Below are 57,253 nucleotides of genomic sequence, written 5' to 3'. Positions count from 1 at the left end.
TTCTTGAACACGAGCATGCGCACATTCATGACGAACACCATCAGCACCATCATGACGAACCAGTGACCGAACCGCATTCACATTGGCATCGACATGAACCTATGCGCCACAAGCATCCGCATTATCCCGACCTGCACCACAGACACGGGCACACCTGAAATGGAATGCAGGCGGATGAAGAGCGACGCGAAGATCATTCTCAACCTGGAAGAATTGCGGCCAATTGCGGCTGTCGAGGGGGGGCAGGCTTTTGCGGAGGGCGCAAAACGCACCAAGCTTCTGCGTGATAGCGCTTGGGCTGCGTTGCACTCGGCCAAGGAAGCGTCTGATGCCGGCGAGATGGCCGCCTGCGAGGTTGCCCGTGCAGCTGCAGCGGCAGCCGGGGCGGCTTACCTGCACCCGCTTGTGAGTTCATGCCGAAGCGCGACTTGCGAACTGCGCCAAGTTAACCAGCCTGTCTCAACTGAGCGAGCAGTTTCTTACGGAAGACTTCAGCCGGTGTTCGATAACCGAGACATTTGCGTGGTGTCGCGTTAAGCCGATTGCATATCTCGATCAGGTCGGCATCAGTCACGGACAGGGGGTCGACCTCTCTCGAAAGCTATTTCCTGGCGCGACGGTTCGTATTCTCCACAGTGCCTTTCTGCCATGGCGACTGAGGATCACAGAACCATGTTTGTGCACCGATACCAGCTTGCAGATAGGGCCAATCGCTGAACTCGGTGCCACGGTCGAAGGTGATGGAACGACGAGCACGGTGGGGCAGGGACTGTAACACCCGGATCAGGCCATCCATGACCGGCCGTGATTGCCGGTCGTTGTTGCGGAGCAAGATGGCAAAGCGGCTCACGCGCTCAACGAGTGATGTGACGTTGGCCTTTCCAAACTTCTTTCGAAACTGGATCAAGTCGCATTCCCAATGCCCAAACTGCTTGCGAGCGGCGACGACGTCGGGGCGCCTTAAAATGTTGAGCTCCGGGCCAAAGCGTTGGCCGTGCTTACGTCTTGCATGTCGCGATCTGCGCCTGGCGCGATGCTCGGGCAAATGCCGCCACAGCTTGATGGCGTCGCCGTCAGGCGAATAGGCGAACTTGTAGATCGTTTCATGGCTCACCGAGACCGGATGTCGCTCAAGTCGCATCCGTCCTGCAATCTGCTGTGGTGACCACCCATGCATGATCCGGTCGATGACAGACTGCCTGACGTCAGAGAAGCGCGCCAGCTTGCGCAGCTTTGCACGACGTCCACAAGCAATGTCATGCGCTGTGACACAGTAGTAGCCGTTGAGATCCGGAACATCATTGTCGATGAACCTATTGCGTTTGATCTCCCGAAAGATCGTCGAACGATGTCGTCCAAGCTTCGCGGCGATCAGTTCCACACCCAAGCCTGCTGTTCGCCAGCGGGCAATCTTGCGTCGTTCATCAAGGTCGATATGGGAGTAGGTGCGTCTCATTGCGTTTTCCTTGCGACTGATAACCCTTTGGTATCATACGCAAGTCGCACTTCATCCTTGAACCCACCCCCCCTACAGACACAGATCAGATAATCTATCTTATGGAACTAATCGTTTTCTGTCGTTCATCCAGAGTTTCCCGGTTAGTTTGTCCCAAATGACGCTTTTTAGGTACAATGGCAGCTTAGCTCTGTCCCTCACAGAATTGCCGCGACGCTTGCCGGATATACGTTCGTCCATGACGTCACCGAGAAAGCCGTGGTATTGGCCGGCAGGCGACACTGAGGTAATCGGGAATGGCCGGTTTAGGCTGTTCTTTCGCTACGATACGAGCGCAAAAATCATCATCTTCGCTTGGGTGAATGATGAAACGACCCTACGGACCTACGGTGCGAAAACCGACGCCTACAAGGTCTTCAAAGGAATGCTGGACGATGGAAATCCGCCCGACGATTGGGCCGCACTCCATAAGGCAGCGTCCGAGAGCGCTACAGTTAAACGTCTCGAGAGCACTACGCCCGCAAATCCGTAACGCTAGGCATGTTTATCCAGCCCGCCGGCACGGGCTAACAGTTCAGCACGTTTTTTCTGCCAGCGCATCCGATGGTCCGCGTCGGACACGAAGCCGACTGCACCATTTGTGATGCCGTCCAGCGTCGTTTCCACCTCTGAACGGAACGAGACGTCATGCTCGGATGCCTCACGCTACCGACGAAGCCGCTCGGCCGGTCGGGCGGCTTGCGCTCGATCGCCTCGGGATCATAATCGGCCGTATCGACCTCGAAGCGCGAAACACCCAACTCTTCACACACGAAAGCGGCGGCCGTATTGAGATTTAGCCACAGACATGACCTGCACGCTCGCTGTGCAGACATGGCACGTTCATTGGCTCCATAACGTATCAACACGGCCCACCGGTCCGATAAGGCATTACCAGGCGGATCTGTAGATCTGCAGGATATCGCTCTCCGAAAGATCGACCGGGTTCCAGTCCAGAAGACGGCGGATGGCATGCGCCTCCCGGGCCATGGCGGGAAGATCCTCTTCCGGTACGCCGTGGGCGCGCAGCCGCATGTCGAGCCCGAGACCTTGGCAGAATGCCAAGGCGCCCTTCCTGATCTCCTCTCCTGTCGACCCGGTAAAGCCGAGTGCTCTCGCGATCAGCGCGGTCTTTTTGGGTTGGGCTGGAGCGTTCATGGCAAGCACGTGGGGGAAGATCAGGGCGTTGGCAATGCCGTGCGCGATCTTGTGACGGGTTCCGAGCGGATAGGCGATGGCGTGACCGGCGGTGGTGTTGACGGGGCCGAGGCAGACGCCACCATAAAACGAAGCGAGCGCCAGCGCCGAACGGGCTTTCATATCCCCACCGTTGTCGACCGCACGCTTTAGATTTGCACCAACGAGCTCTATCCCACGCAAGGCATAGTCGTCGATCAGCGGATGCGAACGCTTGGAGGTGAAGGCTTCGACACAATGCGCCAGCGCATCGACGCCCGTCGCTGCGGTGATGAAAGGCGGAACGGTTGCGGTCAGTTCCGGGTCGATGACCGCGATGTCGGCCAGCATATAGAGGCTTTCGGTCGCGATCTTGTTGCGTGTCGCCGGGTCGGTGACGAGCGCCCTGGTCCCAACCTCCGAACCGGTCCCGGCGGTGGTCGGGATTTGCGCCAGACCGACTGTCCTTGACGGCGCGCGATGCGGGCCCGAAATGTCATGAAGACCCTTGCCGCTTCCCGCCATCACGGCAACAAGCTTGGCGAGATCCATGGCGGAGCCGCCGCCAAAGCCGATGACGACATCCGCGCCTGCCGCCTCCGCCGCCGCAACGGCTTCCGTGAGATTGACGATGTCAGGCTCCGGCTTCACCGTGCCGAAACACGTGGCATTGGCGAGCCCCAGAACCGGCAGCCGCGCCGCATTGACCATATCGGCGACGACGAACGGACGCGCAAAGCCGCAACTCGCAACCCATTCCTTAAGCTTCGGCAATACACCAATGCCAAAATTAACGATTGGCGGACGTTGCATTTCCAGCGGATGCGTCAGGGCAAGCATGATTCCGTCTCCGAAAAGGCGCGCCGGAAGGCACGCAATGCGCGGGGAAGACATCCATCAGACGGGTTCACAACCCGTGAACTTGTCTGATATTTCTCCCATCTCTGCCTAATGGATAAGGGAGTCTTTGTTTATTTGTCAATTTATAAACGGCAGGAATCTTTTGAAGGACAGCTCGGCGAACAATGACATTTAGTCGCGATATAAGAAGGAAAATAATGTATTATCATATATTTAAATGAACATGGGTCGCGCCTTGGTCGATAAGTTTGCGGCCGAATTTCTATCGATATTCCATAATTCGCCGTTGTGAAGTTGACATGTTTACTATTTTCGACCATGATCCGACCAGCTATTAAGGAGCCAGGCGCGGCTGACCGAAGCCGGGAGGAGCCATGCGAAAAATCAGAAGCGATATAGTCATCGGCTGCGGCCTTCTGGCATTCTCCGCCTTTGCCGCATGGAGAACCCTCTATATCAGGGGTCAAAGTGCCGGGACGATCGCGGGGCCCTCCTTCCTGCCGTGGCTGATGATCGGCGCCATCATCGTCCTATCGCTATTGCTTGTCCTGCGGGCGCGTCGCGCGACAGTTCCGGTTCCCGCGGAAACAGGCGACCAGCCGGCCGGCAATGATATGGGGACCAAGCGCCGGAATTTTCTGCGCATCGGCCTTTTCGCCGTTATGCTCACCGCTTATTCCGCAGCCTTTATGCCGCTCGGCTACCTGCCGGCGACGTTGCTGGTCTTCGTCGCCGGAATGCTGCTCATGGGCGAGCGGTCTCCCACAAAATTCTTCGTCCTGCCGGTCCTGATCACCGGAGCGGTTTGGTTCGGATTTACCCGTCTTCTGCAGGTCTGGCTGCCATAATCGACATTTTTACAAATCAGTCCGTGGAGGAGAAAAACAAATGATCCCGAGGAGGAAACTCATGAAAAAACGCATCGTCATGATGGCGGCCCTGATCGGCTCGCTGACGGCCACCGCTGCCTATGCCTTTCCGGACCGACCGGTCCAGATCGTCGTGCCCTATTCGGCCGGCGGCGGCACTGATCTTTCCATGCGCCTCCTGGCCGAAAGCATGCAGCGCCATATTCCCGGCGCGACCGTCATCGTCCGCAATCAGCCCGGTGGCGGCGGCGCGATCGGGACGTCGGCTGTCATCCACGCCCGTCCGGACGGCTATACGGTCGGCGTCGGCGCACAGGGCCCACTCGCGCTGCTGCCGCACCTGGGCAGTGCCGACTACACGATCGATGATATCGAGTTCGTCGGCCTGGTCGGCCGTAACCTGCAGGTGATGGTCGCCTGCAAGGGGGCTCCTTTCTCCGATTTCGACAGCTTCATGGCCTATGCCAAGGAGAAGGCGCCGCAGATCGGTAATTCCGGCGCCGGCGGCGCAAACCATATTTCCACCGAAGCCTTTGCCAAGGCAGCGGGCGTCAAGGTCGAATCCATCCCCTTCGGCGGTTCTTCGGAAGCCATGGCGGCCTGCGCCGGCGGTCATATCCAGGCGATGGTGGCCTCGCCGGCGGAAGCGCTGGAGCAGGTCAAGGCCGGAACGGTGAAACCGCTTTTCGTCGAAGAAGAAGGGCGCATCGATCTCTTCCCCGATACGCCGAGCGCCAAGGAAAAGGGCATCGATTTCACCTGGTCGTCCTGGAAGGGCGTCATCGCGCCCAAGGGAATTCCGGAAGAGGATCTCAATATCCTGCGCGACGGCGTGAAAGCTGCCGTCGAGGACGAGGAATTCCAGAAGAAAATGAAGGATTTAGGCGAGTTCGTTCAATATGAGGATGCGGATGCCTATAAGGCGCGCGCCAAGCGCGACAGCGATACCGCGGAAGCCGTGATCAAGGATCTCGGTATGTATCAGATGAACAAGTAAGCCAAGCGGACAAGCCATTGCTTCCGCAGGCGGGGGCGGCAACTGCAGGCCGCCCTCCTTCAACGAGTTGATTGCCATGGACTATCTTGCCTATCTCCTCCCCTTGTTTCAGCCGCAGGTTCTTTGGGCGATCGCCTTGGGCACCCTGGGCGGGATCGTCATCGGCGCCCTCCCCGGTCTGACGGCGACGATGGGCGTGGCGCTGCTGATCCCGCTCACTTTCGGCATGGCGCCTGTGATGGGCATCAACATGCTAATCGGCATCTATATCGGCGGCATCTATGGCGGTTGCATTTCGGCCATCCTGTTGCGCACACCAGGCACGCCCGCTTCGGCCGCGACAGTGCTCGACGGCTATCCGATGGCGAGCAAGGGCGAGGCCGGCAAGGCGCTCGGGATGGCGACCATAGCCTCTACTGTTGGAATGCTGTTTGCCTCGATCGTGCTCGCCACGCTTGCGCCGCAGCTTGCCAGTATCGCGCTGAAGTTCGGCGCGCCGGAATATTTCGCCCTGGCGCTCTTCGGCCTCACGATTATCGCTTCGCTTTCGGGCGACCTCCTGAAAGGCGCTATTTCCGGCTGTCTCGGCGTGCTGATCTCCTGCGTCGGCGCCGATCCGATCTCCGGTGTCCTGCGCTACACCTTCGGCATTTCCGGCTTTGCCTCCGGTTTTTCCTTTACCCCGGCGCTGATCGGCCTATTCGCTCTTTCAGAGGTCTTCACCCAGCTCGAACGCCTCGGCAAAGCGGAGGAAGCCCCGGCGAAGGTCTCCGGTCGCTGGCCGTCCTGGCAGGACATGCGCGACAGCGGGAATGCGCTTATCCGCGGATCTTTCATCGGAACCATCATCGGCATCATTCCAGGCACGGGCTCCGGTACCGCCTCGTGGATCGCCTATAACGAGGCGCGGCGGACCTCGAAGACGCCGGAGCGCTTCGGCACCGGCTATGCACCAGGTATCGCCGCGACCGAAAGCGCCAACAACGCCGTCTGCGCCGCCGCGCTCATCCCGCTCCTGGCGCTCGGCATCCCCGGCGATGTCGTTACCGCCGTGCTGATGGGCGGGCTGATGATCCAGGGCCTGGCGCCGGGGCCTATGCTCTTCGAGACGCGGCCGGACATCATCGTCGGCATTTTCGGCGGCACTTTCCTCGCCACGATCTTCATGTTCATCTTCGGCATGCTCTTGATCCCGATCGCCTCCAGGATCCTGCTCGTGCCGCGCCGTATCCTCACCATGTCGATCGTCGTCTTCTGCTTCATCGGCTCCTTCGCGATCAACCTCAATCCGGTCGATCTCTATACGATGGTCGGCTTCGGGATCCTGGGCTGGGGCATGCAGAAATACGGCTTTTCGCAAGCCGCACTTTGCATCGCCCTCATCCTCGGCCCCCTTCTGGAGGCCAATCTGAGACGCGGGCTGCTGCAAACCGGCGACAACTTGATCGCCTTCCTTTCCGGGCCGATCACGCTGCTCTTCCTCGGGCTTTCGGTGATCTCGCTCGCCCTCCCCTATTTGCAAGCCCGCCGCGCCAAGCGCGCCACGGCCTGATACCCACGGAGTAATCATGACCAAATCGGCTTATGTCGCCCTCGTCACCTGTTTCAACGAGGATGAGACCATCAATTTCGAGGCGACGCGTGCGCAGGTGCGCCGCCAGATCGCGGCCGGGAATAACATCCTGTGCGCCGGCACCAATGGCGATTTCACCGCTCTCACCTTCGAGGAGAAAGTGCGCCTGACGGAAGAAGTGGTCGATGAGGTTGGCGGCCAGGTGAAGGTGATCGTCAATGCCGGCATGCCCGCTACCTTCGAGACGCTGAAGCTCGCCCGCGAGTTCGACCGTATCGGCGTCGATGGCATTGCCGTCATCACGCCGTTCTTCATCGCCTGCACGCAGGAAGGCTTGATCCGGCATTTCACCACCGTCGCTGACGCCGTGAAAACGCCGATCTATCTCTATGATATCCCGGCGCGCACCCAGAACCATATCGAGCCTGAAACGGCGCGCATTCTCGCCGACCATGGCAATATCGCGGGCATCAAGGATTCCGGCGGCTCGCAGGAGACACTTGCCGCCTATATGGCCGTCGGCCGCGAGGTGGAAGGGTTCGACGTCTATTCCGGTCCCGATCATCTGGTGCTGTGGTCGATGGAGAACGGCGCGGCGGGCTGCATCTCGGGCCTCGGCAATGTGCTGCCGGATGTGCTTGCAGGCATCGTCAACGCCTATAACAGCGGTGACCTCGACGAGGCGCGGCGTTGCCAGGAGATCTACACCAATTTCCGCACCGATCTTTATGCCCTCGGCTTCCCCCCTGCCCTGGTCAAACGTTCACTTTACCTGATGGACAATTCCGTCGGCGCCAGCCGCCAGCCGGCGCTGCTGCCTAATCGGGAGCAGGACGGCAAGATCCTCGACATCCTCAAGAAATACGGGCGTGCGTGATGACGGTGATCCTTACGACATCGCCAGGTTTCGGCAAATATGGGCGCGCGCCGCAGAAGCTGCAGGAGCTGGGATGGGAGCTGATCCGCTGCGTCGACACCAGCAAGCCTGACGGCGGCGTTTCCGACCACATCGCGCGCGCCGATTACATGATCGTCGGCCTCGTTCCGGTGACGACCGAAATGCTGGAGAAAGCGACCGGACTGAAAGCGGTTCTCAAGCACGGGGTCGGTGTCGACAATATCGATATCCCCGCCTGCACCGCGCGCGGCCTGCCCGTCGCCAATACGCCCGGCGCCAATGCCGATGCTGTCGCCGAACTCGCGATCGGCATGATGCTCTGCCTCGCCCGCAATATCCCCGCCGGCCATGCGAGTGTCATAGCGGGCGGTTGGGACCGCAAGGTCGGCACGCAGATCGGCGGCAAGGTGCTCGGTATCGTCGGCCTCGGCAATATCGGACGTTCGCTCGTCCGTATGGCGCGTGGTCTCGGAATGCAGGTGATCGCCACCGATCCCTATGCCGACAAGGCTTTTGCTGGGGCAAACCAGATCGAGCTCGTCAAACTCGACGAACTCCTCTCCCGGGCCGATTATGTGTCGCTGCATGTCTTTGGCGGTGCCGGTAATGCATCGCTGATCAATGCGGAAAAGCTGGCGCTGATGAAGCCGACCGCCTGTCTGCTCAACCTCGCCCGCGGCGAGGTGGTCGATGTCGATGCGCTATCCACGGCCCTTCACGAGAGCCGGCTGGGCGGCGCGGCGATCGACGCCTATGTCAGCGAGCCGCCGGATATTTCTCACCCGATCTTTTCCCATCCTCGCGTCGTCTTCATGCCGCATTCGGGCGCCGACACGCTGGAGGCGGTCGAAAATGTCGGGCTGATGAATATCGCCGATATCGAGGAGTTGATGGCCGGCGGCCGGCCGCGCCGTGTTCTCAATCCGGAAGTTTTTGGAGCATGACGATGGACCGCCTGGCGATTGCCGATCTCACCGACTTTGCAAGAGCGCTATTCAGCGCCGCCGGGCTGGCGCAGGACAAGGCCGAGACGGTTGCGACCTATCTGGTCGAAGCCGATGCCATGGGCCACATGACCCACGGCCTGGCGCTCGCACCATGGTATCTGCAAAGCATCGCCGACGGCGTCATGACGAGGGATGGCGAGCCGGAGGTGCTCTCCGACAAGGGAGCGGCGATCTGCTGGCGCGGCAGACGACTGCCGGGCGCCTGGCTGACCTCGCAAGGGGTGAAGCTCGCTTCGGCCCGCGCCCGGGAATATGGCACGGCAACGCTCGTCATCGGCGACAGCCATCATATCGGCGCGCTGGCGGCCTATCTCTCGATCGCCATCGATCAGGGCCTGATGGTTTCCATCGCCTCCTCTTCGCCCTCCGGTGCGCAGGTCGCGCCCTTCGGCGGCACCACTGGGATATTTACGCCCAATCCTGTCGCCTACGGCATTCCGACGCCCGATGAACCGATCCTCATTGATATCTCGGCGTCGATCACCACCGTCAACATGGCGCAGCGAATGATCCGCGAAGAGCGGCGCTATGCTGCGGACTGGCTGATGGAAGCGGACGGCACCCCGACCAGTGACCCGCATGCCGTCACCCGTGGCGGCACACTGCTGCCCACCGGCGGCCGCGATCACGGGCAGAAAGGCTATGGCATGGCGCTTTCGGTCGAGGCGATCACGCAGGGGCTTGCCGGCTACGGCCGGGCGGATTCCCCGAAGGGCACGAATGCCGCCGTGACAATCACGGTCTACGACCCGGCGGCCTTTGGCGGTTCTGACGCCTTCCTCAAGCAGACCGGCTGGCTCGCCGAGGCCTGCAGGAACTCAACGCCGCTTCCGGGTGGCGCTCCGGTCCGGCTTCCCGGCCAGGCGGCGCTTGCCCGTAAGCGCGAAGCTGTGGCTGAAGGGGTGAAGCTCTATCCCGGCATCCTATCCGCTCTGCTTGCCGAGGCGGAAAAATTGGGTGTCACACCACCGAAGGCGGTTATCCCCGCTTGAGATCGAGAAGCGAGCCACCGAACAGGCGCTCACGCGAATGCACGAGGTGATCGTGCATGAGGCGCCGGGCCGCTTCGCTGTCCCGGTCGCGGATGGCGGCAAAAATCGCGCTGTGCTCGTTGAAAACCTCGTGCAAGCCCTTTGGGCCGTCTGACATCAGCGACTTTCCGTGCATTTTCATGCCGACAGCGATGTGCTCGCGCAGGGCCCGCATCGACGCCTCGAAATAGTGATTGCCGGTCGCGGTCGTGACCGCCAGATGAAAGGCGAAATCCGCATCCTCGCGATGCTGGTGCGAAAGTGTGGCCGCATCCATCAGCCGTAGCGCCCCTTCCATGGCCGCCACGTCGTCGTCGCTGCGCCGCTCCGCGGCGAGGCCCGCGGCCTCCGTTTCCAGATTGATGCGGAATTCATAACAGCGCTGGATGTCGGCAATCGTCTCCACCTTGGCGAAGCCGAGCGCCTGGCCCTGCGGCGCGCGAACATAGCTGCCGGCGCCCTGCCTGGAATAGACCAGGCCTTCGCTGCGCAGCCGCTCGAGTGCTGTACGCAAGACAGGACGCGAAACGCCGAATTCCTCGCTCAGATGCAGCTCCGGTGGAAGCTTGGAATTCGTGGGATAATCACCATTGGAGATGCGGGCGTAAAGCATGTGATAGACACGCTCCGCCAGAGCCGGTTTGGAACGCGAACGGCCGTTTTTGCCTGCATCTTCTGACGAATTGCCAACCGACATGAATGCTCCTTTTGGCTTCAGTCTATCTCGCAGGATTCCACAAAATCAATGCTTTCTGCGATATCCGCAAGGCAATTCAAGTCTCCATATCCTCCCGATTTCGTAGCAATCAGCAGTTTTTTGTCATTAATTTCGGTAATTCCGGCGGGAATACCCGGCAAAAGTTCCCCTTTGAGTTCGATGATGCCGTTTCCGGCGCCTGCAAGAACCGCATCCGCCGTCTCGCCGCCGCAGCACAGAAGCGACTCAATACCCCGATCGAGGAGCCTCTGGACGGTCTGGGAGAAATTTCTATTGGCCTGATCACCGCTGATCACCTCATTCGAAGGCAGCATTTGCAAAACGGTTATGGCTACTCCATCGGCAGTATTCACCGATGCCACACCATTCGGCGCACCGATCCATGCCGGATTTGTTCTTTCTCTCAGTTGCGCGATCTGTTCGAGCGTGATCGGATCGCGTGAGCCGATCGCCAGCAGCGCCGGTGCGCGAAGGCGCGGCGCGGTCCGCGCGAAACCCGCAGGAGCGAGCGCCCGCGCCAGCGCTCCACTCAAGCCGGCAGCCCCGACCAGCATGTCGGCAGGCCCTGCCGAAGATATGATCCGTTCCAGATCCTCGTCATTCGCCGCATCTGGGGCGAGCACATCCATAGTCACATCCGGGAAAAACCCGGCAATTCCAATCGGTTCTTTCACCCCCCTGCCCCGGACTGCTCCATTCCAAACGATGCGGTCCTGCGCGGGAATCGCCGGGCACACGACGAGACGGTTGGCGCCGCAGGCCTCTGCCGCTTCAAGCGTTTCCGCCCGGACATGCCCTTTCATACGGGAATCGATCTTCTTGAATATCTGGTGCGGCTTGTCGATGCCGGCGCGAGCTGCCGCGAGCATGACCTCGGCAACCGTGCTGCGGGCTGCTGCCGCGCCGCCCTCGCGCGAAGCGGTGGAGACAGCCACCACATCCGCCCGCTGCGTCAGGGCGGCTTCCATGTGCCGCGGGCGGCAGGCGATAACGGTTTTCAGGCCGCGCACGGCAAAGGGCGCGGCGCTGTCGAGCGCTCCGGTCAGGTCGTCGGCTATGATCAGGAGCTTCGTCATAAAGCTGTATCCTTATGCGCTATGATATAAACGAGTATATACAAATTTTTGGAAATGGCAGCATATGTCGTGCTTTTATAAGGAAAACTTCCAATAAAATCATTGCATGACAGCGTCTTCCAAGGTTGACATTTTGTAAATTTGTGAGGCAAATAGCCCGACCGAAAAGCTGGAGAAATGCCATGACGACGACGTCCGCCCGCAAGCCCTTCGTGATCACCATGGGCGACCCTTCGGGCGTTGGAGCGGAGATCTCCGTCAAGGCGCTGGCGAGCCTGCCGGCCGGTGAGCGCGCCGACTATGCAATCATCGGCGACCTGCCGACCCTGGAGCGGGCACGCGCGGCTTGCAAGGTCGATCTGCCGTTCGACGCGTCAGCCGGAGGCGTCAAGGTAATCCATGTGCCGGTCGAAGGGTTACCCGGAGAATTCGGCATCCTTTCCCCGCGCTGCGGCGAAGCCTCATTCCAATATATCAAGACCGCCGTCGATCTCGCCAGCGCCGGTGATGCCGCGGGCATCATCACCGCCCCGATCAACAAGGAGGCGCTGAACGCCGCCGGCCATCACTATGACGGCCACACCGGCATGCTGGCGCATCTGACGGGCTGCAAATCATCCTGGATGCTGCTCGCCTCCGAACGGCTGAACACTATCCACGTTTCGACCCATGTCTCGCTGAAACAGGCGATCGATCGCGCCACGCCGGAACGCATCGCGGAAACGATCCGTATCGGCTACAAGCATTTCAGGCGTATGGGCGTCGAAAACCCGCGCATCGCGGTCGCTGGCATCAATCCGCATTGCGGCGAAAACGGCCTTTTTGGCCGTGAGGACGATCTGCAGATCGCGCCCGGTGTGGAGATGGCCAGGGCCGAAGGCATCAATGTCGTCGGGCCGATCTCCGCCGATACGGTCTATCATCGGGCCTATCACGGTGCGTTCGACCTCGTCGTCGCGCAGTATCACGACCAAGGCCATATCCCGGTTAAGCTCGTTGCCTTCGATACGGCCGTCAATGTTTCGCTCGGCCTGCCGATCGACCGTGTTTCCGTGGACCATGGGACGGCCTTCGACATCGCCGGCAAGGGGCTCGCCAATCACGTCAACATGCTCTCGGCGCTGGAATATGCCCGCAGCCTGAAAGGCTGATGCATTAAAAATCGATGCGCGGCGTGTCTGGCATCGGATTTTCGAAAAGTGTCCAGAACGAGACGCCGTGCGTCTCCTCATACCAAGCCTCGAACCCGGCGAGTTTCTTCGCAACATCTGGAGAAACTCCCGGCTTGTCCGTAGTATCACCAACGGATGCCCGATAGAGCGCGCCGGCCACCGGCGCAAAGCGGGCAAGCGTCGCGTCACGCGCTTCGCTGTCCGACGACCAGCCGAGCCTTGTGCGCAAGGCGGCCAGCGCGCCAGCGACGGCAATTTCCTCACCGCTGCCATCGACCGTATCAACACCGTCAGTCTGACGCGGCCTCACCGTTTCAGCGATGAGCTGCATCAAATTCATTCGGCGGAAAGCAAAGGCGCGCTCCTGCTCGAGCAGCGCAATCCGGGCCGCTGCCTCACGCCTGTAGGCGGCTTCCACTGAGCGGGCTTCATCCGCCGCCAGCCGCAATGCCTCGAGATAATCTGGAACGGACGTCATCGCGCACGTCCGGAACCGGAGCTGCCGGATAATGGCGGAAGAGAGTGGGAGTCGAACCCACCAAAGACCGTCTCTCGGCCCCTCCCGGATTTGAAGTCCGGACGCCCCACCGGGGACGCATCTCCTCCTGAAGCGACATGCTTGCCGACAACACTATTGGTCAAATCGCCGAACAGGTCCAGACGGCTGCGATTGACGCGGCGAAGATCACCGCGCCGCAGCGTGACGCTATTGCGATCGAAGAAATCGAGGATCTGGATCGCCACCTTGCGGCCATTCTCGACACGATCGCGGAACTGCGCCGCGGTGAACCAGCCCGCATCCGAGGCAGCGTCGATATCGGCGATGATCGCCACCATCTCCGCCACGGTTTGGCGCAGGAAGAAATGATCATGGGCCACCTCGTGCACTCGGCCCATGCGGCTGCCGAGCTTCATGAGCCGGCGCAACTGCGGCTCCGGTATCGCCAGCAATCCGGCAATATCGCGGACGCGCGGCGGGCGAAAACGCTCAGGCCCACCCAACAGCGGCTCGATCTCGCTCCACAGACGTTCGTCCGCCTGTCCCATCGTCACTTGATGGCCGGTCAGCCGCACCCAGGCCCCGTCCAGAACGATCTCTCCCGCCGCCACCAGCTGTTGAAGAGCAGCGCGGAAAGCCGGCACCGGCAGGCGCGGCTCAAGCTGCATGCGCAGCCGCTCCACGCCCAAGCCTAGCAAATCCTGATTGTCCGCATGGAACGACCGAAGCTTCTCCAGAAGATCATCCTGGAATTTCGTCCAGTGTTGCGCGGACATCACCAGAACCGTTTCCCCCAGCGGCAATTGCACCGCGCCCACAGCCTCCGCCAGCACGGCCGCATCGGCTGCCGCCATGGCCCTGTCCCGGGCAAAGGCGGTGAGATCGACATAAAACGGGGGCACGGCGAGCAATGCATCGGCCACGCTTAGCGGGTCCATCAACGCACAAGCATCGAGCTGCGCCATACGTTCCGGCGTGCGGCGCTTACGGCCAGGCGCTCGCAGGTCGATAAACCGGCCACCGCCGATGGTCCGGCGGGCCGAAGTATCGCGAATGACGTAACGATCGCCAACCGCCGCCGCGATCGGCCGGTCGAGAACCAGCTGCACACGCGCATGGGCACCCGGCGTCACCGGCTCATCGGCCAGAAGGACAATACGGGCTCCAAGCTCAGCCGATGCATGATGAAGCCGCACTGGAAACCAGTGCCCAATCGGCTTGGGTTCGGAACCGAGCACCCGCAACGTCGCATCGATCCGGTTGGTCGGCGCGTGCAGGCCTGGGTCCAGCACCATATCACCGCGATTAATGGCTGTTTTCGTCACGCCGGAGCCGGCAAGATTGAGCGCGCAGCGGTCACCGGCGTGGCCGTGTTTGCTTGGCCTGTTCTGCGTGTGGATCGAACGTATGCGCGCGGCAAGACCGGAGGGACTGACCGTCACGGGATCATCGACCGCCACCTCGCCGGAAAGCACCGTTCCGGTGACGATCGTGCCGGCACCCTGGATCGTGAAGGAGCGGTCCACCGCCATGCGGAACCGGCCCGCCGCTTGCCGCTCACTCAACCCCCTGGCGGCAGCGATGATTTCGTCCCGCAACGCCGCTACGCCCTGACCCGATACGGCCGAAACCGCGATCATGGGCGCATCATGGAGCATGGTGCCGGCAAGTTCATTGCGGATCGCCGCTTCAACGGCCGTCAGCCGGTCCTCCTGCACCAGATCTGCCTTGGTGATGGCGACGATGCCGCGTTCCACCCCAAGGAGATCGACGATGGCGAGATGTTCGCGCGTCTGCGGCATCACCCCGTCATCGGCGGCAACCACCAGAAGCACGAAATCGATGCCGCTGGCGCCGGCAAGCATGGTGTGGATGAATTTCTCGTGTCCCGGCACATCGATGAAACCGATGATGCCCGCATCGCCCGTCGGCATATAGGCGAAGCCGAGATCAATCGAGATGCCGCGGGATTTTTCCTCCTTCAGCCGGTCCGTATCGACGCCGGTCAGCGCCCCGACCAGGGAGGTCTTGCCGTGATCGATATGCCCGGCGGTACCGACGATCATGGTCTTTCCACCTCTTCAGCCGGCGGATAGACCGGGGTGAAATTGGCCGCGAAACCCGCTTCGTCCTCGAGACACCGCAGGTCGAGGACCAGTGATCCGCGTTCGATGCGACCGATCACTGGTCTGTCGAGCTGCCTGAGCGATGCCGCGAGAAGCTCGGGCGCGCTGCCGCTGCCGTCGACCGGCGTCAGCGCCAATCCGCTGCTCGGGATCGTGGCCAGCGGCAGGGCGCCGGAACCGATCTGACTTTCGCAGGCAATGACCGAAACACTGAAGCTCCCATTTAATGCCCGCGCCACTAATGGCGCCAGCTTTTGCGCCTGCGCCTCGATCTCGGCCTGCGGGCGGGCGAGCAGCCGCATCGTCGGCAGGCGTTCACCCAGTCGGTCTGGATCGCGGTAGAGCTTCAGCGTTGCTTCCAGCGCCGCAACGCGGATCTTGTCGACCCGCAGTGCCCGCTTCATCGGATTCTTGTTAATCTTCTCGATCAAAACCCTGCGCCCGACGATGAATCCCGCTTGCGGCCCGCCAAGCAGCTTGTCACCGGAGAAGGTGACAATATCCGCCCCTTCATCGATCGCCTCGCGGACGGTCGGCTCATGCGCGAGCCCGAAACGGACAAGATCGGTCAATGTACCGGAGCCGAGATCATTGATCAGTGGAACGTCTTTGTCGCGTGCGATCCCGGCCAGCTCACGCGCGCCCACCTCGCTGGTAAAGCCCTCGATACGATAATTGGAGGTATGGACCTTCAGGATCAGTCCCGTATCCGGACCAATGGCGTTGATATAATCCTTGGGATGGGTGCGATTGGTGGTGCCGACCTCGACAAGCCGGACACCGGAACGCGCCATGATATCGGGCATGCGGAAGGCGCCGCCGATCTCGATCAGTTCGCCACGCGAGACGATTGCTTCCTTGCCTACCGCCACGCTGTTCAACACCAGAAGAACGGCCGCGGCATTGTTGTTGACGATGGTTGCATCTTCCGCCCCTGTCAGTTCACAGACAAGCTCGCGCAGATGATCGTCCCGCTCGCCGCGCCTCCCGCTCTCCAGATTGAACTCGAGCGCCACGGCCTCGCGCATCGCATCCGTGGCGGCTTCGATTGCCGCATCGGCGAGAAGCGCGCGGCCGAGATTGGTGTGGAGCACGGTGCCGGTCAGATTGAACAGAGGCCGAAGCGTTGAGCGGGCATCGGCATTGAGCCGTGCAAGGGCTGCGGTCACTATCGTTTCCGAAGAAGGAATGCGGCCGCCCCGGCGCACTTCGTCCCTTATTCTGGCAAGCGTGGCCCGCAACGCGTTGGTGACGGTCGGCCGGCCGAAGCGGTCTACCGCCTCGACCATAACGGAGGCTTTCAGAAGCTGATCGATCGAGGGAATGTCGCGCAGGCTGAAATTAGCATCCATTTCACGCCCTTCCCTAAAAGCCCGCCATGAGCGGCGCGAAGCCGCCACGGCGATAAGGCCCTTCGCGCATCAGGAGATCCAGCGCCAGGCTTGCCACATCGTCAGCGACCGGTTCGGTCTCGGGGGCCTTGTCCTGATAGAAGATCTTAGACCAGCCATGACAATTGTCGCAGGTCTCGGCCTTGACGCCCCCCCCCTGGTCTTCGATCTCCTGGTAACCGATCCCCTTGGTGGAGCCGCAAAGCACGCATTTGATGCGGACATAGTGCCACAAGGTGCCGCAAAGCGAGCACGAGCAAAAGCGGGCGCCATGCGAGCCGTGCCAGCCCACCACCATCGAGGACGAGGGCGGACTGCCGCAGACCGGACAGACGCCATCGGCCACCGGTTTCACGTCAGCCGGGTCGAGAGCCGATGCGAGCCGGGCGAAATATACCTGAAGCCCAGCCCAGACGAAGATATGTTCCGCAATGGCGTCTCCGGGCAACGTGCCGGTGAAAAGCGTCCTTGCCGTGGCGAGACGCTTTGCGGGATCGGCCCCGGCCACCTGGACAAGCGCCTCGGCAGCCGCGGGCGGCTTCTCGATTGCATCGGCAACCGCAAAAAGCTGGTCGAATATCCGGTCAGTTGTCGGGTCCTTCTCGATGAGATTTCGGTCGAGCAGCGGCATTTCGAAGGCGCGCGCACGCTGCAGCGCTTCCGCGTCGGGCGCTTCGGCAAGCGGCAGGTCGGTGAGGACCGTATGCTGGGCAGCCGTAAGCTCTGCAAGGAAATTGAGATAGGATGCGAGCTGGCTAGCTTCGGCCAACTGCCGGAAACGTGCTGCTCTGGCGGAAAAGAGCAATGCGGGATCGGGCAGACGCACAAACGGTGGTGACGAGATATTTCCGATCGCTGTCGGATCCGCTGCGACCGCAGTTTTACGCCTCATGATACTCCCTCACGAACCCGCCGGGCCACGTGGACCGATCCTGACGCCCCGTTATTCGGCGGGCGTCCTCCCCGATTTATCGTGCGGTGTTCTCGCCACCAAATCGCGCAGCCATTTGCGATGATGCCGCCACGCCCAGCCGCCGGTCACCGAACCCCGCGTCATGGCGCGTATGGTACCGCGTACCCAGAAAGCCGAATAGACATGAATGATCCAGACACAGATCGCCACGATGGCGGCGATCGAGTGCACGAGCACCGCCCATCGCTTCTGCTCGACGGTGGTGAATACCGAGAAATACTGGTCCCAGATCACCACGCCTGATGTAATCAATACAATGATCAAAGCCGACATCGACCAGAAGACCAGCTTCTGTCCTGCATTGTATTTGCCGACCTCGGGCGCACGCTCCTCATGGCCGGCCAGGACATCGCGGCCATGCGCGAGCCAATCGCTATCATCCCGCCTCCAGAGATTTGCTTTCCAGAAACGCAGGAACAGGCCGAAAAAGCTGAAGAAGAGGATGACGCCGATCCATGGATGGATGATCCGTGTCAGTTGCCCGCCGCCGAAGAGCCCGGTCAGGAAGAACAGGCTGGGATGGAATAGCGCCAGCCCGGACAAGGCCAGCAGCACGAGGCTTGTCGCAGTGATCCAATGATTGATCCGCGCCCCTGCCGTATAGCGATCGACGACGACAGGTTTTCCGGGATGGACACGCTCGTCCTTCCCCACCTCGTAATTTCCATTGGCTTTCACATCGATGCTCATGAGCGGCCCTCCCCTGTGAGCCTCTCCGCCGCTTCTTCATCCTCCTCCGAAACACGGTTCGGCCCGGCAACCAGATAGTGCATGAAACCGGTTGCGGCGGCGATGCCGAGAACGGCAAGGCCGGCATATTTGGTGACGCCCTTCCAGGCTTCGACAACCGGGCTGATCCGCGGGTTCTCAGGCAGGTTGGAATAGAGTTGCGGCTGATCAGCATGATGCAGCACATACATGACATGCGTGCCGCCGACACCGGGCGGATCGTAAAGCCCGGCATTCTCGAAACCGCGCGACTTCAGGTCCTCGACGCGGTCGGCGGCCCACTCCTTCATCTCGTCCTTGGTTCCCCAGACGATCGCCTGGGTCGGGCATGCCTTCGCGCAGGCCGGTCCCTGGCCGACTGCGACACGGTCGGAGCAGAGCGTGCATTTATAGGCGGTGTGGTCGACCTGCGATATGCGCGGAATGTTGAACGGGCATCCCTTGATGCAATAGCCGCAGCCGATGCAATTCTCATGGACGAAATCGACGATGCCGTTGGAATACTGCACGATGGCGCCCGGCGCCGGACAGGCCTTGAGGCAGCCCGGATCCTCGCAATGCATGCAGCCGTCCTTGCGGATAAGCCATTCGAGATTGTTCGTCTCGGGGTTCTCCCACTCGGTAAAACGCATCAGCGTGAACATATCGGGCGTCAGATCATGCGGGTTCTCATAGATGCCGGTATTGGTCTCAATCGCCGGATGGGTATCGTTCCACTCGATGCAGGCCGATTGGCATGCCTTGCAGCCGATGCATTTGGAGACGTCGATCAGCTTCGCCACCTCGGTCTGCCGTTCGGCCGGCGGTGTGACCGTCGATGCCGAGCGGCGGATGAGATCCTTTTCGCCGAACCGTGGCGCTTCGGGCTGGGTGGTGGGATTTGGAACAGGCGGGAACATGGCTACCGTCCTCCTATGCCACCGGCCCGGTGGTGGGCTCGATATTGACCAGGAACGCCTTGTATTCAGGCGTTTCGATATTGGCATCGCCGACGAAGGGCGTGAGCGAGTTCGGCCCGAAGCCCTTCCTTGCGGCGCCGGTGAAGCCCCAGTGCAGCGGTATGCCCACCACATGAACGGCCTTACCGTCGCAGATCAGCGGCTTGATCCGCTTGGTCACGACCGCCTTGGCCCTTACCGATCCGCGTTTCGACCATACCCGCACCCATCCGCCATGGGTGATGCCTTTTTCCTTCGCCAGTTCCTCCGAAATCTCGACGAAAAACTCCGGCTGCAGCACGGCATTGACCCAGACGTGCTTGGTCCAATAGTGGAAGTGCTCCGTCAGGCGATAGGAGGTCGCCGCATAAGGGAACTCCGCAGACGCGGTTTCGGCGAATTGCGCGAAATCGTCCTGGAACACCCGCGCCGCGGGATTGCCGCGCACGTTCGGTGCGACGAGGTTCGCGACTGGAGATTCGAACGGTTCGTAATGAGCCGGGAACGGCCCGTCGCGCATCATGCCGCGGGTGAAAAGACGCGACACGCCCTCTGGATTCATGATGAACGGTCCGACTTCCTCGGGCTTGGCCGTCGGCGCGATATCGGGCACATCGTAGCCCGACCATTTTTCGCCGTCCCATTCGATCAGCTTGCGGCTCGGATCCCAGGCCTTGCCGGTCAGATCAGCCGACGCCCGGTTGTAGAGGATGCGGCGATTGACCGGCCATGAGAACGCCCATTTGAGATAGGCACCGGTTTCGTCCGGATCCGACGTATCGCGCCGGGCCATGTTGTTGCCGTTCTCGTTGAAGCAGCCGGAATAGATCCAGCAGCCGCAAGTCGTCGAACCATCGTCGCGCAATGCCGCGAAGCTCGGCACCAGCTTGCCTGTCTCCGCCAGCACTTTGGTCGGATCGGCGGTATCGTAGACGGTCGCAAGCGCCTTGCCGTTGATCTCCTTGGCAAGCTCTTCCGCGGTCGGCTCGCCCGGGTCCGCATAGGCCCAGTCGAGATTGACGATCGGATCGGGAAAAGCGCCGCCTTCCTTGCGATAGAGGTCCTTCAGGCGCATATGGATCTGCGCCATGATCCAGTTGTCGGTCTTTGCCTCGCCCGGAGGCGTGCCGCCAGGCCAGTGCCACTGCAGCCAGCGCCCGGAATTGGTGAGCGATCCCTCATCCTCGGCAAAGCAGGTGGAGGGCAGTTGAATGACCTCCGTCTGGATCTGCGAGGAGTCCACATCGTTGAACTCGCCGTGATTTTCCCAGAACCGAGCCGTCTCTGTATCGAGCGGATCCATCGTGACGAGATATGTCAATTTCGACAGGGAAGCCGTCAGCTTGGCCCTGTTCGGGGCGGCAAGCAGCGGATTGAACCCCTGGCAGACATAGCCGTTCATTTTGCCTTGGTTCATGAGCTCGAACGCGCGCAGCACGTCGTAGCTGGGCAAATCGAGCTTCGGCAACCAGTCATAGGCAAAATTGTTCTCCGGCGTCGCAGAAGCGCCCCACATCGCCTTTTGGAAGCTGACGAAGAACTTCCTGTAGTTCTGCCAATAACTCATCTGGTTCGGCCTGAGCGGCTTGAACCCGCGTGTCGACATATAGCTGTCGAAATCGACCTCCTTCTCGGTCGGCAGCGTCAGATAGCCGGGCAGCAGGTTCGACATCAGGCCGATATCGGTAAGGCCCTGGATATTGGAATGCCCACGCAGCGCATTCATGCCGCCGCCCCGGATGCCGATATTGCCGAGGATGAGCTGCAGCATCGCCATCGAGCGGATATTCTGCGAGCCCTTGGAGTGCTGCGTCCAGCCGAGCGCGTACATCGAGGTCATCGCCTTGGTCGGCGACGAGCACTCGGAGATCATCTCGGCCACTTTCAGGAATTTCTCCTTCGGGGTGCCGCAGATCCGCTCCACCATTTCCGCCGTATAGACGGCGATGTGTTGCTTCAGCAGGTTCCAAACGCAGCGCGGGTGCGTCAGCGTGTCGTCCACCACGGCATAGCCATCATCGCCGATGACGTAATCCCAGGTCGATTTGTCATAGTCGCGCTTGGCCTCGTCATAGCCCGTGAACAGGCCATCCTGATAGGCGAAGCCGTCCTTGACAATATAGGACGCGTTGGTGAACGCCCTGACATAGTCCCACTGCACCTTGTTGTTGCTGATGCAATAGTTCATCACACCGAGCAGGAAGGCGATGTCCGTGCCCTGCCGGATCGGGGCATAGAAATCCGCCACCGAAGCCGAACGGGTGAAGCGTGGATCGACGACGATCAGCTTGGCGCCGCGATTGGCCTTTGCCTCCGTCACCCATTTGAAGCCACACGGATGGGCTTCAGCGGCATTGCCGCCCATGATGATGACGAGATCAGTGTTCTTGATGTCCGTCCACGAATTGGTCATTGCGCCGCGGCCGAAAGTTGGAGCCAAACTGGCTACCGTGGGGCCGTGTCAAACGCGTGCCTGATTGTCGAACGCCACCATCCCCGTGCTGCGCACGACCTTATAGGTTTCCCAAGCGGTTTCGTTCGTGGTTGCGGAGGCAGCAAGAAAGCCGGTCGTCGTCCAGCGATTGACGGTGACGCCGTCACCATTCGTCTGGATGAAATTGGCGTCGCGGTCGTCCTTCATCAGCCGTGCGATGCGATCGAGCGCCTCGTCCCAGGTAACCTGCTCGAACTTATCCAAACCCGGCTTGCGGATCATCGGGTATTTCAGACGCGTCTCCGACTTCACGAAATCGAGCAGCGCCGCACCTTTCGGGCAGAGCGTTCCGCGGTTCGTCGGATGGTCGGTATCGCCTTCGATATGAATGATCTCGGCTTTCTCGCCCTTCTTCAGATCACCCTTCGAATACATGATGACGCCGCAAGCGACCGAACAATACGGACAGGTATTGCGGGTTTCGGTGGTATTGACGAGCTTGAAAGCGCGGATCGCCTCGGCATGTGCCGCCTCGATATCGCCGAAGCCGAATGCGCCAAGCGCCGTACCCGCAACGCCTGCGCCGGCTGCTCCGAGAAACTGGCGCCGCGAGAGTTCCATGTTCATGGCATGATACCTCCCCAAAGACCGGCAAAACCCCTGCGGTATACCGGGAATTCAATAGGTTTGCTGCACTTCGAAATCCAAATCATCAGCTTTTCCAGATAAAATCTTACGCTACCCGGCTCCATTGTCAAATCAAGAAGAAGTAATCAAACATGAGTAAAATAATCTACTTAATATTCAGTCGAAATCATGGTCGTAAATATCAGAAAATACAGCGTGAATAATGCCGCCACATTTAATGCTATCTGACATTTTCCTATCATCTACTGAAGTTCTGCTTGATCGCGGCAAGAAATAGCGACGAACGCAAATTGACGTTCGACCTCAGCCGGACAATAATGCCTATGTGGGCTTAACCGTCGCTCCCGAGGTTCGGGGCTGTCCTTATCGGATTTCTGTGTCTTGCCGTCGGCAACGATTGGCTGTCTTGGAGCGCGCCCGCCTCTTTTCCCGCAATGTTCTGAATCCATGCAAGCCGAGGTCGGCGCCGGGACGCGCAATGCGTCTGCTGCCGGTTTGGCTATGGCCATTCTCAAATCCAATCGGGAGGAAATCATGCTTGATCGTCGTGCATTTCTGAAAATGAGCGCAATTCTCTCGGCAACGGCGGCAATGCCGCGAGTGAGCTTGGCAAGCCCCGTCTTCGCACCGAGGCCCGCGGCATGGCGGACATTCGAAATCGTGACCCGCGTCGAGTTTTCAGGCGCCGGGCGCGCCTGGATTCCGCTGCCCACTTTCAGCGCCGACGACTGGAACCGGCCGCAGGCGAACACTTGGACGACCAATGCAGCCACCGCCGGTTTCGTGCGCGATCCCGCCAATGATGCCGACATGCTGCTTGTCGATTGGGAAAAGAGCAATGCCGTGCCCTCCGTCGAGATCGTCAGCCGTGTCGTCACGCGCGACCGCGCAACTGACCTGTCGCGACCAGCCGGCGTTGAACCCCTCTCCCTTGTGGAACGTGCCGGGTATCTGGCTGGAACCCGGTTGGTGCCGGTCGATGGTGCGGTGAAGGCGCTGTCCGACACAATCGTCGGCGATGCGACGAAGGAGGTCGAGAAAGCGAAGCTGATCTATGACTGGGTAGTCGCGAACACCTATCGCAAGGCGTCGACGCGCGGTTGTGGCGACGGCAATGTCGCGGCGTTGCTCGCGAGCGGCGATCTAGGCGGCAAATGTGCCGACCTGAATGCCCTTTATGTCGGGCTTGCCCGTGCCGCTGGTATCCCCGCGCGCGAGGTCTACGGCTTGCGGGTGGCGCCATCCAGATTCGGCTACAAGAGCCTTGGCGCGAAGGATGCGGTCGTCACCAAAGCTCAGCATTGCCGCGCCGAGATCCATCTGTCCGATTTCGGCTGGGTTCCCGTCGACCCGGCGGATGTTCGCAAGGTCATGCTTGAAGAAGCGGAAGGCGGGCTTGACGCCAATGATCCCAAGGTAGTCGCGGCGCGCCAAGCGCTGTTCGGCGCCTGGGAGGGCAATTGGATCGCCTATAATTCGGCCCGCGACGTGGCGCTGCCCGGTTCGGACGGGCCGGCGCTCGGCTTCCTGATGTATCCACAGGCGGAGGTCGCCTCGGCTAGGCTGGATTGCCTCGATCCCGACACGTTCAAATACGCCATCCATGCCCGCGAGATCACCGCCTGATCGGGCTGGCGGCTGCGCAAATGATCGTTCCGGAAACTTGAGGAACCATGATGGATAGTCCAATCGCCCCCTCCTCCGTCCGTCTGACAGCGCTGGCCCATGGCGGCGGCTGTGGCTGTAAGCTGGCGCCTTCGGTCCTGCAACAATTGCTCCTGGACCAGCCGGCCGCCGGACCGTTTGCCCGGCTGCTGGTGGGCACGGAAACCGGCGATGATGCAGCCGTCTGGCAGCTCGACGACCAAACCTGCGTCATCGCGACGACCGATTTCTTCATGCCGATGGTCGACGATCCCTTCGATTTTGGCCGGATCGCGGCGACCAATGCGATCTCCGATGTCTATGCCATGGGTGGCAAGCCAATCATGGCGCTCGCCATCCTCGGCATGCCGATCGACAAGATTCCAACCAATATGGTGCGAGAGATATTGAAAGGCGGAAGCGCTGTTTGCACGCAGGCCGGCATTCCCGTTGCCGGCGGCCATTCGATCGATTCCCCCGAGCCGATCTACGGCCTTGCGGTGATCGGGACCTGCCCTCCCGCAAATCTCCGACGCAACAGCGGGGCCAAGGCCGGTGATGCGTTGATCCTGACAAAGGCGCTTGGCGTCGGGATCTATTCAGCCGCCATCAAGAAAGACATGTTGCCGGCGGATGGCTATGCCGAATTCATCGCGTCCACGACCCGGCTCAACAGCATCGGTGTTGAGCTGGCGCAGGATACGAATGTACATGCGATCACCGACGTCACCGGCTTCGGCATCCTCGGCCATGCGCTGGAAATGGCGCGCGGATCGAACATGCGAATATCGCTGCGCGCCGACGACATGGCTCTCTTTTCCCGAGCCGCCGAACTGGCTCGCGAGGGCTTGGTGACCGGCGCCTCCCATCGCAACTGGGCGAGCTACGGCGCCGATGTCACCCTGCCCGACGATCTTCCGGCATGGCGACAGCATATCCTGACGGATCCCCAGACATCCGGTGGCCTGCTCGTCTCATGCGACACCGGTCGGGCGGAGGATTTGCTGGGAACGATCATCGCTGCCGGGTGTTCCGAAGCCAGGATCATCGGTACCGTTGAGGAAGGCGAACCCGGCGTGCGCGTCACTCGGTGACCGGAATAACGCCAGCAACAACCAAGGAGAAGCGACATGAGCGATGGCCGGATCAAGGAACATATGGAAGTGATCGGAGCAGACGGCGTTCATGTCGGAACTGTAGACCGCGTCGAGAATGGCCGGATAAAACTCATCAAAGCCGACAGCGGCGAAGGCCGTCACAGGGGCACCACCATTATGTCGATCTTGGGCTGGTGGCCGATGTCGAGGGGCGGAAGGTCCGCTTGTCGGCAAACGCCGCGGTAGCGGTGACATTCGAAGAAGAGCAATCGGGGAAGCCTGTCTGAACGGCTAACGCGCCGTCCTTCTTTCGTTGGCGCTCCCTATCATGGGGAGCCTCAGACAAACTCCTCACGCAAGTTGTTCGGAGCGGAACTATGAAGGTATAAGCGCTTACCTCACCTCCCCGGTGACATCATCCGGCGCATGCAGCCGGTGGTGAAGCGCCTTGACCCCAAGCGCAGCAATCGCGAGCATTCCGCCGAGAACGCAGACGCCATACCAATGCTCATAGCGCCAGGCAATGATGGCCATTGCCGATCCTGCTGAGCCGCCAAGAAACATGCCGGTCATGAAGATCGTGTTCAGCCGGCTGCGGGCCTCGGCATCGAGGGCATAGATGATATGCTGGTTCGAGACGAGTGCGCTCTGTACGCCAAAATCCAGTATGATCACTCCGGCAATCAGCGCGACGAGCGAAGCCCCGGCACCGAAGACAAGCCAGGCAATGAGCGTGAGTGTTCCCCCAAGCCAGACGACGAAATGCGGGCCACGGCGATCGGCAACGCGGCCGGCAAGCGGCGCCGCGAGTATTCCGACTGCGCCGATGACGCCGAACAGGCCGGCAACATCGGCTCCGAGGTTGAATTGTGGACCTTGCAAATAGAGGGCGAGGATTGTCCAGAAGGCCGAGAAGGAGCCGAACAACGCCGCCTGTGCCATGGTTGCGGCCCGAAGTGCCGGTTCCCGGACCCAGAAATGGGCAAGCGACCTGATAGCGTGATGGTATGGCATACGTGAAGTGGCCCTGTGGTCGGGCAAGGTCGCAAACATCAGCATTGCGGCAACAAGCGCGAGTGGCACCCCAAGCCAGAACATCTCGCGCCAGCCGGCATGCGCGCCCACAAAACCCGACAGCGTCCGGCTCAGGAGAATGCCGGAGAGAAGACCTGCCATAACGGTGCCGATGGTCGCACCGCGCTTTTCGGGGACGGCCAGCGTTGCGGCAAACGGAATGATCTGCTGGGCAACGGTGGAGCCCGCCCCAACAATCAACGAGGTGACCACAAGCCACGCTGCAGAGGGCGCCATGGCAGTGATGGCAAGGGCCGCGGCCAGCACGATGAACTGACCGATGATGAGCTTGCGCCGGTGAATGATATCGCCGAGCGGCAGCAGGAAGAATAGACCCAGCGCATAGCCAAGCTGGGTTGCGGTCGGAATGAGTGCTGTGGCCGGCTGGTTGGAGAAATCGGTCTCGATCAGTCCCAGCATCGGCTGGTTATAATAGATGTTGGCGACTGCAATGCCGGTTCCTGCGGCCATGGCGAAGAGGGTCGTCTTGCTAATTCCGCCGTCGGATGGCGACTTTTGTTGCTGCGTTTCCATGCTTTTGCCTCTTGGGAAGAAGATCGATAGCCGATATCTAGATTATTGATCAATTGCGTTTTAGTGTCCTTTTCCGTCCGACCTGCTTAACGGATTTCGATATAATGGACATGAATACGCAAGATATCGAGGTTTTCGCCGCGGCCGTCAGTGCCGGCAGCCTGGCAGGTGCCGCACGGCGTCTCGGACTGACGCCGATGATTGCCAGCCGTCGGCTTTCCGCTCTCGAGACTTCCCTGGGCGTGAGGCTGTTGCATCGCACCACACGCTCGCTGTCGCTTACGCCCGAGGGCGAGACATTCCTGCCCTATGCCGAGGCACTTCTGGAAAACAAGCGCGAGGCCGTGACCAGGTTGCGTTCCGAGACGGGCACCGCGGTGGGACTTCTACGTGTCTCCGCACCCGTTGCTTTTGGGGTCAAGTTCATCGCTCCGATGATCCCGAAGATACTGGAACAAAACCCCGAAATGCGTATCGCGCTCGATCTGACTGACAGCCTGCCGGATCTGGTCGCCACGGGCACCGATCTGGCGATCCGCATTGCCAGGCTGCGCGACAGCGGCCTCATTGCCCAAAAACTCGCGGATAACCCACGCGTGCTCGTCGCCAGCTCCGACTACATCGCGCGATACGGAACTCCCATTTCATCGGGCGACCTTGTCCAGCATATCTGTCTGCCGTTGTCAGGCGTCACCCACTGGACTTTTGTTTCGTCAGGCAGGGAAATACAGGTCCGCCTCAGCGCGCGCTTTTCCTCCAGTACGATCCAGGGCTGCCACGCGACCTGCTTGGCCGGCGGAGGCATTTCCCTTCTCGCAGCCTGGAACGTTGTCGAAGACCTCAAAACCGGACGCCTGGTGCGCATCGAGTTGAAGGACGCCGCTCCGGAACCACTCAATATCTGGGCCGTCTATCCGACGACGAGGCTGGTGCCGCAAAAGGTCCGCGTCTTCATCACCCAATTACGCGATGCCTTGACCGCAGCCGGTCTACGCAGTTCCAGCGAGTGAGGATCACGGCAATATCACGCTGTCTTGCTCAAAGCGGCCGGGTGGTCGTCATACAGGCCTCAATAAATCCGGAAAATTTCGCGATCCGCATGGGAAGCTTTTCATAAAGCGGACAATAAAGCGTCAGCCAGAGCTCGGGCGCCTGCCCTCGAACAGATCGCGGTCGCGAGCAATTCCTTCACCGACGAGATCGAAGAAGGCGCGTACGCGTGCGGTTCCCTTGAGATCGGCATGAGTGACGATCCACAGCTCTCCGGTAATTTCGGATACCGGTTCCTGTGCCGCCCGTACGACGCCTTTGTCGTTGTCGCCAAGATAGCAGGGAAGCAGGGCAAGCCCGATGCCGCCCTGTGCCGCCACGAGTTGGTTGACGATGCTGTTCGTGCGGTAAACGAAGGCGGCGCGCGGGGCAGCCTGCGCCAGCCAATCGGCGGCCTGGATACCAGAGATGGCCTCCTCCCATCCGATGAGTGCATGCCCGTCGATCGAGCCAAGGCCTGCAATTGGTCTGCCGGTTGCTTCCAAATAGGCTGTCGAGGCGTAGAACGCCCAGGCTACATCGGCGAATTTGCGGCCCCACAGATCGCCTTCCTTTGGTCGGATCGACCGCAGCGCAATGTCGGCCTCCCGGCGCGAAAGGCTGAGGATGCGATTGTCAACGAGGAGTTCTACGACAATACCGGGATGGGTTTGCCGGAATACGGCGATATAAGAGGTAAGCCGCGCGTAGGCGAGCGTTTCGGATGAGGTGACCCGCAGCCGTCCACTCAAGCGATGGTCACGGCCGGTGACGTCCCGATCGAGCGCCAGCGCTTCGTCTTCCATCCGCTCGGCGCCTGCCGCCATGCGCTCGCCGGTTCCCGTAGCCTGATACACACCGCCCGGCAATCGTTCGAACAGGCGCACGCCAAGCCGTGCCTCCAATGTCTTCAAACGCCGGAACGCGGTGGAGTGATCAATCCCCAAATCCCGCGCGGCCGCTGTCAGGCTGCCAGCCCGTTGCACGGCGAGAACCAGCCGAAGTTCGTTCCAGTCATCCATACAGATATGATTATCATCCTTTTTGCATGCAGTCATGCAAGCACCATTAGCAAAATTGCAACGAGCATTGCAAAGATGCCTCCCATATCTTCGCTCTCGGACCGAGTGCTTTGGGCACTCAAGACCGCAACATGCTGATTGGAGATGTCATATGCGGACCGAAAGCCACCACGGGCTGAATGCTGGAAATCTCGGCACTGCCCTGCTACGGGTGAGCTTGGGCGCAATGTTCCTTGCTCATTCCGTTGTCTTGAAACTGTGCACCTTCGGCCTTGACGGTACGGCAGGCTATTTCGAGTCTATCGGCCTACCAGCCTGGCTCGCATACGTTACCTTCGCGGCCGAAGCGATCGGCGGTGTATCGCTTGTCCTGGGCATTCAGGCCCGTTGGGCGGCTCTTGCTCTCATTCCGATCCTGATCGGCGCAACCTGGGTCCATGCCGGCAATGGCTGGGTGTTCACCGCCGAGGGCGGTGGCTGGGAATATCCGTTCTACTTGATAGTGCTTTCCATTGCCCAAGCCTTGCTGGGGGATGGAGCCTATGCACTGCGCCCCTCTCGCCCGTTTGAAACTCCTCTTTTCGGCGCATCCCGTAACGCGGCATGACCTCATTTTCCAGCTGAATCGCTTTTTGAAGGAACGAAGGATGAAACTCTATCACGCCACCGGAACCTGCTCGCTGGCGCCACATATCGTTGCAAGCGAGGCCGGTATTCAACTTGATTTTGAGAAGGACGACGCATGACGAACAAGATTGCCAAAAAGCCGGCGCTGACGCTGGTCAGCCACCATCTCTGCCCTTATGTGCAGCGCGCGGCGATCGTACTGGCTGAGAAGGGCGTGGCCTTCGAGCGAGAATATGTCGATCTCGCGCATAAGCCCGACTGGTTCCGTGCAGTCTCGCCGCTCGGCAAAGTGCCACTTCTGATCGTCAGGGAGGCGGATAGCGAAGCTGTGCTCTTCGAAAGTTCGGTCATTTGCGAATATCTGGAGGAGACACAGCCTGGCCTGCGCCTTCATCCGGCCGACCCGCTCGAACGCGCTCGGCATCGCAGTTGGATCGAATTCGGGTCGTCGATCCTGATCGACCTCTGGGGATTCGAGACGGCCAAGGACGCGGAAATATTCGAGGTCAAGCGACAGGCGCTGAAAGAGAAGTTCGTGCGCTTCGAGAACGAGTTGAGCGGCGGGCCGTATTTTGACGGTGAGCGCTTCAGCCTTGTCGATGCGGTATTTGGTCCAATTTTCCGTTATTTCGATGTCTTCGACGCCGTTGCCGACACCCGCGTCTTCGCTGACACCCCTGGAGTGCGCACCTGGCGGAATTTTCTTGCGGCGCGCCTCAGTGTGAAAAACGCGGTGTTGCCCGACTATGGCGAGCGGCTGCACGATTTCCTTTTCCGGCACGACGCTTATCTACTTAAGATCGCCTCGGGCTGACACGGATGACCGCTAGTCCGCGGCTGTCCTTGCTGGAAACGGCGATTCCTGCGGTCTCGGCATGGTATCGCGATATCATGGGCCGCCACATTCACAGCGGCCGGATTTTCGTCACATAACTCTCGAAGAAATCCGAGAATTTCGCGACTCGCATGGGAAGTTTCTCATAGGGCGGGTAATAAAGCGTCAGCCAGAGCTCGGGCGGCTGCCAGTCGGCAAGGACCTGCACGAGATGACCGGCGGCAAGTGCCTCCTCAACAATGAAGAACGGCAGCAGCGCCACGCCTTCGCTGTTTTCCGCAAGCCGCGCGATCAGATCGCCATTGTTGCCGGCGAATATTTTGCCCGCCCTCACCTTCCGCGTCCTGCCGGCATGGGAAAGTTCCCAGTTTTCGGCAAGCGCCTCCTCGTCATAGGCAAGGCAGGCCGCCTCGTCGAGATCATCGGGCGTTTCCGGCGTACCGTTCGTCGCAAGGTATCCTGGAGAGGCGACCAGTATCCGACGCACGCGGCAGATCTTCCGCCAGATGGTCGATTTGTCCTGCGGCGGCCCGGAAATACGCACGGCAAGATCGAAACTGTCACCGACGATATCGATGAGCCGGTCGGTCAAGGTCGCCGATACCGAAATGCCGGGATGCTCGGCGCGGAAGCCGGACACCACATCCGGCAATATCCGCTGGCCGAAGGAAAGCGGCGCGTTGAGCCTGATCGGCCCAGCGGCTCCACCCTCCTCGGCCCTGACTTCTTCCGCCGCCGCGTCGAATGCGTCCAGCAGCGGCTCGACACGCGCGGCATAGACCGCGCCGGCTGATGTCAGTGAAACTTGCCGTGTCGTTCGCAGGAGGAGTTGTACGCCAAGCCTTTCTTCGAGCGCGCCGACCGCGCGGGTCACCGTCGGCGCCGTCATCGACAGTTGCCGCGCCGCGGCGACGAAGCTGCGCTGCTTGGCGACCGCCAGGAACACCCGGATGTCGTTCAGATCGTTCATCTCGTGATTATTGCATAATTTGGAATAGTATTCCTAACATTATTTCTATTCTCTCCGCGGCCATGATCCCCCATCTTGTGTCGGAACAACGGCGTAAGGATCGCCGGACTTAAGGAGCACTTCCATGCTGACACAGATCAAGGGCCTGCATCACGTCACCTCTCTCGCGGCCGACGCCCAGGAGAACAGCGATTTCTTCACCAAGACGCTGGGACTCAGGCGCATCAAGAAGACGGTCAATTTCGATGCGCCGGAGGTCTATCACCTCTATTACGGCGACCAAGTTGGTACGCCCGGTACGGTGATGACCTATTTCCCCTTCCCGCATATCGCTGCCGGTCGTCCCGGCACGGGCGAAGTCGGGGAGACCTATTTCGCGGTTCCGAAGGGATCGCTCGCCTACTGGAAAGGTCGGTTGGATGGGCTTGGCGTGAAAGGACTGCAGGAAGCGGAAGTCTTCGGCGAAAAGCGACTGCGGTTCAGTGGACCGGACAAGGACGGTTTCTCGCTGGTGGAGGTCGATGACGATCGCCGCGAGGGTTGGCTGCATGACGAGATCGGCACTGCCGAGGCGATCAGGGGCTTTCACGGCGCCAGCATGCGCCTGAAAGACGCCGGCGCCACCCGCGAACTCCTGCGCTTCATGGGCTATGAAGAGGTGGAGAGCAAGGGCAACTGGTCTCGCTTTGCTATTCCGGGCGGCAACGGCGCCGATTTCATCGACATCCAAACCCTGTCCGGGGCCGATTATGCCCGCCAGGGGGCCGGCTCCGTCCACCATATCGCCTTCGCCGTAGAGAACCGTGCGGCGCAGCTCGAGGCGAGAAAGGCGCTGCTCGACACCGGCTATCAGGTTACCCCTGTGATCGACCGCGACTATTTCTGGGCGATCTATTTCCGCACGCCCGGCGGCGTGCTGTTCGAAATCGCCACCAACGAACCCGGCTTCGACCGTGACGAGGATACCGCCCATCTCGGCGAAGCCCTGAAACTGCCCACACGCTACGAGCCCTTCAGGGAAAAAATCGAGCAAATACTCGAACCGATCAAGGACTGACGGCATTTCACGGAAATAAACAAGCGGCGGAACCTGCCGGTCCCGTTCGCTGGAGTTGAAGAAAATGACGATCACTTCTTATGAAGCTTTAAGGAAACCTCCGGCCGCGGAAGCGCCGCTGGTATTCACCTTTCATGGCACGGGTGGCAATGAGTTCCAGTTCACCAAACTGGTCGAGCAGATCATCCCGGATGCCGGTATCGTCTCGCCGAGAGGCGACGTTTCGGAATTCGGAGCGCTACGCTTCTTCCGCCGCAAGGGCGAAGGCGTCTATGACATGGACGATCTTGCGTTGCGCACCGAAAAGATGGCCGGGTTCATTGCCGCCCATAAAGCCAAGCATCCGGAACGGCTGATCTATGGCCTGGGCTATTCGAACGGCGCCAACATCCTGGCCGCTGTCCTCTTCAAGCATCCCGAGCTGTTCGACCAGGCCGTGCTGATGCATCCGCTCATCCCGTGGACACCCGTGCCCCAAGCCGGGCTGAAAGGCAAGCCTATCCTGATCACCGCCGGCGAGCGCGATCCGATCTGCCCGCTGCCACTGACACAGGAATTGGCCGCCTATTTCAGGCAGCAGGGCGCCGATGTCGAGCTCAGCCCGCATTCCGGCGGACATGAGATACGCCAGAATGAACTTCAGGATCTGCAGACCTTTCTCACACGCTAGACCACATCCGCAGAACCTTTCACCACAATTACGCGATCCGCGATGCGCACACCGGATCGTAATCGGAGGCTTTCATGATCCTCATCCATGAAAATATGAGCCGCGGCCGGACGAAGAAGGGATGGCTCGACAGCTATCATACCTTCTCCTTCGGCGGCTTTCAGGACCCCACGCGGATGGGCTTCGGCCCGCTTCGCGTAATCAATGAAGACTGGGTCGCACCCGGTTCGGGTTTTTCCGAGCATGGGCACGATAATATGGATATCCTCACCATGGTTCTTCAGGGAAAACTGGAGCACCGAGACACGATGGGCAATGTCTCCACCATAGCGCCAGGCGAAATGCAGCTGATGTCGGCCGGAACGGGCCTTCGTCACTCGGAAATGAATGCATCCGAGACCGAAACGGCACATTTCCTGCAGATATGGCTCATTCCGGATGTTCTGAACCAAGCGCCGGACTATCAGCATATCCGCCTGCCCGAGGCTGAAGAGGCGCGCGATTGGACGCTGATCACCAGCGGTCAACCCGGCGATGCGCTCCTTTCGCTTCTCTCCGACAGCCGGATATCGATCGCCCATCCAAAAGATGGCGATCGGAGCAGCATCCCCGTCGCTGCCGGCCGGCTCGTCTTTGTCCAGATCGTCGAGGGACTGGCAAAAATCGGCGACGAGAGCTTGAGGACCGGAGACGGGCTGCAGATCGCCGATACGGCCGTTCCAGAAATCGAATGGCTGACGGACGGCAAAGCCCTGCTCTTCGATATGCCGCGCTGAATAATCACGCTGTCCCCCTCTGGTCATGGCCAGAGGGGGATGAAGCGGCATCTGCCGCAACCCGATTTCATTTATAAAATTTTATATCTTTGCCCTTCGGCCTCTCTCGAACCTTTATGCCAGCCAGGTCCATATTCCGCGGGAACGCAATTTGCCGTGCGCGGCTTCGTCGTGCGGTATGGAGACCGTGGAATGCTTATCGAATATGTTCTAGGCGGTGCCGTTACCGTCTTCGTCGCCGCATATCTGACTTATGTGCTGCTTTATCCCGAACGGTTCTGAACCATGCCGGGCCTGAAAGCCGTGCCCGATGATCCCCGCAAAGCCCAGACGCTGCTCCGCGCCTCGCACATCATTATCGTCCTGACGCTGGCGCTGCTGATCGTCGTCGCCCTCGCCTCCACGTTCGCACCCCTGTTCACGGCGAACTGATCGCCCGCATCCGCATTGCGGCGCCTTCGCTCATCACAACTGGAGTCTATCAATGAGCCAGTCCAAAACCGCGAGTATCATGGACACTCGCATCCTCATCCCCGCCATAGGCGCGGCTTTCAAGAAGCTCGATCCGCGCAGCCTTGCCGGGAATCCAGTGATGTTCGTCGTCGCCGTCGTATCAGCGCTGACGACAGTGCTGTTCGTGAAGGACCTGATAACGGGCGCCGCCGATCTCGGCTTCTCCTTCCAGATCATCCTCTGGCTGTGGTTCACCGTCCTCTTCGCAAATTTCGCCGAAGCGGTGGCGGAAGGACGGGGTAAGGCGCAGGCGGATTCGCTTCGCCGCTCGCGCAGCGCGACGCAAGCAAAGCTGCTCTCCGGCGATGACCGTTCCGAGTACAGGCTGGTGCCCGGCACGAGCCTCAAGGTCGGCGACGTGGTCCTCGTGGAGGCCGGCGACATCATTCCATCGGACGGAGAAATCATCGAAGGCGTCGCATCGGTCAACGAGGCGGCGATCACCGGCGAATCCGCGCCCGTCATCCGCGAATCCGGCGGCGACCGTTCCGCCGTAACCGGCGGTACGCAGGTGCTTTCGGACTGGATCCGCGTGCGCATCACCGCCGCGGCCGGCTCCACCTTCCTCGATCGGATGATTTCGCTCGTCGAGGGCGCCGAACGCAAGAAGACACCCAATGAAATCGCACTCAACATCCTGCTCGCGGCGATGACGCTGATCTTCGTCATGGCGGTGGCGACGATCCCAAGCTTCGCGGCCTACGCGGGCGGCGCCATTCCCGTCATCGTCCTGGTAGCGCTGTTCGTGACGCTGATCCCGACCACGATCGGCGCGCTCCTCTCGGCCATCGGCATCGCCGGCATGGATCGCCTCGTGCGCTTCAACGTGCTTGCCATGTCGGGACGCGCCGTGGAGGCCGCCGGCGACGTCGACACGCTGCTCCTCGACAAGACGGGCACGATCACGCTCGGCAACCGCCAGGCGACCGAATTCCGCCCCGTCTCCGGGGTGAGCGAGCAGGAGCTGGCGGATGCCGCGCAGCTTGCCTCGCTTGCCGACGAGACGCCGGAAGGCCGCTCCATCGTCGTGCTTGCCAAGGAGAAATACGGCATCCGCGGCCGGGATATGGCGAGCCTCCATGCCACCTTCGTGCCCTTCACCGCTCAGAGCCGCATGAGCGGCGTCGATTTCGACGGCTCCTCCATCCGCAAGGGCGCGGTGGACGCCGTGCTCAGATATATCGACCGGGCCGCGCCCAAGACGGGTAACGCCCGCGCCAGAAACGGCACGGCGCGCGAGATCCAGTCGATCGCCGACGATATCGCCAAGGCCGGCGGCACGCCGCTTGCCGTGGTGCGTGACGACCGCCTGCTCGGCGTCATCCACCTGAAGGATATCGTCAAGGGCGGCATCCGCGAGCGCTTCGCCGAACTGCGCCGCATGGGCATCCGCACCGTTATGATCACCGGCGACAATCCGATGACCGCCGCCGCGATCGCGGCCGAGGCCGGCGTCGATGATTTCCTCGCCCAGGCAACGCCGGAGGACAAGCTCAGGCTGATCCGCGACGAGCAGGCGCGGGGCAAGCTGGTCGCCATGTGCGGCGACGGCACCAATGACGCGCCGGCGCTCGCCCAGTCCGATGTCGGCGTGGCGATGAACACCGGCACCGTCGCCGCGCGCGAAGCGGGCAACATGATCGACCTCGATTCCGATCCGACCAAGCTCATCGAGATCGTCGAGATCGGCAAGCAGCTCCTGATGACGCGCGGTTCGCTGACGACCTTCTCCATCGCCAACGACGTCGCCAAATATTTCGCCATTATCCCGGCGATGTTCGTCACGCTCTATCCGCCGTTGAGCGCGCTCAACATCATGGGGCTGTCAACGCCTCAGAGCGCAATCCTGTCGGCGATCATCTTCAACGCGCTCATCATCATCTTCCTCATTCCCCTGGCGTTGAAAGGGGTGGCCTACCGTCCGATCGGCGCAGGTCCGCTGCTCAGACGCAACCTGCTGATCTACGGCCTCGGCGGGCTGATCGTGCCGTTCGCCGGCATCAAGATCATCGACATGATCGTCACGGCCCTCCATCTCGCCTGATCGAAGGATCAAGACAATGACACTTCTCTATCTGCTTCTGGGATTGGCGGTATTCGGGCTGCTCTTTGTCATGATTTCGGCCGTCGACCGGGCCTGAGCCCACTCATTCCGGAGTAATTCCCATGCTACAAGCAATAACATTCATCGCGCTCGTCGTCGGCGGCACAGCGCTCATCTCGTGGCCGGCCGGCCGCTACATGGCCTGGGCGATGGACCCAGGCACCAGCGGACGAGGCAACGCGAACGCCTTTACCAACCTCTTCCAGTCGATCGGCGGCTCGATCACACGTGCGTCGCAGGACTGGAAGCAGTATATGATATCGCTGCTAGCCTTCAACGTCGTCATGTTCGTCTTGTGTTTCGCGATCCTGGCGCTGCAGCAATATCTCCCGCTCAATCCCGACGGGAAGGAAGCGCTCGAAGGCAGCCTGATCTTCAACACCACGGCCTCCTTCACCACGAATACGAACCTTCAGCACTATTCCGGCGAGGTCTCCCTCTCCTATCTGTCGCAGCTTGCGGCGCTGATGTGGCTCCAGTTCGTGTCGGCCGCCACCGGCATCGCGGCGCTGGCCGCGCTTGCCCGCGGGCTCGCCGGCCGGGCGTCCGGCAACTTCTTCGTGGACGTGCAGCGCGCATCCTTCCTGGTGCTCCTGCCGATCGCCCTGATCGTTGCAAGCCTGCTCGTCATCGGCGGGTTGCCGATGACGTTCAACGGCGCGGCCGTCGCCACGACGCTCGAAGGCGTCCAGCAGACCATCGCCCGCGGCCCCGTGGCGGCATTCGTGGCGATCAAGCAGCTTGGCACCAATGGTGGCGGCTTCTTCGGTCCCAACAGCACGCATCCGCTCGAAAACACCGGTTTCTGGACCAATGCGCTCGAAATGTTCGCCATCATCATCATCCCGATGGCGTGCGTTTGGATGTTCGGCCGTATCGTCGGCCGCATCCGGCATGCCACGGTGGTCTTCGGCGTCATGCTTGCATTGCTTCTCGTCAAGATCACCGGCGCCGGATATTTCGAGACCGCCCCGACGGAGGCCTTCGCCGGCCTTCCGATCGAGCAGAATGTCGGCAATCTCGAAGGCAAGGAGATGCGCTTCGGCGCGACCGGAGGACCACTCTGGTCCGTGCTGACGACATCGACCAGCAACGGCTCCGTCGGCGCGATGCATGACAGCCTCAACCCGCTCACCGGCTTGATGCCGATGATCGGCATGTGGCTCAACGCGACCTTTGGCGGCGTCGGCGTCGGCATGATCAACATGTTCCTCTACATGATCGTCGGCGTCTTCATCGCCTGCATGATGATCGGCCGCACGCCGGAATATCTGGGCTGGCGGGTCGAGGCGCGCGAGGTGAAATTCGCCATGCTGGCGCTTCTCGCCCACGGTTTCTTCATCCTTGTGGGAACCGCTGTTTTCGCTGCCACCCCGTGGGGCCAGAACACGTTGAACAATATCGGCCCGCATGGCTTCAGCGAGATGCTCTACGAGTTTACCTCGGCCTCGGCCAACAACGGCTCGGGCTTCGAGGGGCTGGGCGACGACACCACACCCTGGAACATCGCGACCGGTCTCGTGATGCTGCTCGGTCGGTTCATCCCAATCATCCTGCCGCTGGCGATCGTCGGCTCGCTTTCCGCGAAACGGCGGAGCGCTGAATCGAGCGGCACGCTCAGCGTCGAAGACGGCACCTTCGCCGGCATGCTGATCGCGACGATCCTCGTCGTCGGCGCCCTGACCTTCTTCCCGGCGGCGACACTCGGCCCGATCGCTGAACATTTCATCTATATGAACGGATAATCCGGAGACCATGACCATGGAAGCCCTACTTGCCAGCATCCGCATAACCGTCGCCACCATGGCGATCTGCGTCGCCGGATATGCCACCGCCGTCTGGGCGGTGGGCCAGGCGATCACGCCGGAAACGGCGGAAGGCTCGCTGATCACCGCCCCCGACGGCACGGTGGTCGGCAGCCGGCAGATCGCCCAGGCTTTCACTCAGCCGAAATATTTCTGGCCGCGGCCGTCGGCCGTCGACTACGACGCGGCCGGCGCTGGCGGCAGCAACAAATCGCCGACGAGCCCCGACCTGACTGCCCGCGCACAGGAAATCATCGCCCGTTACGGCGCCACGGCGGAAAATCCGCTGCCGCCGGAACTGGCGACGGCCTCGGGCGCGGGGCTCGACCCGCACATCTCGGAACACGCGGCACTCTATCAGACGCCGCGCGTTGCGGAGGCCCGGGGGCTCTCACAGGTCCAGGTGGAAACCCTGATCAGGGACCATGCCTTCGCATCGGGAGGTTTCCTGGCAACGAGCCGGATGGTAAACGTGCTCGAACTCAATCTGGCGCTCGATCGGCAGGGGAGCTAGAACAACCGCGGGGTTGATTGATCAACTCCAGGGCATACCCCTTCGGACGACGGCCGGAGGGGTATAAAGGCGGTAGGAATACATGGCCAAAGAACGACGCGATCCGGACAGGCGCCCCTCGCCGGAAGCCCTCCTGAAGGCGGCGCAGCGGGAAGAAAACCGCGCGGGCAAGCTCCGGATCTTCGTCGGCGCGGCGCCGGGCGTCGGCAAGACCTATGAGATGCTGCAGACCGCTCGCGCCCGGCAGAAGGACGGCTATGACGTGATCGTCGGCGTTGTGGAAACGCACGGCCGGAAGGAGACGCAAGCGCTGCTGGAGGGGCTGGAGGTCATCCCGCGCCGGCACACCGAATATAAGGGCCGCTGGCTCGACGAGATGGATATCGACGCCGTCCTCGAGCGTCGCCCGCAGATCGCCCTCGTCGACGAACTCGCCCATACCAATGCGCCGGGAAGCCGCCACCCCAAGCGCTACATGGATGTGGAAGAACTGCTCGACAACGGCATTGACGTCTATACGACGATCAACATCCAGCACATCGAGAGCCTCAACGACGTCGTCGCCCAGATAACGCGCATCCGTGTCCGCGAAACCGTCCCGGATTCGATATTCGATCGCGCGGATTCCGTTGAACTGGTCGACCTCACGCCAGAAGACCTGATCGCCCGCCTCAAGGAGGGCAAGGTCTATGTTCCCAAGCAGGCGACACGCGCCCTGGAGCACTTCTTTTCACCTGCCAACCTGACCGCGCTGCGCGAGCTCGCGCTGCGCCGCACCGCCGAGCAGGTGGACGAGCAGTTGCTGACGCAGATGCAGGCAGGCGCCATCGAGGGCCCATGGGCAGCGGGCGAGCGCATCCTGGTCTGCGTCAGCGAGGACCCGCGCTCCGCCGGACTGGTGCGCTATGCCAAGCGCCTTGCCGACCGGCTTCACGCCCCCCCTGGATCGCGCTCTATATCGAAACCAGGCGCGGCCCGCAGCTTACCGAGGAGCAACGCGACCGCATTGCCGATACGCTTCGCATCGCCCAGGGGCTGAAGGGCGAGGCCGTCACCATTCCCGGGAGTGAACGCCGCGTCGCGGACGATGTGATCGGTTATGCGCAAGCCAACAACATCACCCATATCGTCATCGGCAAATCGACACGCTCCCGCTGGTTCGAGATCCTGCACGGCTCCGTGGTGCATGAACTCGTGCGCCGGGCCGGCAATATCAGCGTTCATGTGATCGCCGGCGAACAGATCGCCGGCGGCGCCATTCCGAAGAAAACGGTGGGAACCGCCGAGCCTTCCCCCGCGCTCGACGTTCGCGCCTATGCCGTGGCAACGCTTGCCGTGGCGGCATGCGTGGGGCTAGGTCTTGCTCTATGGCCGTGGATCCGCCTGGAGAACATTGACCTGGTGTTTCTCGCGGCCGTCGTGGGGATCGCCGTGCGTTTCGGTCTCTGGCCATCGCTCTTCACAAGCGTGCTCTCCACGCTCTGCTACAATTTCTTTTTCACCGATCCCTATTATACGCTGCTCATCTCGAGTCCGACCGACATCATCGCTGTCGTCTTCTTCGCGGTGGTGGCGATCGTCGTCTCCAATGTCGCGGCGCGGGCGCGGGTGCAGGCCGTGGCGGCGATGGCGCGGGCGCGCACGACGGAGTCGCTCTACACTTTCAGTCGCAAGCTCGCCGGCGTCGGTACGCTTGACGACGTCCTCTGGGTCACGGCCTATCAGACGGCGCTGATGCTGAAGATGCGGGTCGTGCTGCTGTTGCCGGAAAAGGACGGCACCATCGCCGTCAAGGCCGGATATCCGCCGGAGGACACGCTGGACGACGCCGATCTGGCGGCCGCCAACTGGGCCTGGGAGAACAATCGTCCGGCGGGGCGCGGCGCCGACACGCTTCCGGGCGCTCATCGCCTGTTCCTGCCCATGCGCACGGGACGCGGCGCGGTGGGCATTGTCGGCATCGACAGCGACAAGCCCGGGCTGCTGCTGACGCCGGATCAGCGCCGCCTGCTCGACGCGCTCATCGACCAGGCCGCGCTGGCGATCGAGCGGGTGCATCTGGTCGAGGACATGGACCGCGTGCGGCGAACCATCGAGACCGACCGCCTGCGGTCAGCCCTTCTCACCTCGATCTCCCACGATTTGAAGACGCCGCTCGCCGCCATCATGGGCGCGGCCGGCACGCTCAAGGAATACGGCGCCCCGCTCAACGATCAGGCCAAGGCGGATCTGCTCTCGACCGTGATCGACGAGGCGGAAAGGCTGAACCGCTTCATCGCTAATCTGCTCGACATGACCAGGATTGAATCCGGCGCCATCTCAACAGAGCCGCAGCTCGGGCTTCACTATCCCGGCGATATCGTCGGCAGCGCCCTGAAGCGGGCCAGGAAGATCACCTCCGGCCATGAAATTGATGTCGACATCCCGTCCGACCTGCCCATGCTGAAGCTTGATCCGGTATTGTTCGAGCAGGCTCTGTTCAACCTGCTCGACAACGCCGCCAAATATGCGCCAGTGGGTTCCACCATCGGCATAGAGGGCTTGGAGGATGACGACTCGGTGGTTCTCAAGATCAAGGACGAAGGCCCCGGCATTCCGCCCGAGGATATGGAACGAATTTTCGATACGTTCTACCGCGTCGGCAAGAAAGACCGGGTGCGCGCGGGAACGGGACTAGGGCTTTCTATCTGCAAGGGCTTCGTCGAAGCCATGGGTGGCACGATTTCGGCCGACAACAGGAAGGATCGTTCGGGCGCGGTCTTTACCATCACCATGCCGATACCGACCGAAGAGCCGTATCTGGAAGAAATGCCATGACCACGTCCACCGTAAAAATACTCGTCGTCGATGATGAGCCGCCTATCAGGAAGCTCCTGCGCGTCGGCCTGTCGACGCAGGACTACACGATCCTGGAAGCGTCCAACGCGAAAACAGCGATCGAGATAGTCGAGACGTGTCCGCCCGACCTTATCCTGCTCGATCTCGGCCTGCCCGATATCCCGGGCAACGAATTGCTGCGTAAATGGCGTGACGAGGGAATGACGCTTCCGGTGGTCATCCTTTCGAGCCGCACCGACGAGGCGGGAATCGTCAAGGCGCTCGAGACCGGCGCCGACGATTACGTTACCAAGCCGTTCGGCATGAACGAGCTGGTGGCGCGCATCCGCGTCGCGCTTCGCCACCGACTGCAGCAGCAGGGCGAGAAGCCGGTCTTCCATACGGGCGACCTGTCGGTCGATCTCGTCAAACGGATTGTCAGGCTGGGCGACAAGGAGGTCAAGCTGTCGCCCAAGGAATACGGCATCCTACGCATCCTTGTACAGCATGCCGGCAAGGTGCTGACCCACCGGTTCATTCTCGACCAGATCTGGGGCGGCGCTACCGACGTGCAATATTTGAGGGTCTATGTGCGCCAGCTCCGCCAGAAGATCGAGCAAACGCCCGATCAGCCCCGTTATATCCTGACCGAGACGGGTGTGGGCTATCGCCTGAGCGAACCTGAATGAGCAAATGCCAATCGGGCCATGGGTCTGCTTCGGGGCCTCATCGATATCGCCGGCCGGAAATCAATCTCAGCCAAGGCGCCAGGTGGAAGGCGCTCATCAGCAGGTACATCACGGCCATTCCGCTCAGCGGTGAGCCCCCATGCCCGGCCGAGCAGAGCATATCTGGCATGTCTTCACCGGAAATTCCGGTGAGCAGCGCCATGCTTGCAAAGGTCGGCGCAGCCGCAAATGACAGCCATTCGCCAGCAACAAGCGCTGTCGCGCTCCCGCCTCCGGAAAGCGGGGAAATGCGGTTCGCAGGCTCGGTATCCCGATTTAAATAGGCCATCGTTCCTGTCTCCTTCTTTCGACTTCATTGGGCACAGGATAGAGTTAGCGCCGGAAGCCCAACCGCTGGGAGTGACAAATATGACGGGATTCGGATGGACTCGCTGATCACCGCGGCGGCAAGGGCGCTCGCGACCGGCGATCCCCTCGGCGCCCTGAAGCGCATCGCCCTGCGTGACGACGCGCCCGCACTGGCATTGCGCGGCATTGCGATGGCTCAGCTCGGCGAGTTCGTCCGGGCAAAGGCGCTTCTCAAGAATGCTGCCCGCGCCTTCGGCCAGAAAGAGGCTGTGGCTCGCGCGCGGTGCGTCGTCGCTGAAGCCGAAATCGCGCTCGTCTCGCGTGATCTCATCTGGTCACAGCGGGCGCTTGAAAGAGCGCGAGCAACGCTTCAAGCCCATGGCGACCTGATGAACGCCGCCCATGCGCGCAATCTCCAGATCCGGCGTCTGCTCCTGCTTGGTCGCCTTGATGAAGCCGAGCGCTTGCTGGCGGGGTTCGACCCCTCACCGCTTCCCCCCGCCTTGCGGACCGCCCATGAGCTGATCATTGCAGGCGTGGCGATCCGATCTCTCAGGACGAAAACAGCGCGGGCTGCGCTCGCCCGGGCGGAGCGTGCCGCGCGTGAGGCGGCGATCCCGGCACTCAGAGCGGAGGTAGAAAATGCGATCCGCCTGATGAGGGTGCCCGCAGCGCGCCTGATTGCACGCGGCGAGGAACGCCCTCTCCTGCTCGACGAGGTTGAAACATTGCTGGCATCGGAGACGCTCGTTATCGATGCATGCCGCAATGTGGTGCGCGAGAGGGATATGGTCGCACCGCTCGCCACCCGTCCGGTCCTGTTCGCGCTGGCGCGTGCCCTCGGTGAGGCCTGGCCCGGAGACGTGTCGCGAGCCGACCTGCTCGCCCGCGCTTTCCGGGCGAGGCATGCCGATGAATCGCACCGCGCCCGGCTCCGTGTTGAAATCGGCCGGCTCCGTGTGGAGCTCAAGGAACTGGTCGAGGTGAGCGCGACAGAGCGAGGCTTTGCGCTCACACCGCGCCGCGCGCGCGAAGTTGCCGTGCTGGCGCCTCTGGTCGATGAGAACCACGCGGCGGTTCTTGCTTTCCTCGCCGATGGCGAGTCTTGGTCGAGTTCGGCCCTGGCGATCGCGCTTGGGACAAGCCCGCGCACCGTGCAGCGGGCGCTGGAGCAGCTCGCGGCGGCGAGCAAGGTGCGGTCGATCGGACGTGGCCGGGCACGCCGCTGGATGGCGCCGCTGGTGCCCAGCTTCCCGACAATCTTGTTACTCCCGGGCCCGCTGCCGGGCAGCTAGAGTTTCTTCGGTCAATGAAACCAGTGAGGACAGGAACATGAAACGATCTCAAGCCGAAGTCATCCGTGAGTACGGTCCCTTTCCCGGCGCCAGCGACGTGCATGGCGTCTCATTCGACGGCCGGAATGTCTGGTTCGCCTCCGGGGACAAGCTCAACGCATTCGATCCCGAAACCGGACAGCCCCTTCGTTCGATCGATGTCGCCGCCCATGCGGGGACGGCCTTCGACGGCGAGCACCTCTACCAGATCGCCGAGGATCGCATCCAGAAGATCGAACCGAAGAGCGGCCGCGTGATCGCCACGATCCCGGCGCCCGGCAGCGGTGGAGATTCCGGCCTCGCCTGGGCTGAAGGCTCGCTTTGGATCGGTGAATATCGGGAGCGCAAGATCCACCAGGTTGACCCCGAGACGGGAACCATCCTGCGCACCATCCAATCCAACCGCTTTGTTACGGGCGTGACCTGGCTCGATAACGAGCTCTGGCACGCCACCTGGGAGAGTGATGAAAGTGAATTGAGGCACATCGATGCTCAGACCGGAGAAGTTCTGGAGAGACTTGAAATGCCCGCCGGAGCAGGCATATCGGGGCTCGAATCCGATGGCCGCGATCAATTCTTCTGCGGCGGCGGAAACAGCGGCAGGGTGAGGGTCGTCCGCCGGCCCCGTTAAGCTTCTACCATGGGGGCGATCGCGCTTGTCATAAATTGCTGTTTCGGCGGGGTTGTGGTGCATCTGGCGAGGCCGAGAGTACCCATCAATTAGCCACATAGCTCGACCTCGACCTGCTCGCGTTTCGGGCCGGGGGAGAGTACGACTTCGCCGATGAGCGACCACCGCATCTCCGCCGTTGCCGCAGGCGGAGGACGCTCAAGGGCCTCACATCCCACGAATTCATCTGCAGAGCTTGGGCCACTGAGCCCCAATGCTTTAAACCCGGTCCGCTCCAGCAAATGCCGAGACTAAAACACCCAGTGTGTTGAAACCGCCCGACGACTGCCGCCGCTGAATTCCCAGCTTGCTCACGAGTTGATCGATCAAAACCGGCCGATCCGAACATTTTCATTGATGTACCGGAAGTATGGGTCGTTGATGGCCGACTGGCTGTTCAGGCCGAAATTGTCTGCCGGATTACTGGCGGTATGGTGCCGGGCGAACCAGTCGCTGACGACCTGCGCCTACTGTTCCAGGTTGAACGATGAGTAGTCGGAGCCGGCGGGACCGTAAACATAAGGATTGCCTCCGGTCGCCTCGCACACCTTACTGGCGAGAGCATCGGCCAGCAGGGAGATATCCGTGCTGACGTGCCAGATTTGACAGGCATGAACCAACTCGTGGACAAACGTCTCGCCGTATATCCCGGACGGGTAATGGCGCGGGTCATCGAACCCTTCCGCTCACATATTTAGAGTGATCTGCCTATCGAAACGAGGAAAAGCGAAAGCCCGGCCTCCACCCCCGATTGTGTTCGTCAAGACAATTTGGTCGCGTGGCGGAAGAGCGCCCTGGAACACTCGGCCGTTTGCCCAATCATACTCCTCCTGTGTGAGTTCTCGGGACCGGCTGCCGATAGCGGCAATGCCCTCGGCGGCGATGGCGAACAGCGTCGTCTTCGCGAACCTGGTGCGGACCCGAGACCGGGTAAGCTGGCTTTGCTGTAGTGGACCGTTACGCAACGAACCGTTTGGAACGCCAGAAAAACTCCGGCTAATGCGGTTGTTTATGCCTCATCTGCAGCAAGCCCTGCAAATGCAGTTGAAGTTGGCTGAACTAAGCCAAGCCTGCGACATGGCGCTTGAAACCTTGGAACACGCAAGGCACGGCATTGTGCTAGCGACACATGATGGCCGTGTCCTTTTTACCAATTCGGCCGCGATTGAAGTATTTGATCGACGTGACGGGCTTTCGCTTCGGACGTCTCAACTTCGGGCGGCTTTGGCGAACGAAAACATTATCTTGAGACGCCTGGTCGGCGCGGCGGGCAAGGGTGACAATAACGGCTTCCGTTCAGGCGGAAGTCTGGCCATAAGTCGCCCCTCGGGCTGTCGATCACTGGTGATCCATGTGTTACCGCTAGGCTCCAAGCAATACGGCTTCACCTGCCCAAACGCCAGCGTGTTGGTGTTGATCATTGACCCTGAGCACCAACAGGGTGCGTCTCAGTCGGTTTTACGACGTCTGTACGGGCTCACCAAAGCTGAATCCGCCGTTGCTCTCAGCATAGCGCGCGGCGACGGCCTGCAATCTGTCGCGGATGAGTTGTCAATATCACTGTCCACCGCACGCACTCACTTGCAGAGAGTGTTCGAAAAGACTGACACCCATCGGCAAGCAGAGTTGGTCCGGCTTCTGCTGGATGTTCAAGTTGGCCTACGCTGAAGTTCTCGCAATACAATTTGGCAAGGGAGTTGCCATTTCCCGGATATAAGGCCGGCTGCCGTACGGAGGCGATGTCTCTGAGGACGTTAACGCAGAGGCTTCCCTACGGCTGGCCCAATGTAGATTGAGTGGAGAACTGCCAACGATGGGAGAGCTCCCCCTCACCACCTGACCTTCATACCGAGATTGCCGCTGACCTTGTAACTGTCGGCGAAGTTATCGAGGCTGGTGTCGAGGGAGAGATCGCCATGGAGCGCGTATCGGCCGTCAGCCCAGCTATAGGTGCCGCCGGCGCCGATGCCGCCCCAGGTCGGATCGTTGCCCGTGGCAAAGCTCACCCCCGACACCTCGATCTTGCTGCCTTCCTGGAACTCGTGATGGAGATTGGCCGTCGGCCCAGCTATAGGTGCCGCCGGCGCCGATGCCGCCCCAGGTCGGATCGTTGTCGCTGGCAAAGCTCACCCCCGACACCTCGATCTTGCTGCCTTCCTGGAACTCGTGATGGAGATTGGCGATGGCATAGACATTGGCACGTGTTAGCCGGCCCTGCCCGTCGCGCCAGGCCATGCCGTAATCGGCCGCGATGCCGATGCGGCCGACCAGGCGGTCGCTCCTGTCATGCGCCACCGCGGCGCCGAAGGCATCGGTGAAGCCGTCGAAATCCACCTGCGACCAGGTGAGCTGCGCCTGCGGCGTGAGCGTCCAGGCCGGCGTGAGCGCGAAACGCTTGCCCGCTTCCAGGGAAAGCGCATAGCCGAGGCCGTCATTGCCGTCGGCGAGCGTCCTGTGCGCGGTCGCGGAATTCAGATCATTCTCATACCAGCTCACCTGCGCCTGGGCGTCGGCGTAAAGCCCGTCCTCGCCATAGAAGGTCAAGGTGCCGCCGAAGCCGTAGCCGTCGACATTGATCGAGCCGTCGCCATGCACCGAACCGATATCGGCCTTGGCATGGCCGTAATGCACGGTCAGCCCGCCGATCAGCCTGCCCGTTTCGTTTTCGTAAAGCATGCCGTCGAGCCCGGCCTGCAGCTTGACCATGTCGATGTCATATTGCATGGCGCTGGTGGAATATTTCGGCTCGAAACGACCATGCGCTCCCTCGATCCGGCCCCAGACGGTGGAGGCCGTGTCGAGCGCCGCACCGGCATCGGGCGAAGACACGGCTTCAAGGCCGCCCGGCCCGTCACCCTCGGCGAGGACCGGATTGGCCGCGCCGCTCCAGTAGCGGTTGCCCCCAGACGGTGGAGGCCGTGTCGAGCGCCGCACCGGCATCGGGCGAAGACACGGCTTCAAGGCCGCCCGGCCCGTCACCCTCGGCGAGGACCGGATTGGCCGCGCCGCTCCAGTAGCGGTTGCCCACACGCTGCCGCAGCGTGCCCACCCCGTTCAGCTCCTGCAGCACATGCGCATAGGCCTCATAGACCGGCACGCCGGGCTGGAAGTGGGGCTGGCACTGGTCGCCCTGGCAAGGAGGGTTTTTCAATTCCGAGCGCAGATACCAGTCGCCGTCATCGGAAGAGCTCTTGCCGCCCTTGTAGAGCCTGTAGGCATAGGCGCCGCCGACCACCGCCGGGTCGCCCTCATAATTAAAGTCACCCAGCAGCGTGAATGTGCCGTTCGAGGCGCCGTCCACCTCGACGATCCTGATGCCGTTATTGGTCTGCGCGCCCGATCCTCCGGCATTCTTCACCGTGATGATGGTATCGCCTGAGGTCGCGCCCTTCACATGCAGGAGGTCGGTGGGCGAATTGTCGCCGCCTAGGCGGGTATTGAGGCTGAGCTGCCCCTTCTTTCCGGTATAGTCGCCATTGACGGTGAGCGTGCTGAACATGGTGTCGAAACCCGGCGCGACCACCCCTTCATTGACGAGGCCGCCGACCGCGCCGCTGCCCGACAAGGTTCCCTTGCCCGTCACCGTCACGGTGCCGGCGATCGAGCCGTCCACCGCAAGCCGGCCGGCGGCGACCGACAGCGGGCCGCTGTAGGGGCTTGCACCCGTCAGGCGCAGCGTGCCGGTGCCTTCCTTGATGAGGCGGCCGGCGCCGTCGATCACGCCGCTCAGCGTATTGTGGTTGCCCTGCGTATCGATCACCCCGCCGCCCTTGGCGACCATGATCTCCCGGCCCGTGTCGAAGGAGCTGCCGAATTTCAGGGCGCCGCCGTCGAGAGCGATCCTCGTGCCGGAAGCGCCGAGATTGTTGTCGGCGGAAACCAGCAGCGTTCCACCCTTGATCTCCGTCCCGCCGGTATAGTCGTTGGCGCCGGTCAGGACGAGCGTGCCCAGATCGGTCTTGACCAGCATGCCCGCACCAGTCAGCCTGGATCCGATGGTCGCCACGAAGCCCGCGCTGACGGGCGTGCTGTCGCCGACGCGAATGATGGTTCCGGCCGGCGCGGTGGCAAGGGTGATGCTGCCCTTCTCGATGATATAGCCGTCGGTGCCGAACTGCATGCCTGAAACGCGAATGGTGTAATTTTCATCGACGGTCACGGTGCCGGCCTTGCCATGGAAGACCGCGAAGCTGTCGTCATGGAAAGTGTCATCCTGCAAGCCGCTGACATCCGTCCAGTTGCGATTGCCGCCTTCTCCCTGCCAGATACCGCTGCCGCCCTCGATGATGCCATTGTGTTTGGCGTTCGGGCCGTCCCAGTAAATCACCTTCAGGCCGGCGGTATTGACGAGATTCACCCGATGGAGAATCGACGTCTGGATATCGAAATCCTGACCGGGCATATGACCGATGGTGTAATTCTTGCTCGTCAGCTTTCCGTCATAATGGATGAGGCCGTAGACGCCGGGGCCGAGGGTGACACCTGGATCGGTGTAGACATTGATCGTGCTGTCGAGCAGCAGATCGCCGCTCACATTCAGCACCAGCGCATTGTTGCCGGCGCCGCTCGGCGATACGCCATAGGTGTAGTCGAGATCGCTGCCCTTGGCGAGCGTGAGATCGCCAAGGATGGAGAGCGCGCTGGTGCCCGTAGGGTCGCCGTCCTTTTCCTTTATGGCCAGCGTGCCGCCGCCGTTGACGGCGACGTCGCCGCCCAGCGTTCCCCCGCCCTGCAGCTTGCCGCCATTGAAAACGGTGGTGAGACCGGTTGCCGCCGACTGATCGCCGTCGATCTGCAGGGTGCCTTCCCGCACGTCTGTCGGCCCCTTGTAGCTGTTCGCGCCGTCGAGTTTCAGCGTTTTGCCGGCCCACATCTTGGTGAGGCCGCCCTCACCTGATATCAGACCCGTGAGGGACAGATCGCCCTTGGTCTGGAAGGTGCCTCCGCCGATCTTCAACACGACATCGCGCTGCGAGACGAAGCGCTGCGTGTTCATGAGCGTGCCGCCATCGAAGGCAAGCTTGCCGGCGGCATCGCCCAGATTGGAATCCGCGGTGACGGAAATCGTGCCTTCATCAAGATTGGTGCCGCCCATATAGCTGTTGCCCTGGTTGTCCAGCACGAGCGTGCCGGTGCCCATCTTGGACAATCCGCCGACGCCGGTGATCTTTCCGGTAAGCGTCAGGTCCTGCTCGGTCTCGAACCGGCCGCCATGGGCGAATATCTCGATGGTGCGCGAAGAGTTCATGATGGCGGTGTTCCGCAGCGTGCCGCCATCGAAGGCGAGCCCGTTCGTGCCAAGGCTGTTGTCGGACTTCACCGAAATCGTGCCTTGCTTGATCAGCGTGCCGCCCGAATAGTCGTTGGCGACGGTCAGCACAAGGATACCGGCGTCGGATTTGATGAGCCTGCCCGGCCCGGTGAGCTGCGATTCAATCGTCGCTATGTAGCTCGCGCTGGCGGGACTGTTGCTGCCGACGCGAACGACATTATCGCCAGGGTTGAGCGTGATTGCGTCGCCGATGATCTTGTAGCCATCGACGGTGAATTGCATACCCTGCACCGTGACGTCGCCCGGCTGCGTATCTACCGTCACGGTGCCGGGACTGCCGGAGAAGATCGCCATGCTGCCGTCATGATAGGGGCCGTCGAAGACGCCCGACAGGTCGGTCCAGTTGCTGTTGCCCTTGGAGGATTGCCATGTGCCGTCGCCGCCGTCCACATGGTTGTTGTTGTGGTTGGAGGAATCGCCGCCGTCCCAGAAATGCAAGGGGGCATCCGTGGCATTGATGAGATTGATCCTGTGGCTGGTCTTTTGCAGCGCGAAGCTGCCCTGCGGCGTCGCGCCGAGCGTCAGGCCGGTGCCGCTCATCGTCTTGGTGAAATCGATGAGGGCGTAGACGCCCGGATCCAGCTTGACGCCGGCCCCGGTGTAGACGTTGACGATGCCGTTCAGGTCAACGTCATTGTTTACCTGGATCATCAACGGGTTAGGGCCACCATCCGGTGATAGCCCGTAATAGTAATTGACATTTGCGTTGGCGTCGACCGTCAGCTTGCCGTTGATGGTGAGCGCTTTGGCGCCTCCCCCCGCAGTATCACCGGAAAGCAGGATGCCGCCGCCCTTGATATCGACTTTGCCGCCGATCGTGCCTTTTCCGCTCAGCGTCGCGCCATTCTGGACCGTCGTAAGCCCCGTTGCCGCCGACTGGTCGCCGTCGATGATCAGGCTTCCGCTGTTGACATTGGTCGCGCCCGTATAGCTGTTCCTGCCCGTCAGCGTCGTCGTCCCGGCGCCGCTTTGCGTGACCGTGCCCGTGCCCGAGATTGCGCCGCCAAGCAGCAGCTTGTCGTCGGTTCGCTGGAATATAAGCTCGCCATCGTTGGCGATGTCGCCACCGATGCTGCCTGCCGCTGAACGGGTGCCCAGTTGCAGGCTGGCGTTGGCGTCGATGGTGGTGAGGCCGGAAAAGCTGTTGTCGGCGGTCAGGATCAGGTTGGTGTTCGCGTCCACCTTCAGTTGGCCCGCCGGGCCGGAAATCTTGCCGTTAAAGGTATAGGGTTTCCCGAGGTCGAAACGCAGCATGGCGGCGGCCCCAGTGATGGCGACGTCGCCGCCGATGCTGCCGGTGCCGGTGCCATCACCAACCTGAAGCGTGCCGTCGGCAATCTCCGTTCCGCCGGTGTGGGTCGCGTTTCCGGTCAGCAGCAGCGTATCGCCGCCCAATTTGGTCAGCCTGCCGCTGCCGGCGATGTTGCCGGACAGGGTGAGTGGCGCGTCGGTCTTGAAAGCGCCGCCGCCGGGAAAGTCAGGCGTCCTGGCATTGATCGTCACATTGCGGGACACGGAAACGGCTTGCGTATTTTCCAGCGTGCCGCCGTTGAAGGTAAGGTTGCCGCCGCTGCCCAGATTGCCGTCCGAGGAGATCGAAAGCGTTCCCTCGTTGATCGTCGTTCCGCCCGTATAGCTGTTGCCGCCCTGCAAGGTCAGGGTTCCGGCACCCTGCTTGATGAGTGCGCCCCCGCCCTTGACGACGCCGGTAAGCGTGAGCGCGGCCTCGGTCTTGAAGATGCCGTCGGAGGTGAGCGTCACGGCGCGCGAGGACGAGATGGCCCCCGTGGTCTCCAGCACGCCGCCGCCATTGGAGAATTCCAGCGTCCCGCCTGCGCCGCCCATATTTCCGACCGACTGGACCGAAAGCATACCGCTCTGGATGTCGATATCGCCGATGGCATTGTTTCCGCTGAGAACCGTCGTGCCGGTGCCTTTCTGCAGGACCTTCCCGCCGCCGGTGATGTTGCCGGCAAAGGGAAGCGTATCCGAGCGGTCGAAGATGAGCGTGCCGCTGTTGTCCACATTTCCAAGGACGGTGCCCTGGTTGCCGCCATTGCCCAGATGAAGCGTGCTGTCTTTCGAGACCGCCAGGGTGCCGCTATAGCTGTTGTTTGCCGTCAGTTGCAGCGTTCCGCCATTCAGGATCAAGGGCCCGCTGCCCGAAATGAGACCCTGCCAGGTGGTCACGGAGCCCTTCCCCTGGGAGATGGTGCCGCCGCCGGCATTGACGATCATGTTGCGGTAGGGGCTGGTGGCGAAGCCCCCTCCGGTGATTTCAAGCGTGCCGCCGGCGAAGGTAAGCGTGCTGGGATTGGCCTGGGTGCTCGAGCCCAGCGCGCCCTCGCTGGAGATGGAGAGCGTGCCTTCGCTGATCGTCCAGGGTGTATGGTTGGTGGTTGTGCCGGTAAGGGTGAAGGTGCCGGAACCGGTCTTTTCGAACAGCCCGAAGCCTATCATGTTCGCGTCGATCGAAGACAGGCTCAAACCCCAATTGTCGCTGCCGCCGAACCGCAGCGTGTCCTTGGCGCTGAAGGCATGCACTTGACCGGCGATCTTGGAACTGGAGCGCAGCTCGAGCGTATTGACGCCACCGGTGAATCTGATCGCCACACCGTCTGCGCCCTTGCTGCCGCTTGTGCTACCGCCTCCTGGATTCCCACCCTTTCCTCCTTGGATCGTGCCGCCGTTGATGACGGTCAGGTTCGCGCCGCTTATGCCGTCGCCGCCATCACCGCCGTTGCCCCCAGAGCTTCCTTGAGTACTCCCGCCGCCGCCCCCGTTCCCTCCTTGGATCGTGCCGTTGAGGGTGTTGACGACCAGTGTATTGTTGGCCTGAATGCCGGCAGCGCCAGCACCGCCGTTGCCAGGGGCAGAGTATTGGCCGTTCCCGCCTGTGCCGCCGGAACCTCCAGAAATCTGGCCGTTGTTGGTGATGGCAAGGTCCGCGCCCGTTATGCCGGCCCCGCCGACGCCACCCGCGTAACCGTCAGTTCCCTCGCCCGCGGAAGAGCCGCCGACGCCGCCAGTTCCTCCGGAAACGCTGCTGTCGTTGGTAATCGTGAAGCCGCTAGCCGCTATGCCGGCCCCGCCGATTCCTGCCGCCCCGGTCGCCCCCCTATAGGTTGCCCCGCCGTCGCCCCCCGTTCCGCCTTGAATCGTTCCTTTGTTGGTCAGCGTCAAAGATGGAAAACTCAAAGCATTTCCAGAGACAGCAATGCCGCCGTCGCCGCCGTCGCCGCCATTGCCGCTGCCGAAGCCGCTCCCTTGGCCTTCGTCGCCGGGGTAACCACCTTCACCACCATTCCCGCCATTTCCCCCGATGATTTTTACACCCGAGGAGATCGTTGTGTCGCTTAGGGTCAATAGCAGGCCATAGCCGCCTGCTCCGCCGCCACCACCGCCGCCGCCATAGCTGGGATTGCCATTCTTACCTGATGACCTGCCCCCATCCCCCCCTTGCCGCCATCCTTGCCGCTATGATCGGCGTCAATAGAGGGACTGGTTTGTACAAGGCCATGATCACCGCCATCGCCGCCGCCGCCGCCGCCGCCGCCGGCGCTAGCGGCGGTGGCATCCTTGCCGTTCTGTTCGTTGTTGCCGCCACTGTGTGGATTGTTTGCGCCGTCGCCGCCTTTGCCGCCCTTGCCGCCACCAGGACCGCCGCCGCCGCCGCCGCCGCCATCGGTGCCGGTGCCGGTGCTGCCAGGGTTGCCGTCCTTGCCCAGCCCGCCGCCAGCACCGCCGCTGGTGTTATGGGAGCCTCCGCCATCCCCACCCTTCGACTGCGCAAGGGCGGGGGCGTCATGGAGCAGCGCCACCGCCGCCAGCCCCAGACCGGCGAGCGCGGTGGTTCGCGTGAGTTCCGCAAGCATCAGCGCGATCAGCCGCCGTCCCGCCCAGCGGCGCAGGCGATTCGAAGCGGCAGGCACGTGCGCGGTCACCGCCTGCCGGGCACCGCCAACGGCAAGGTTTTGTGAGTTTTTCGACGGGTTAGAGGAGAACGGGAAAGGAAAAAAATCATGGGTCTCAAAAAAAATCATTGCTCTCATTCGCACAAACGCAGGATCTCAATGCCTGCGTCCCCATGCGCCCTTTTGCCCTTCGTGGCCGAAGAATCAGACCGGAGCAAAATTGCAAGAAAACATTCCGGCCGGGCCTATCATATACATAAATGATACTAATAGGTTAAGAGGAAAATCTCATTATATATGTATAAAAGCAACGATGCTCAGTTGTTATTCAGTGAAAGCTGCCAAGGAGCGGTGAACTGTAACTTTACCGTTCGCGAAATGAACAACACGCGCAAGCCGCAATCTCCAAACTTTGCGACATTGAATAGAGAGGCAGTGCACCCATCTCCTATGAGACCACATTTGCCGCTCCACAACCTAGCAACAAAGCGCGACTAATCGTCCAGACTGTGGGGTCAGGAGACCGAAGGAGAAGCGAGCATAAGGGCGCCTGTGTTTGAGTGCCCTTGCTCCCCTATGTGGAACGGCCCGCATGGCAACAGTTTCCTGTCGATTTCATACGTTGGAACGATGCGGTCATATGTCCGACCTTTGCGCGCGGCACATGGCCGCTGGCCTTGATGAGATTCGCGAACGAGGAGCTAAATCAAGTTTGCGCGCTTGAGCGCATTGGGGGCAGTAGCTTCACCCGTGTCGGGATTTCGTCCCATGGGTTCATCGTCTGTTATTGCACCTCTGTCAGCTTGCGCCGGTCAGATCGCTTTGGCAGTTACTGCGTCCATCAACCAGCGACCGCGGCGGTCGCCAATAGAGCGGGACGCCGAGTCCCGCCCCGATTCAGAAGCGCTCCGCCGGTAGGCTAGGAAAATCCATCAGAACCCGAACCTCGTTTGATCGGCAGTTCGATCAGCGCATGCGTTGCTGGAGCAAGCCGACCGGCATAGCCCGGTCGCGCGGACACTTAATGAAAGGCTGCGCCTTACGGCATCGCCATCGACCGCGTGCTGAAATTGCCCGACGGCACGATCCAGGTGGCGGAAGAAGGCTTCGCGCGGGCTCTGCTGAAAGCAGACTGAGCCGTTCGTTATCCGCTGAAACTAACCGACGCATCGGATCGAGTCGGTGGTGCTCCCAGGCGAGTTCGGCTGCCTGAAGGAGCGACCACCTTCGTAAAATTCATGTCGTGGCGGGAGGCATCGGCTTTTTCGGAGTTCCGTGGAGCAGCGGATCACCAGCGGCAAGCTCCTCGACTATTTCTCCCAGCGGCTGCGGATGTTCCAGATACTGGAACTCTCCCTTGCCATCGGGCGTCGGCCCTTTTGCCCACCGCCCGGCTTTGCTGTCCGTACCGTCGGAGCAGTTCCAGAACTGATAAGCGACCTCCGATTTTTCACGGTCCCGCGGGAAACTCTGCGGCACCGGCGTCGTCTCCAGCCCATCCGCCTCCAGTTCGGCGATTGCCGCAAGCCACTGGTTCTCATGCATGGTGTCCCGTGCGATCAGGAAGGAGAGCATGTCCCGCACGCCGGGATCGTCCGTCATTTCGTAGAGCCGGCAGACCTGGAGGCGGCCTTGCGATTCAGCCGTGACGTTGAATCGGAAATCCGCAAGAAGATTGCCGGAAGCGATCGTATAGCGCGCATTCCAGGGATAGCCGACGCTGTGGGGCGGCGTCACCCCAAGACCGGAGACGATGGCATGCTGCGGGTTCATTCCAGAAACGAGCACTGATATCGAACTTCTCACCTTCAAAGCCGATCTCTAGAGTTCCAGTTAGCGAGCTGTGGCCGGCATTGTGTGCATAGCGTTTGTTACGAAGTTCAATAAGTTGTCATGCATCGGCGGAGTTCGGGCGATAGGGCCCTGCGGGATACGCCGCTGCCGATGCCACCGTCGATGAGACGGGCGTAAGTCGTCCCAAACGCCGAGGTGAGCATGTCGTTCTCGAGCGCCCACTCCACTAACTTGGTGGAGGTGAGCCGATGCTGGATGTAACGAAGGCTGGCCATAGTTGGAAACGCATGGACGAGATGATTCAATATTCCCAGATTATCGTCTTCTATCTCGGGAACACCTTGTTCCTCTTCCTTAAGCGCATAGAGATATTTTTTGCCATTCTTCGGTAGATATTTGATGGCCCCCTCAGGGAAGAGGATGTACTCGCGCGGCTCTTCTTGTTCTTCCATGGTGCTCCCCTTTTTTCGTCGCCTGAACGGCTACGAGCCGCAGCCTTCCGATAGTCGCGTCCTGAGGATTTCCCGGTCGAGATACTTTCTGGCCGGGAAGCCGGAAAGACGCGCCGCGGCCAGCGCGGCCGCGTCGAGGCCGGCAAATCCGGCGGGGGCAATTCCTACGGCTACGATGTCGTCAGGAAGTTTGATGACAACGGCGAGCCGATCCGCGGTGCCGGACTATCAACGAGCGAGAGGCCGAAATTATTCGCCGCATCTTCCGCGACTATGCCGCCGGCAAATCGGCCAAGACCATCGCCGTGGCTTTGAACAAGGAAGGCGTCCCCGCCCCTACCGGCGGCGATTGTGGCTTCAGTACGATCAACGGCAATCCGAAACGCGGAAACGGCATCCTCGTCTGGAACCGTCAGCGTTTCATAAGGGATCCGGATACAGGTAAGCGGCAGGCGGCCGAACCCGGAATCGGAATGGGTGATCCAGGAAGCGCCGGAACACCGGATCATTGACGATGAACTCTGGCAAGCGGTGAAGAAGCGCCAGGCAGAGAACAAGATCGAACGCGATAAGAATGGCCATGCCGATGTTGCGGCGATCAATTACCGCCGTCGCCCCAAATATCTGTTCTCCGGCCTGACCAAATGCGCCTGCTGTGGCGGTGGCTTTTCCGCGATCTCGGCGACATTGATCGGCTGCTCGACGGCGCGGAATAAGGGTATCTGCGATAATCGCGTCAACATCCGGCGCGATGAACTGGAATCCCGCGTCTTGAATGCCCTGCGCACGCGTCTTGTCGACCCCGCGCTGTTCGCCAGGTTCTGCGAGGTCTTCACACGCAGGAGCGTCAATCGCCTGCGCATGGACAGCCGCGCCAGCATCAACGCGGCCCGAGCGGAGGTCGAGAAGATCGATCGCGAGGAAAAGTGATGGACCTCTACCTCAAGGACGCTCTGTCGGTCGTAAGCGACAAGGAGACCCCGTCTGGCGTAGGGAGTGAGCGGTCGTATATTGGTAGCGG

49 protein-coding genes, 1 tRNA gene and 4 pseudogenes (1 of these 54 cut by a window edge) are annotated in these 57,253 nt (G+C 61.3%); 32 read left to right on the top strand and 22 right to left on the bottom strand.

What is annotated here, in order from left to right; translation table 11 throughout:
* Together ATN84_RS19090 and ATN84_RS27550 are read left to right on the top strand one after the other, a co-directional pair.
* Positions 1-158, top strand: partial view of a DMT family transporter gene (locus ATN84_RS19090; protein WP_082766389.1) — the 3' portion only. It extends 925 nt beyond the left edge of the window; 158 of the gene's 1,083 nt are visible here — the last part of the coding sequence; the start codon falls outside the window, past its left edge; the stop codon is at positions 156-158.
* Positions 159-174: 16 nt separating this feature from the next.
* On the top strand, positions 175-537 hold the full coding sequence (locus ATN84_RS27550; RefSeq protein WP_201026417.1) for a hypothetical protein: 363 nt from the start codon (positions 175-177) through the stop codon (positions 535-537).
* On the opposite strand, the pseudogene ATN84_RS19085 reads toward ATN84_RS27550, so the two are convergent.
* A pseudogene (locus tag ATN84_RS19085) lies at positions 446-1,456 on the bottom strand (IS30 family transposase). The gene ATN84_RS27550 and the pseudogene ATN84_RS19085 overlap by 92 nt on opposite strands.
* 157 nt (positions 1,457-1,613) lie before the next feature.
* Between ATN84_RS19085 and ATN84_RS28165 the strand changes: the two are divergent.
* Positions 1,614-1,988, top strand: a complete 375-nt coding sequence (locus ATN84_RS28165; protein WP_082766388.1) for a type II toxin-antitoxin system YhaV family toxin — start codon at positions 1,614-1,616, stop codon at positions 1,986-1,988.
* A gap of 398 nt (positions 1,989-2,386) precedes the next feature.
* Here ATN84_RS28165 and ATN84_RS19075 read toward each other — a convergent pair whose 3' ends face one another.
* On the bottom strand, positions 2,387-3,511 hold the full coding sequence (locus ATN84_RS19075) for an iron-containing alcohol dehydrogenase (RefSeq protein ID WP_068883677.1): 1,125 nt from the start codon (positions 3,509-3,511) through the stop codon (positions 2,387-2,389).
* 395 nt (positions 3,512-3,906) lie between these two features.
* On the opposite strand from ATN84_RS19075, the gene ATN84_RS19070 reads away from it, so the two are divergent.
* The 6 genes from ATN84_RS19070 to ATN84_RS19045 all read left to right on the top strand — a co-directional run bounded on the left by ATN84_RS19070 (position 3,907) and on the right by ATN84_RS19045 (position 9,868).
* On the top strand, positions 3,907-4,380 hold the full coding sequence (locus ATN84_RS19070; RefSeq protein ID WP_068883675.1) for a tripartite tricarboxylate transporter TctB family protein: 474 nt from the start codon (positions 3,907-3,909) through the stop codon (positions 4,378-4,380).
* 61 nt (positions 4,381-4,441) lie between these two features.
* Positions 4,442-5,398 (top strand): Bug family tripartite tricarboxylate transporter substrate binding protein, encoded by a 957-nt coding sequence (locus ATN84_RS19065; protein WP_068883673.1) that lies wholly within the window; start codon positions 4,442-4,444, stop codon positions 5,396-5,398.
* Between the two features lie 76 nt (positions 5,399-5,474).
* On the top strand, positions 5,475-6,950 hold the full coding sequence (locus ATN84_RS19060) for a tripartite tricarboxylate transporter permease (protein WP_068883671.1): 1,476 nt from the start codon (positions 5,475-5,477) through the stop codon (positions 6,948-6,950).
* Between the two features lie 16 nt (positions 6,951-6,966).
* Entirely contained in the window at positions 6,967-7,848 is an 882-nt protein-coding gene (locus ATN84_RS19055; protein WP_068883669.1) for a dihydrodipicolinate synthase family protein, read from the top strand.
* Positions 7,848-8,813 carry a phosphoglycerate dehydrogenase gene (locus ATN84_RS19050; RefSeq protein ID WP_068883667.1) on the top strand — a complete coding sequence of 322 codons (966 nt, stop codon included), beginning with the start codon at positions 7,848-7,850 and terminating at the stop codon, positions 8,811-8,813. Before ATN84_RS19055 ends, ATN84_RS19050 begins: the two co-directional genes overlap by 1 nt.
* A complete protein-coding gene (locus ATN84_RS19045; protein ID WP_068883666.1) occupies positions 8,810-9,868 on the top strand; it encodes an Ldh family oxidoreductase in 1,059 nt (352 codons plus the stop codon). Before ATN84_RS19050 ends, ATN84_RS19045 begins: the two co-directional genes overlap by 4 nt.
* Here ATN84_RS19045 and ATN84_RS19040 read toward each other — a convergent pair.
* On the bottom strand, positions 9,855-10,604 hold the full coding sequence (locus ATN84_RS19040; RefSeq protein WP_068883664.1) for a FadR/GntR family transcriptional regulator: 750 nt from the start codon (positions 10,602-10,604) through the stop codon (positions 9,855-9,857). The genes ATN84_RS19045 and ATN84_RS19040 overlap by 14 nt on opposite strands.
* 17 nt (positions 10,605-10,621) lie before the next feature.
* The gene (locus tag ATN84_RS19035; protein ID WP_068883662.1) at positions 10,622-11,701 is read right to left on the bottom strand and encodes a four-carbon acid sugar kinase family protein; all 1,080 of its coding nucleotides are present in this window, start codon (positions 11,699-11,701) and stop codon (positions 10,622-10,624) included.
* A gap of 182 nt (positions 11,702-11,883) precedes the next feature.
* On the opposite strand from ATN84_RS19035, the gene pdxA reads away from it, so the two are divergent.
* Positions 11,884-12,852: a 4-hydroxythreonine-4-phosphate dehydrogenase PdxA gene (pdxA, locus tag ATN84_RS19030; RefSeq protein WP_068883660.1), complete on the top strand. Its 969-nt coding sequence runs from the start codon at positions 11,884-11,886 to the stop codon at positions 12,850-12,852.
* 4 nt (positions 12,853-12,856) lie between these two features.
* Here pdxA and ATN84_RS19025 read toward each other — a convergent pair whose 3' ends face one another.
* The 8 genes and pseudogenes from ATN84_RS19025 to fdnG all read right to left on the bottom strand — a co-directional run bounded on the left by ATN84_RS19025 (position 12,857) and on the right by fdnG (position 22,590).
* Positions 12,857-13,351 carry a hypothetical protein gene (locus tag ATN84_RS19025; RefSeq protein WP_068883658.1) on the bottom strand — a complete coding sequence of 165 codons (495 nt, stop codon included), beginning with the start codon at positions 13,349-13,351 and terminating at the stop codon, positions 12,857-12,859.
* A gap of 32 nt (positions 13,352-13,383) precedes the next feature.
* Positions 13,384-13,479 (bottom strand) — tRNA-Sec (locus tag ATN84_RS19020).
* A gap of 126 nt (positions 13,480-13,605) precedes the next feature.
* Positions 13,606-15,438 (bottom strand): annotated as a pseudogene (selB, locus tag ATN84_RS19015) (selenocysteine-specific translation elongation factor); the annotation flags it as partial.
* Positions 15,435-16,850 (bottom strand): L-seryl-tRNA(Sec) selenium transferase, encoded by a 1,416-nt coding sequence (gene selA / locus ATN84_RS19010; RefSeq protein WP_068883656.1) that lies wholly within the window; start codon positions 16,848-16,850, stop codon positions 15,435-15,437. The gene selA and the pseudogene selB, both read right to left, overlap by 4 nt.
* A gap of 13 nt (positions 16,851-16,863) precedes the next feature.
* A complete protein-coding gene (gene fdhE, locus ATN84_RS19005; protein WP_068883654.1) occupies positions 16,864-17,781 on the bottom strand; it encodes a formate dehydrogenase accessory protein FdhE in 918 nt (305 codons plus the stop codon).
* A 51-nt stretch (positions 17,782-17,832) separates the two neighbouring features.
* Positions 17,833-18,552 (bottom strand): formate dehydrogenase subunit gamma, encoded by a 720-nt coding sequence (locus ATN84_RS19000; protein WP_068883652.1) that lies wholly within the window; start codon positions 18,550-18,552, stop codon positions 17,833-17,835.
* Positions 18,549-19,490, bottom strand: coding sequence for a formate dehydrogenase subunit beta (gene fdxH, locus ATN84_RS18995; RefSeq protein ID WP_068883650.1), 942 nt, complete (start codon positions 19,488-19,490; stop codon positions 18,549-18,551). Before fdxH ends, ATN84_RS19000 begins: the two co-directional genes overlap by 4 nt.
* A gap of 13 nt (positions 19,491-19,503) precedes the next feature.
* Positions 19,504-22,590, bottom strand: coding sequence for a formate dehydrogenase-N subunit alpha (gene fdnG / locus ATN84_RS18990; protein ID WP_153020307.1), 3,087 nt, complete (start codon positions 22,588-22,590; stop codon positions 19,504-19,506).
* A gap of 555 nt (positions 22,591-23,145) precedes the next feature.
* Here fdnG and ATN84_RS18980 point away from each other — a divergent pair.
* From ATN84_RS18980 to ATN84_RS18970, 3 genes and pseudogenes are all read left to right on the top strand, one after another.
* Complete coding sequence (locus ATN84_RS18980) at positions 23,146-24,237, top strand: transglutaminase-like domain-containing protein (protein ID WP_068884340.1); 1,092 nt, start codon at positions 23,146-23,148, stop codon at positions 24,235-24,237.
* 50 nt (positions 24,238-24,287) lie between these two features.
* Positions 24,288-25,349 (top strand): selenide, water dikinase SelD, encoded by a 1,062-nt coding sequence (gene selD, locus ATN84_RS18975; RefSeq protein ID WP_068884339.1) that lies wholly within the window; start codon positions 24,288-24,290, stop codon positions 25,347-25,349.
* 36 nt (positions 25,350-25,385) lie between these two features.
* A pseudogene (locus tag ATN84_RS18970) lies at positions 25,386-25,639 on the top strand (DUF2171 domain-containing protein).
* A gap of 106 nt (positions 25,640-25,745) precedes the next feature.
* Here the strand turns inward: ATN84_RS18970 and ATN84_RS18965 are convergent.
* Positions 25,746-26,960 (bottom strand): MFS transporter, encoded by a 1,215-nt coding sequence (locus ATN84_RS18965; RefSeq protein ID WP_068883646.1) that lies wholly within the window; start codon positions 26,958-26,960, stop codon positions 25,746-25,748.
* A 110-nt stretch (positions 26,961-27,070) separates the two neighbouring features.
* On the opposite strand from ATN84_RS18965, the gene ATN84_RS18960 reads away from it, so the two are divergent.
* Entirely contained in the window at positions 27,071-27,970 is a 900-nt protein-coding gene (locus tag ATN84_RS18960; RefSeq protein WP_068884338.1) for a LysR family transcriptional regulator, read from the top strand.
* 123 nt (positions 27,971-28,093) lie between these two features.
* On the opposite strand, the gene ATN84_RS18955 is transcribed toward ATN84_RS18960, so the two are convergent.
* Positions 28,094-29,011, bottom strand: a complete 918-nt coding sequence (locus tag ATN84_RS18955; RefSeq protein WP_068883644.1) for a LysR family transcriptional regulator — start codon at positions 29,009-29,011, stop codon at positions 28,094-28,096.
* 151 nt (positions 29,012-29,162) lie between these two features.
* Between ATN84_RS18955 and ATN84_RS18950 the strand changes: the two genes are divergently transcribed.
* From ATN84_RS18950 to ATN84_RS18945, 3 genes are read left to right on the top strand one after another with little or no spacing between them, the layout of a single operon-like run.
* Positions 29,163-29,618, top strand: a complete 456-nt coding sequence (locus ATN84_RS18950; RefSeq protein ID WP_068883642.1) for a DoxX family protein — start codon at positions 29,163-29,165, stop codon at positions 29,616-29,618.
* Positions 29,619-29,658: 40 nt separating this feature from the next.
* Complete coding sequence (locus ATN84_RS28225; RefSeq protein ID WP_483140691.1) at positions 29,659-29,757, top strand: thioredoxin domain-containing protein; 99 nt, start codon at positions 29,659-29,661, stop codon at positions 29,755-29,757.
* Positions 29,754-30,452, top strand: coding sequence for a glutathione S-transferase family protein (locus ATN84_RS18945; protein ID WP_153020306.1), 699 nt, complete (start codon positions 29,754-29,756; stop codon positions 30,450-30,452). Before ATN84_RS28225 ends, ATN84_RS18945 begins: the two co-directional genes overlap by 4 nt.
* Positions 30,453-30,543: 91 nt before the next feature.
* Here ATN84_RS18945 and ATN84_RS18940 read toward each other — a convergent pair whose 3' ends face one another.
* The gene (locus tag ATN84_RS18940; RefSeq protein WP_068883640.1) at positions 30,544-31,443 is read right to left on the bottom strand and encodes a LysR family transcriptional regulator; all 900 of its coding nucleotides are present in this window, start codon (positions 31,441-31,443) and stop codon (positions 30,544-30,546) included.
* A gap of 124 nt (positions 31,444-31,567) precedes the next feature.
* Here ATN84_RS18940 and ATN84_RS18935 point away from each other — a divergent pair, with 124 nt between their 5' ends.
* From ATN84_RS18935 to ATN84_RS18895, 10 genes and pseudogenes are all read left to right on the top strand, one after another.
* A complete protein-coding gene (locus ATN84_RS18935; protein WP_068883638.1) occupies positions 31,568-32,500 on the top strand; it encodes a VOC family protein in 933 nt (310 codons plus the stop codon).
* A 64-nt stretch (positions 32,501-32,564) separates the two neighbouring features.
* Positions 32,565-33,170: an alpha/beta hydrolase gene (locus ATN84_RS18930; RefSeq protein WP_068883636.1), complete on the top strand. Its 606-nt coding sequence runs from the start codon at positions 32,565-32,567 to the stop codon at positions 33,168-33,170.
* A gap of 74 nt (positions 33,171-33,244) precedes the next feature.
* Positions 33,245-33,946, top strand: a complete 702-nt coding sequence (locus ATN84_RS18925) for a pirin family protein (protein ID WP_068883634.1) — start codon at positions 33,245-33,247, stop codon at positions 33,944-33,946.
* A gap of 192 nt (positions 33,947-34,138) precedes the next feature.
* Positions 34,139-34,228, top strand: a complete 90-nt coding sequence (gene kdpF, locus ATN84_RS27005; protein ID WP_068883632.1) for a K(+)-transporting ATPase subunit F — start codon at positions 34,139-34,141, stop codon at positions 34,226-34,228.
* 3 nt (positions 34,229-34,231) lie between these two features.
* Positions 34,232-34,378 carry a hypothetical protein gene (locus ATN84_RS27340; RefSeq protein WP_161939597.1) on the top strand — a complete coding sequence of 49 codons (147 nt, stop codon included), beginning with the start codon at positions 34,232-34,234 and terminating at the stop codon, positions 34,376-34,378.
* 52 nt (positions 34,379-34,430) lie between these two features.
* Positions 34,431-36,503: a potassium-transporting ATPase subunit KdpB gene (gene kdpB, locus ATN84_RS18915; RefSeq protein WP_068883630.1), complete on the top strand. Its 2,073-nt coding sequence runs from the start codon at positions 34,431-34,433 to the stop codon at positions 36,501-36,503.
* A gap of 122 nt (positions 36,504-36,625) precedes the next feature.
* Positions 36,626-38,308: a potassium-transporting ATPase subunit KdpA gene (kdpA, locus tag ATN84_RS18910; RefSeq protein WP_201026408.1), complete on the top strand. Its 1,683-nt coding sequence runs from the start codon at positions 36,626-36,628 to the stop codon at positions 38,306-38,308.
* Positions 38,309-38,318: 10 nt separating this feature from the next.
* The gene (locus ATN84_RS18905) at positions 38,319-38,882 is read left to right on the top strand and encodes a potassium-transporting ATPase subunit C (protein WP_244491135.1); all 564 of its coding nucleotides are present in this window, start codon (positions 38,319-38,321) and stop codon (positions 38,880-38,882) included.
* 82 nt (positions 38,883-38,964) lie between these two features.
* Positions 38,965-41,699 (top strand): annotated as a pseudogene (locus tag ATN84_RS18900) (DUF4118 domain-containing protein).
* Positions 41,696-42,388, top strand: coding sequence for a response regulator transcription factor (locus ATN84_RS18895; protein ID WP_068883628.1), 693 nt, complete (start codon positions 41,696-41,698; stop codon positions 42,386-42,388). The pseudogene ATN84_RS18900 and the gene ATN84_RS18895 overlap by 4 nt, the downstream one beginning before the upstream one ends.
* Before the next feature lie 37 nt (positions 42,389-42,425).
* On the opposite strand, the gene ATN84_RS18890 is transcribed toward ATN84_RS18895, so the two are convergent.
* A complete protein-coding gene (locus ATN84_RS18890) occupies positions 42,426-42,716 on the bottom strand; it encodes a hypothetical protein (RefSeq protein ID WP_068883626.1) in 291 nt (96 codons plus the stop codon).
* Positions 42,717-42,810: 94 nt separating this feature from the next.
* On the opposite strand from ATN84_RS18890, the gene ATN84_RS18885 reads away from it, so the two are divergent.
* The 3 genes from ATN84_RS18885 (at position 42,811) to ATN84_RS18870 (ending at position 46,408) form a co-directional block, all read left to right on the top strand.
* Positions 42,811-44,031, top strand: coding sequence for a DNA-binding protein (locus ATN84_RS18885; protein ID WP_068883624.1), 1,221 nt, complete (start codon positions 42,811-42,813; stop codon positions 44,029-44,031).
* Between the two features lie 37 nt (positions 44,032-44,068).
* On the top strand, positions 44,069-44,701 hold the full coding sequence (locus ATN84_RS18880; protein WP_068883622.1) for a Vgb family protein: 633 nt from the start codon (positions 44,069-44,071) through the stop codon (positions 44,699-44,701).
* A gap of 921 nt (positions 44,702-45,622) precedes the next feature.
* Positions 45,623-46,408, top strand: coding sequence for a helix-turn-helix transcriptional regulator (locus ATN84_RS18870; protein WP_161939596.1), 786 nt, complete (start codon positions 45,623-45,625; stop codon positions 46,406-46,408).
* Between the two features lie 161 nt (positions 46,409-46,569).
* Here ATN84_RS18870 and ATN84_RS27000 read toward each other — a convergent pair whose 3' ends face one another.
* The 6 genes from ATN84_RS27000 to ATN84_RS18845 all read right to left on the bottom strand — a co-directional run bounded on the left by ATN84_RS27000 (position 46,570) and on the right by ATN84_RS18845 (position 56,232).
* On the bottom strand, positions 46,570-46,746 hold the full coding sequence (locus ATN84_RS27000; protein WP_153020305.1) for an autotransporter outer membrane beta-barrel domain-containing protein: 177 nt from the start codon (positions 46,744-46,746) through the stop codon (positions 46,570-46,572).
* Positions 46,685-47,680 (bottom strand): autotransporter family protein, encoded by a 996-nt coding sequence (locus tag ATN84_RS28030; RefSeq protein WP_068883616.1) that lies wholly within the window; start codon positions 47,678-47,680, stop codon positions 46,685-46,687. Before ATN84_RS28030 ends, ATN84_RS27000 begins: the two co-directional genes overlap by 62 nt.
* Positions 47,592-53,270, bottom strand: coding sequence for an autotransporter-associated beta strand repeat-containing protein (locus ATN84_RS18860; RefSeq protein WP_153020304.1), 5,679 nt, complete (start codon positions 53,268-53,270; stop codon positions 47,592-47,594). Before ATN84_RS18860 ends, ATN84_RS28030 begins: the two co-directional genes overlap by 89 nt.
* A 164-nt stretch (positions 53,271-53,434) precedes the next feature.
* A complete protein-coding gene (locus ATN84_RS27335) occupies positions 53,435-54,004 on the bottom strand; it encodes a hypothetical protein (RefSeq protein ID WP_161939595.1) in 570 nt (189 codons plus the stop codon).
* Between the two features lie 1,218 nt (positions 54,005-55,222).
* Positions 55,223-55,774, bottom strand: a complete 552-nt coding sequence (locus ATN84_RS18850; protein WP_280139614.1) for a manganese catalase family protein — start codon at positions 55,772-55,774, stop codon at positions 55,223-55,225.
* A 92-nt stretch (positions 55,775-55,866) separates the two neighbouring features.
* Positions 55,867-56,232, bottom strand: coding sequence for a hypothetical protein (locus tag ATN84_RS18845; RefSeq protein WP_068883610.1), 366 nt, complete (start codon positions 56,230-56,232; stop codon positions 55,867-55,869).
* A 227-nt stretch (positions 56,233-56,459) separates the two neighbouring features.
* Between ATN84_RS18845 and ATN84_RS27850 the strand changes: the two genes are divergently transcribed.
* Both ATN84_RS27850 and ATN84_RS27845 read left to right on the top strand, forming a co-directional pair.
* On the top strand, positions 56,460-56,744 hold the full coding sequence (locus ATN84_RS27850; protein ID WP_342027693.1) for a recombinase family protein: 285 nt from the start codon (positions 56,460-56,462) through the stop codon (positions 56,742-56,744).
* On the top strand, positions 56,710-57,162 hold the full coding sequence (locus tag ATN84_RS27845; protein WP_244491133.1) for a recombinase zinc beta ribbon domain-containing protein: 453 nt from the start codon (positions 56,710-56,712) through the stop codon (positions 57,160-57,162). Before ATN84_RS27850 ends, ATN84_RS27845 begins: the two co-directional genes overlap by 35 nt.
* Positions 57,163-57,253: the final 91 nt, after the last annotated feature.

This window comes from Paramesorhizobium deserti (assembly GCF_001558695.1).
GTDB lineage: Bacteria > Pseudomonadota > Alphaproteobacteria > Rhizobiales > Rhizobiaceae > Paramesorhizobium > Paramesorhizobium deserti.
Note: the sequence above shows the minus strand (reverse complement) of the source record. Positions and strands in the feature narration are given on the sequence as shown.

Coding starts and splice junctions, on each gene's coding strand:
- ATN84_RS27550 (WP_201026417.1), top strand. CDS start 175: ATGAAGAGCGACGCGAAGATCATTCTCAACCTGGAAGAATTGCGGCCA.
- ATN84_RS28165 (WP_082766388.1), top strand. CDS start 1,614: ATGACGCTTTTTAGGTACAATGGCAGCTTAGCTCTGTCCCTCACAGAA.
- ATN84_RS19075 (WP_068883677.1), bottom strand. CDS start 3,511: ATGCTTGCCCTGACGCATCCGCTGGAAATGCAACGTCCGCCAATCGTT.
- ATN84_RS19070 (WP_068883675.1), top strand. CDS start 3,907: ATGCGAAAAATCAGAAGCGATATAGTCATCGGCTGCGGCCTTCTGGCA.
- ATN84_RS19065 (WP_068883673.1), top strand. CDS start 4,442: ATGAAAAAACGCATCGTCATGATGGCGGCCCTGATCGGCTCGCTGACG.
- ATN84_RS19060 (WP_068883671.1), top strand. CDS start 5,475: ATGGACTATCTTGCCTATCTCCTCCCCTTGTTTCAGCCGCAGGTTCTT.
- ATN84_RS19055 (WP_068883669.1), top strand. CDS start 6,967: ATGACCAAATCGGCTTATGTCGCCCTCGTCACCTGTTTCAACGAGGAT.
- ATN84_RS19050 (WP_068883667.1), top strand. CDS start 7,848: ATGACGGTGATCCTTACGACATCGCCAGGTTTCGGCAAATATGGGCGC.
- ATN84_RS19045 (WP_068883666.1), top strand. CDS start 8,810: ATGACGATGGACCGCCTGGCGATTGCCGATCTCACCGACTTTGCAAGA.
- ATN84_RS19040 (WP_068883664.1), bottom strand. CDS start 10,604: ATGTCGGTTGGCAATTCGTCAGAAGATGCAGGCAAAAACGGCCGTTCG.
- ATN84_RS19035 (WP_068883662.1), bottom strand. CDS start 11,701: ATGACGAAGCTCCTGATCATAGCCGACGACCTGACCGGAGCGCTCGAC.
- pdxA (WP_068883660.1), top strand. CDS start 11,884: ATGACGACGACGTCCGCCCGCAAGCCCTTCGTGATCACCATGGGCGAC.
- ATN84_RS19025 (WP_068883658.1), bottom strand. CDS start 13,351: ATGACGTCCGTTCCAGATTATCTCGAGGCATTGCGGCTGGCGGCGGAT.
- selA (WP_068883656.1), bottom strand. CDS start 16,850: ATGGATGCTAATTTCAGCCTGCGCGACATTCCCTCGATCGATCAGCTT.
- fdhE (WP_068883654.1), bottom strand. CDS start 17,781: ATGAGGCGTAAAACTGCGGTCGCAGCGGATCCGACAGCGATCGGAAAT.
- ATN84_RS19000 (WP_068883652.1), bottom strand. CDS start 18,552: ATGAGCATCGATGTGAAAGCCAATGGAAATTACGAGGTGGGGAAGGAC.
- fdxH (WP_068883650.1), bottom strand. CDS start 19,490: ATGTTCCCGCCTGTTCCAAATCCCACCACCCAGCCCGAAGCGCCACGG.
- ATN84_RS18980 (WP_068884340.1), top strand. CDS start 23,146: ATGCTTGATCGTCGTGCATTTCTGAAAATGAGCGCAATTCTCTCGGCA.
- selD (WP_068884339.1), top strand. CDS start 24,288: ATGGATAGTCCAATCGCCCCCTCCTCCGTCCGTCTGACAGCGCTGGCC.
- ATN84_RS18965 (WP_068883646.1), bottom strand. CDS start 26,960: ATGGAAACGCAGCAACAAAAGTCGCCATCCGACGGCGGAATTAGCAAG.
- ATN84_RS18960 (WP_068884338.1), top strand. CDS start 27,071: ATGAATACGCAAGATATCGAGGTTTTCGCCGCGGCCGTCAGTGCCGGC.
- ATN84_RS18955 (WP_068883644.1), bottom strand. CDS start 29,011: ATGGATGACTGGAACGAACTTCGGCTGGTTCTCGCCGTGCAACGGGCT.
- ATN84_RS18950 (WP_068883642.1), top strand. CDS start 29,163: ATGCGGACCGAAAGCCACCACGGGCTGAATGCTGGAAATCTCGGCACT.
- ATN84_RS28225 (WP_483140691.1), top strand. CDS start 29,659: ATGAAACTCTATCACGCCACCGGAACCTGCTCGCTGGCGCCACATATC.
- ATN84_RS18945 (WP_153020306.1), top strand. CDS start 29,754: ATGACGAACAAGATTGCCAAAAAGCCGGCGCTGACGCTGGTCAGCCAC.
- ATN84_RS18940 (WP_068883640.1), bottom strand. CDS start 31,443: ATGAACGATCTGAACGACATCCGGGTGTTCCTGGCGGTCGCCAAGCAG.
- ATN84_RS18935 (WP_068883638.1), top strand. CDS start 31,568: ATGCTGACACAGATCAAGGGCCTGCATCACGTCACCTCTCTCGCGGCC.
- ATN84_RS18930 (WP_068883636.1), top strand. CDS start 32,565: ATGACGATCACTTCTTATGAAGCTTTAAGGAAACCTCCGGCCGCGGAA.
- ATN84_RS18925 (WP_068883634.1), top strand. CDS start 33,245: ATGATCCTCATCCATGAAAATATGAGCCGCGGCCGGACGAAGAAGGGA.
- kdpF (WP_068883632.1), top strand. CDS start 34,139: ATGCTTATCGAATATGTTCTAGGCGGTGCCGTTACCGTCTTCGTCGCC.
- ATN84_RS27340 (WP_161939597.1), top strand. CDS start 34,232: ATGCCGGGCCTGAAAGCCGTGCCCGATGATCCCCGCAAAGCCCAGACG.
- kdpB (WP_068883630.1), top strand. CDS start 34,431: ATGAGCCAGTCCAAAACCGCGAGTATCATGGACACTCGCATCCTCATC.
- kdpA (WP_201026408.1), top strand. CDS start 36,626: ATGCTACAAGCAATAACATTCATCGCGCTCGTCGTCGGCGGCACAGCG.
- ATN84_RS18905 (WP_244491135.1), top strand. CDS start 38,319: ATGACCATGGAAGCCCTACTTGCCAGCATCCGCATAACCGTCGCCACC.
- ATN84_RS18895 (WP_068883628.1), top strand. CDS start 41,696: ATGACCACGTCCACCGTAAAAATACTCGTCGTCGATGATGAGCCGCCT.
- ATN84_RS18890 (WP_068883626.1), bottom strand. CDS start 42,716: ATGGCCTATTTAAATCGGGATACCGAGCCTGCGAACCGCATTTCCCCG.
- ATN84_RS18885 (WP_068883624.1), top strand. CDS start 42,811: ATGGACTCGCTGATCACCGCGGCGGCAAGGGCGCTCGCGACCGGCGAT.
- ATN84_RS18880 (WP_068883622.1), top strand. CDS start 44,069: ATGAAACGATCTCAAGCCGAAGTCATCCGTGAGTACGGTCCCTTTCCC.
- ATN84_RS18870 (WP_161939596.1), top strand. CDS start 45,623: ATGGCGAACAGCGTCGTCTTCGCGAACCTGGTGCGGACCCGAGACCGG.
- ATN84_RS28030 (WP_068883616.1), bottom strand. CDS start 47,680: ATGCCGGTGCGGCGCTCGACACGGCCTCCACCGTCTGGGGGCAACCGC.
- ATN84_RS18845 (WP_068883610.1), bottom strand. CDS start 56,232: ATGGAAGAACAAGAAGAGCCGCGCGAGTACATCCTCTTCCCTGAGGGG.